Consider the following 56,697-nt stretch of genomic DNA (forward strand, 5'->3'; position numbering starts at 1 on the left):
TCGGTCCTTCGTTCGGGTTCGATCCTGGCGTAGACAACCTGGATCAAACCGGACGCGAGGGCCGTTGCGCTACCTGCCCAAACTTGACTCTGACCAGCAACGATGCAGGTCAAGCCATCACATACCCATGGCCAACCCCGAGCCCGTGAATAACGCTCTCACTGCCCCTGGTGAGAACACCTCTGAGACACGTCACCCAGAAACGCGCAAGTCGCGCTGCGCGTTAGTTGCGGGCGTCGTTGAGGTAGGTGAGGACGGCCATGACACGTCGATTGGCGTTGTTGTCGTCGTCGAGGCCGAGTTTGTCGAAGGTCGTGGTGGTGTATTTGCTGATCGCACTCTCGCTGAGGAACAGACGCGCCGCGATGGCGGTATTGGAAAGTCCTTCGGCCATGAGCGCAAGGACGGAACGTTCCCGCTCGGTGAGCTGCGCGAGGTGCGGTGCTGTGGCCGGGCGGGCGAAGAGTTTGGAGACCACGGCGGGGTCGAGGGCGGTGCCGCCCGCGGCGACGCGTTCGAGGGCGTCGATGAACTGGTCGGCCTCGAACACGCTGTCCTTGAGGAGGTATCCGACCCCGCCGGCCTGGTCGGCGAGAAGCTCACGGGCGTAGAGCTGTTCGACGTGCTGAGACAGGATCAGCACGGGGAGCCCCGGAATCTCTTCGCGGGCGCTGAGAGCGGCGGTGAGGCCTTCGTCGGTGTTCGTCGGAGGCATCCGTACGTCAACGATCGCGACATCTGGGCGGTGCGTGAGCAACGCATCCAGGGTCTCGGGCCCGGTCGCTGCGGTCGCGACCACGTCGTGCCCGTAGGCCTCGAGTAGGCGGACGACGCCATCGCGCAGGAGGTAGAGGTCTTCGGCTACAACGATACGCATGGCACCACCATCCTCGTCTGGGTCGGCCCACCGACCGGGCTGGTCACGGTAAGAGTTCCATCGAAAGCGGCGAGCCTTCTGCGGATGCCATCGAGGCCACCCCCGGACTCCACGCTCGCGCCTCCGGAGCCGTTGTCATCGACGTCGATCTCGATCGTCGTGCCCCGATGACGGACCTGGATCTGCACCTGGGCGGTGGGCGCGTACTTGGCGGTGTTGGCGAGCAGCTCGGCGACGCCGAAGTAGAGGGCCGCCTCGATTGGGGCTTCCAGCCGCAACCGGTCGGGGGCATCGATCTGGATGTCCAAGGGGCTGTCGAGGGCGAGCGCGCGGATCGCCTCGACGGCGCCGCGTTCCACGAGTACGGGCGGGTTGACGCCGCGGACGAGCTCGCGCAGTTCCGTCAGGGAGCTGGAGGTGCCTTTGCGTGCTTCGCGCAGCAGTGTTTTCGCTCGTTCCGGGTCGGTGTCCATGAGCTTCTCCGCGGTCGCCAACGACAAACCCACCGCGACCAGTCGTGCCTGGGCGCCGTCGTGGAGGTCGCGTTCGATCCGGCGGATCTCCGCGGCCTGCGCCGCCGTCGCATCCGCACGCTGCATCTCCAACTCGTGCACCTGCTCGGCCATCACAATGCTGTCCGGCAGTTTCAGCCAACGCACCACCAACGGAGGGGCGATCCGCCAGGCGTAGGGAGCCGTGGCCACCGCTACAACCGCAAGGAGCACGCCGACCGTAATCGTGATTGGTGTCGCATGGGCGAAGGCGATGAGCGCGCCGACGAGAGCTGTGACGGGAATGAGGCACACCGCCCCGGCGGTTAGCGCGGCGATCGGCACCCACCGCACGTCGCGCCAGTAGGCGGGGTCGCCTCCGCGGCGTCGCAGCCGCTGATCGAGCTCCGCATCCCGGCGGGTGCGCTCGTAGGAGTAGCCGTTCCACCACTGCCCGGTAGACAGTTGCACCGGCTCCGGCGCGTTCTCCGGGCGACGATAGCCGTCATCGACCTGGATGCCAGACCAGCGGGCCGTCACCCGTCGGAACGCCGTGCCGAGCGGGCGGGCCAGCACCAGCGTGAGCGGAATGAGGATCATCAGCAGCCCGAACCAGGACCACGGATTACTCCACGACCAGGCCGAACCCAACAGCGCGCTTACGAATGGGAGGACCGTTGCGAGGGCGGGGACGGCCAGGGCGAGGGCGGTGAGCAGCACAGCTCTGACAAATCCGTGCCAGGCAGCAGCCGGCCACGACGCCATCTGTCGCATGTGCTCCCCTTCGTTCCGCTCTACAACCGATTTTAACTGCCCGGCCTGATCCTGTGTCTCGGCGACCGATCGTGCCATCTGCCTCATGCGCCCTTCGGGAAAGCGCTCGTCAGGGGCTGCCGGCGAGTGATGATGGCGACCGCGACCAGCGTCAACGCAGACACGGCCTGGATCGCGGCGTACCAGGTGGGGCAGAGACCGGGGATCAGGTCGACCACGATGATCGCGATCGGCACGATGAGCGTCACAGTCCGCAGCCGGTCGAAATCCTTGCGACTGCCCTTCGCCGCGCGGGTAGCGAGCATCGAGAAGAAGGGGGTGATCGCGAGCAGGATGCCCGCCCGAACCCACATGAACGTGCTCACCTCGCCACCCATAATGGCGATCACAGCCAGCACTGCCAGCACGATCACGCCGACCACACCGTAGATCACAACGCACTTCTTCACCGTGGACGAGGCCTGCTGGACGCCGGCCTCGCTCGCCCGCTGCGCTTGTGCGGAGGCCTCATTGTTGGTGTTCGTCATGTTGCCGGTTCCTCTCGTTGTTGGTATATGCTCAACCTTAGAAAGACCGAAGACCGCGCAGTACAGGCCTAGACGCACCGATAGGTGGGCCTAACCACACTCCTACCGAGGGCAGGATGAGCGCGGGTGCAACCAGTGTCTGAGAAATCAGGCGGCGTTTGGAGGAGCTATCGGCGTAGAAGGGCCTTGAGCGCCAAGACCGCTTGCCGAGGCAGAACTCCGTTGCCGAGGCACCCGAGATCGCAATTACTCCCTGAGCGTCCACACTCGATGTGGCACAGGCACGTTCCACTTGATGAGGGTGCCGCTGGGGGGGTTGAACTGCACTCGACCTCATCGCACGCAGGGACACGAATCGGTGCTCAGGCCCGTAAATACAGGGCAGAACGAGGGTGCGCCTGTGGACAGCTACACCGAGATACGCGCACCCACCTGGTGCTTAGCACCTGGATAGCGCGGAGCAGCGACCAAGCACCTACCAACCGGCGGTTGTCTCAAAAGCTGTAGTTATCTGAGAGGGCTATTCACGGTCACCATCCCAGGCGGTAGAGCTCGAGGTTCGTGACGATGCGGATCACGCGGGGTAGTTCGGCCAGGCGGCCGCGGTATCCGGTGGCGAGGATCTTCCAGTTCTTCAGGTGGGAGATGGTGCGTTCGACGGCGGCGCGGATGGACGCGACCGAGGCGTTCCAGATCTTGGCGAACTCGGTGCGCTCGGCTCCGCGGGCCTTCTTGATCGGGGTGGTCGCGCTGTGGCCGACGTAGCCGGTGTCGCCGATCCACTCCACCTCGTCCAGGACCTTGGTCCAGCCGACGAGGTCGAGGGCGGCCGAGTCGTGCCGTGCGCCTGCCACTGGCGCGGACACGGCGAGCAGGGTGCCGTCGGTGGCGGCGGCGACCTGGATGTTCAGGCACTGCACGTGATGCTTGCCGGAGTAGTTTGTTCGCCCAGTTTCCAGCCGGTTGCCGGTCGGTACATAGGTCCCGTCGACCAGTACGACCCGCCCCCGACAGGCGTCGGCCAGGTCCTGACGGGCCAGGCAGGTGACCTGCTCGATTCGCGGCAGCACGCGCCGGTAGATGCGCGAGACGGTGGCCTGCGAGACGGTGAAGAACTCCCCGACCATCGCCTGGGACAGGTTCGTGCGCAGCAGCGTCAACGCCAGTCGGACCTGGTCACGCAACCCCATGCAGAAGTGCCCCCGCTCGTCCCAGGACCGCCCGGACTCGACCTGGTAGATCCTGGCGACCAGCTCCGTCATCTGGACAGCGTCCAACCCGGTCGTAGACTCGTAGCGCACCGGCTCTCAATCCTCGTCGATGGATGGTGTGGTAACCCCATCGTTGCAGGTCAGAGAGCCGGTGCGCTCTCACCCGGCCGCATCGTCGCGACCCGTTCCGTGAATAGCCCACTTAGGTCCATCACCCCCGCTTTTCTTGCGCTGACCCGCAGCTTTGTTCCTGTAGCTCGTGGACACGTCTGGCCTGGGATGCCCCGGAGGGACTCCTGGACCCACTACCGACCCCCGAGAGATCCGGGGGTACCGGACACACCTTCCGCGCGAACGAGGGTGGTTCCCGTGGCGAGCGTGCGGCGGTCGTTCGGTGAGCACGAGGCTCGCAAGAGCACCAAGACCAAGAAGAGATCATCGCCCGGCGGGCGCGCTACAACGGTCCCGACGGCAGCCGCTACACGCGCCAGTTCGGCGACCGGCTGGCCGCGGAGGCCCGGCTGGTCGCGGAGCGGCGTCTCATCGATCATCACGAGTGGCGTCCCCCGGACCGGCGCGACGTCGTCGTCGAGCGCCTCACGCTCAGCGAGGGGCCGGCCGAGTACATCTCGAGCCGGACGCTGGCGCCGGGCACGCTGTGGGACTCCCGGTGCAGGGAACCTCAGGGGCCAGCGCTGCGATGGCACCTGGTACACGCGATCGAAGAGACCGCGCGGCACGCCGGGCAGGTGGACATCAGCAGGAGCCACCGCATCGTGGCCTCCGGGCCAACCAGCTCCTCGTGCGCAAACGGGTCGAGCGCCGCCCGGATCGCACCGACCCCCCTCGGGGCCGTCGGCCAGGAGGGTCGCGATCGCGTCGGGCAGGGCGTCCGAGGGACTGGAGCCGGGCAGCGTCCCGTCGAGACCGCGGGCGGCCGTCGCCGCCCCTGCGACGCCGGCGGGGCCGTGGACGCGGCCGGAGAACACGGCCGCGCTGATCGCCTCGAGGTAGGTCTCCCGGGCCAGCGGTGATCCCGCCGCGGCCAGGCCGGCGGCGGCGTCCAGCAGGAGCGGGGCCGCCTCGTCGCTCCGGCTGCGCGCGAAGAGCACGCGGGCACGGAGCCTGCTCACCCGGGCGCGGTCCGGCGGGTCGAGCGGGCAGAGATCGGCGACCGTCGCCATCTCCGTCGCACGGTCGGGGGCTGCCGCCGAGAAGTGCGCCTCGGCCGCGGCCAGGGCGCGGCGCCCGCGCCGCCGCGGGTCCGGCGTGAGTTCCGCGGCACGCTCGAGCAGCGCCGCCTCGGCGGCGATGCCGCCGCGTTGCCCGGCGCGGTCCGCCGCCCGCCCCAGGCCGTGCGCGGCCTCCTCGTCGGGCCCGTCGCAGGCCTGCGCGGCGTGCCACGCGCGCCGGTCGGGATCGTGGACCGGGTCGGTGGCCGACGCCAGCGCGCGGTGCACGGCGCGGCGATCCGCGGGGGTGGCGGGCGCGGTAGGCCGCGGACCGGGCGAGCGGGTGGCGGAACCGGACGGACTCCCCGAACTCGATGAGGCCGGCCGCCTTGGCGGGCGCGGCGTCGGGGACGACGCCCAGGTGCTCGGCCGCCCTCAGGAGCAGCCGGGCGTCGCCGACCGGCTCGGCGGCGGCGACCAGCAGGAGGGTCCGGGTCGGGGGCGGAAGTGCTCCCAGGCGCCGGGCGAAGTCCTGCTCGACGCGGTTCGAGACGGAGCCGGGCCCGGTCGCGTCCAGCCCGTAGGCCAGCTCGGCGCCGTTGCGCCCCCGGTCGAGCTCCAGGAGCGCGAGCGGGTTCCCGTGGGTCTCGCCGACGACGAGCCGGTCCCGCACGCGTGCCTCCAGCCGCCCGTCGACGGCCGAATCGAGCAGCTCGCCGGCCGACCGCGGGTCGAGACCCTCGATCCGCAGCTCGTCGAGCCCGGCCATCGCCGTGGCCCCGTCGGGGTCGCGCACGGCGGCCACCATCGCGACGGACTCGGCCAGGAGGCGCCTGGCGACGAACTCGAGCGGCAGGAGCGACGCCTGGTCCAGCCACTGCGCGTTGTCCACGACGACGAGAACGGGCCGTGCCTCCGACGCGCGGGTGAGCAGTGTCAGCCCGACCGGGAACCGGGCGGGCGGCGCTCCCGTCGCCGTCCCGAAGGCCACCTGCAGGGCGTCGCGCTGCGGGTCGGGGAGGCTACTCGCCTCGCCGAGGAACGGCGCGCACAGCTGCTGCAGGCCGGCGTACGCCAGCTCCATGTCCGCCTCGACGCCCAGGGCAGGCCCTCGTCACAGTGACCCCCGACGCCTGGGCGGCCACGTAGTCGAGCAGCAGCGACTTGCCCACGCGGCCCCGCCCCGCAGGACGCGCACCGCCGAGCTCCCGCGGCGGAGGCTCGCGAGCATCTCGTCGAGGGCCGCCCGCTCGCTGCCGCGTCCGACCAGGTGGGGGAGGGGATTCGCGCTCATCGCACCTCCTGGGCCTCGTGGGGAGCGCATCGTCGGTGGCGCCCTCGGGGGCAGATTACCGGCCCGTGTCACGCGCGGCGTCGCCACGCGGTCGAGACTAGGTCAGCAGACGCCTGTCGCAGGAGGAACCGTGTCCACACCCATCCATCAGCTCGCCACCGCGGTGCTCGTGATCGGCACCGGCGGGTCGGGCCTGCGCGCCGCGATCGAGCTCGCCGAGACCGGAGTCGCCGTGCTCGCGGTCGGCAAGCGCCCCGCGCCCGACGCGCACACCTCGCTGGCCGCCGGCGGCATCAACGCCGCCCTGGCCACGACCGACCCCGCCGACACGTGGGAGCAGCACGCCGCCGACACGCTCCAGGAGAGCTATCTCCTGGCCGACCCCCGGACCGTGCAGGTGGTGACGCAGGGGGCGCCGCGGGGGATCGCCGACCTGGAGCGCTACGGCACGCGCTTCGACCGGCAGCCGGACGGGCGGATCGCGCAGCGCTACTTCGGCGCCCACACGTACCGGCGCACCGCCTTCGTGGGCGACTACACGGGGCTCGAGGTGCAGCGCACGCTGGTCCAGCGTGCGGCCGCGCTCGACATCCCGGTGCTGTCCACTGTCTACGTCACCGAGCTGCTGGTGAACGACGGGGTGGTGTTCGGCGCGTACGGGTTCGACCTCGTCGACGGGTCGCGCTATCTGGTGCACGCCGACGCCGTGATCCTCGCGACCGGCGGCCACACGCGTATCTGGCGGCGCACCTCGTCACGACGCGACGAGAACACGGGGGACTCGTTCCGTCTCGCGGCCGACGCCGGAGCCCGGCTGCGCGACGCCGAGCTGGTGCAGTTCCACCCGTCGGGGCTGATCGAGCCCGAGGACGCCGCGGGGACCCTCGTCAGCGAGGCCGCGCGGGGCGAGGGCGGGGTGCTGCTCAACAACCAGGGCGAGCGGTTCATGTCGCGGTACGACCCGGAGCGGATGGAGCTGTCCACCCGCGACCGGGTCGCGCTCGCGTCCTACACGGAGATCAAGGAGGGCCGCGGGACCCGCGCCGGGGGCGTGTGGCTCGACCTGTCCCACCTGCCGCGCGAGACGATCCTCACCCGGCTGCCGCGCGTCCACCAGACCCTCTTGGAGCTGCAGGTGCTGGACGTCACGCGCGACCCGATCGAGGTGGCTCCGACCGCGCACTACTCGATGGGGGGGGTGTGGGTGCGCCCGGAGGACCACAGCACCGACGTGCTCGGGCTCTTCGCCATCGGCGAGGCCTCGAGCGGCCTGCACGGTGCCAACCGGCTCGGGGGGAACTCCCTCATCGAGCTCCTGGTGTACGGCCGGATCACTGGCCGCGCCGCGGCCGCCTACTCCGCGGGTCTGGCGACGCAGCGCCGGTCGCTCGGCGCGGTCCGGGACGCCGAGTCGTCGGTCGACCGGCTGCTCGCCGCCGACGGCGACCAGAACGTGCGCGCGATGCAGCGCAGCGTGCGCGACCTCATGACCGAGCACGCCGGCGTGGTGCGGGACGAGGCGGGGCTGCGCGCCGGCCTGGATGCCCTCGACGAGGTCGAGGACCGGATGACCCGGGCGGGCATCCACATCGACATCAGCGGCTACCAGGACCTCGCGCACGCCTTCGACCTGCGGTCGGCGGCGCTCGCGGCCAGGGCGACCCTGGTGTGCGCGCTGGAGCGTCGGGAGTCGCGCGGGTGCCACAGCAGGTCCGACCATCCCGACCTGGATCCGGAGCTCCAGGTCAACCTGGTGTGGTCCCCGCGCACCGGCGTGCGCCGCGAGGCGCTTCCGCCGATCCCGACCGACATCGCCGAACGCATGCACGACGTCTCCGCCGACGGGAAACTCGTCGAGTAGCGGCCCGGTGTCACGCCCACGCCCGGTGCCCGGTCGTTCAGGACGACGGCGCACGCCGTCCACGGGCACCGGGCGACCACCGCCGCGGTGCGTCCCGGCGACCTCCAGCCGACCTTTCGGACGACCCAGGAAGGACGCCCCCCATGAGCGACCACGTTCTCGAGCCCGGGCTCGAGCCCGAGGCCCAGGCCATGGCCGACGCGACGGCGCAACCGCCCTACTTCTACGAGATGACGCCCCAGGACGCGCGTCAGGTCCTCGCCGTCCAGGCGGAGCCCACACGAAAGCCGGACGTCGAGGAGGAGTGGATCGTCGTGGCCGCCTCCGTCGGCGACGTCCGCGTACGCGTCGTCCGGCCCGTCGGTGCCACCGACCCGCTGCCCGCGGTCCTGTACATCCATGGTGGGGGCTGGGTGCTGGGCGACGCCGGCACGCACGACCGCCTGGTCCGTGCGGCCGCCGTGGCGATCCTGGCCAAGCAGCGGGGCGACGTGACGTTCCCGTGTCACGGCGCCATGAGATCACCGCGTCGCCCCTGCGGGCGGGCCACGCCGGAGGACCTGGCCGGGCTGCCGGAGGCGTTCGTCGTCGTCGACGAGAACGACGTGCTCCGCAACGAGGGCGAGGCCTACGCGCGCAAGCTCGTCCAGGCCGGCGTGCGGACCACGACCGTCCGCTACAACGCGACGATCCACGACTTCATGATGCTCAACCCGCTGCGGCCGTCGGCCGCGTCGTCCGGCGCGATCGCGCAGGCCGTCGACGTCCTCCGTGCGGCACTCCACGCCGGCTGAGGCACCCCCTATGTCCGCGACGTCGTCGCCGGGATCGGCCGGCCCGTCCTGCTGGTCGCGCACACTCCTACGGCGGGATCGTGATCACCGAGGCGGCGGCGCAGAACCCCGACGTCATCGGCCTCGTCTTCGTCCGACGCGATCGCCGTCTCGCGCCCCTACGAGGTCACCGCCGCGATCCTCGAGGCCCTCGGCGCCGACGTCGCCGAGGAAGTCGCTTGACCTGTCGCGACATCTCGCCGATGGAAGGTCGAGGTCCCCACCCCGGGCCGTCGCTCCGGGGCGGGGACCTCTGGTCACGGCGCGGTGTCGGAGCCGCCGCCGTCCGCACCACCGGTGGGCGTCGGGCCGGGCGCCGGCGTGGTCGGGTCGTCGGTGGGCGTCGGATCCGTCGTCGGGTCATCGGTCGGCGTCGGGTCGTCGGTCGGCGTCGGGTCGTCGGTCGGCGTCGGGTCGTCGGTCGGCGTCGGCGTGGAGGTGGGCGTCGAGGTCGGCGTGGGAGTCTCCGTGGGCTTCGGGTCGTCCGTAGGCGTGGGGGTCTCGGTCGGGGTCGTGGTCTCGGTCTGCGTGGGGCGGGACGTCGATCCGGTCGTGGGTTCCGAGGGCGGAGCGGTCGTGGACTGCGTCTCCGTCGGCGTGGGCGACGGGCTGTGCGTGACCGGGGCGACCGGTACTTCGCTCTCGTCGTCGCGCAGGGACCAGAACGCGAACGCCCCTCCAGCGAGGACCAGGACCAGGACGACCACGGCGAGCGCGATCCCCTTCGGGCTGGTGATGAACGCGCGCCACCGGGACTGCTCGGGCTCCGGTTGCTCGGGCTCCGGTTGCTCGGGACCTGGTTGCTCGGGACCTGGTTGCTCGGGACCTGGTTGCTCGGGACCCGGTTGCTCGGATGCCTCCTCCGCCATCGGCCCGGGTGTGTCGCCCGGTGGTGGCGGAGGCGCGCCGACCGCGCCGAGCTGCTGCGTGCGGAGGAGCTCGGTCTCGTCGCCCGCGGCGGCCGCTGCGGCTGCGGCCGCCGCCGCGGCTGCCGTGCCGATGACTGCGGTCCGGTGGGGATCCTCTGCGGCGATCTGGCCCAGCGTCATCGTCTGGTCGGGGCCCGGTTGGTCGGAACCCGAGGTGTCGCCGTGGCTCGCGACCGGCCCCGTGCCGAGCAGTGCCGCTGCGGCCGCGCCCATCGCGTCGGCGGACGTGAACCGTCGGTCCGGGTTCTTGGCCATCGCCCGCGCCACGAATCGGTCCACGACGCCCGGCACCGCGGGCCGGCGTGCCGACGGCGCGGGCACCGGCGCCCCGACGTGGGCCAGCAGGACGTCACCCGGCCTGGCCCGCTCGTACGGCGGATGACCCGTGAGGGCGAAGTACGCCAGCGCCCCGACCGAGTACAGGTCGCTGCGCGCGTCGAGCGGCCTGCCCTGGGCCTGCTCGGGCGACATGTACGCCGCCGAGCCGGCGACGCGTTCGCCATCGCCGTCACCACCACCCGGCGCGGCGAGACCGAGGTCGAGCAGCCCGACCGTCATGGTGCCGTCGTCGTGCCGGTCGACCACGACGTTGCGCGGACTGACGTCGCGGTGCACCAGGCCCGCCGCGTGCACGGCGGTCAGCGCCTCGAGCAGTCCTTGGACCACGGCGAGCGCCTTCGGCCACGGCAGGCCGTCTCCGGCCGCCAGCTCGGAGAGCGGGACGCCGGGGAGCCGCCGCATCAGGAGCCAGGGGACGTTCGCACCCGCGACCTCGTCCTCCCCGGTGTCCAGGACCTTGGCGACTCCCGGGTGGTCCACCGGCGCCGACGCCGCGATCTCACGGGCCAGCGCGGCGCGCGTCGCGTCGTCGTCGACCAGGTGCGGATGGAGGACCTTGACGAGCAGCTCCGGCTCTGTCTCGGCGCCGCCGACTGCGCCGCCGTCTTCGCCGCCCGACGCGGCGCCCGCGGCGCCCGTGGCGTCCGCGGCGTGCAGGCGCGACGCCTCGTAGACGGTGTACGTGCCCCCGGTGCCGAGGATGTCGCCCAGGGCGTACTTCCCACCGAGCACCACGTGCCCGGAGGCCGACTCGCCGGCCGGCTCGTTCCGCGTCATGCGATCGTCCGCTGCTGGAGCGGGGGGTCGAGGTGGGTTCCCGCGCGCGGCGGTGAGGTCGGTGCGGTGATCTCGGTCATTTCAGTCATGGGCCACCACAGGATATGTGGTGGCGGCACGTGCTGCACGGGGCCCGAGCGCGGGGTCGTGACGGACCTGAGGCTCACCGGTGGGATCGTCGGTCTCAGCCCTGGACCAGGCTCGTGAGGGTGGCGTCGCCCAGCTCCCGGTCGGCGAAGACCAGGCGCACCGCGTCCGGCTCCGGGTTGCCCGCGTCCGGCCCGCGCCACGCGACGCGCAGGCCGATCCGCTCGGCGGTGGCCCGCGACGCGACGTTGTGCTCCAGGAGGAACGCGGTGACCGGCACGTCGGGGAGCCGTTCGGCGGCGAGAGCGAGCGCGGCGCGGGATAGCTCGGCCGCGAAGCCCTGACCCTGCTGCTCGGGAGACAGCCGGTAGTAGAGGTTGAGCACGCCGGCCGGGCGCAATCGCAGGCCGCCGATGCCGACGAAGGAGCCGTCGTCCCGGCGCCGCGCCGTCCAGTAGCCGATCCCGTCGCGCTCCCAGTCCGCGGCGAAGGCGCTCACCTGGCCCTCCGTCTTCTCGCGGCTGGCGTGCCGCCCCGAGGGGAAGTGCACCCACACGCGGGGGTCGGCGTGCAGGGCGTACAGCTCGTCGAGGTCGCCGGGAGAGACCGGCGCCAGGTCGAGGCGGTCGGTGGTGCGGTGGTCAGCGGTAGCGGTCGTCACGGCGCGACGGTAGGTCGTGGCACCGACATCCGTCATCCCTCGTCGAGCTCGGCCAGCGCGCTCTCGATCGCGCGGTGGAAGGTGGGGTAGGCGTAGATCATGTGCCGCAGCTCGGCCACCGGCACTCGTGCCTGCACGGCGAGGGTGAGCACGCCGAGGATCTCGCCGCCCGCCGGGCCCGCGGCAGTGGCCCCGACCAGCACACCGGCGTCGGCGTCCTCGACGAGCTTGATCAGCCCCTCGTTCCCCGGGCCGTGCACGAAGCCGCGCGAGGACGCGGCGAGGTCGGTGACGCCCGTGCGCACGGTCAGGCCGGCGTCGCGCGCCGCGGCCTCGGTGAGCCCGACGCCCCCGATCTCCGGGTCGGTGAACGTCACGTGCGGCACCGCCCGGTAGTCGGCGGTCTCGGCGTCCGCCCCCTCCACGCCGAGGATGTCCGCCACGGCGATGCGCGCCTGGTACATCGACACGTGCGTGAACGCGCCGTGCCCGGTGGCGTCGCCCACCGCCCACACGCCGTCGGCCGCGCGCAGGCGCTCGTCGACGGCGATGGTGCGGGCGGAGTCGTCGAGGCCGACGGTCGCGATGCCGAGGGCTCTCAGGTCCGTGCGGCGACCGGCCGCGACCAGCAGCCGCTCGGAGACGAGCTGTGTGCCGTCGTCGAGCGTGAGGGTGAACCCGCCGCCGTCGTGCGTCACCGACGAGACGTTCGCGCCGGTGCGCACCCCGATGCCCTCCGCGGCGAAGCGGGACGCGAGCAGGTCGCTCGCCTCCGGCTCGTCGGCGGCGATCAGCCGCGGCCCGGCCTCCACGACCTCGACGGCGGTGCCGAACCGCGCGAAGACCTGGGCGAGCTCGCAACCGATCGCGCCGCCGCCGAGCACCGTGAGCGACGCGGGCGCCTCGGTGGCGCGCACCGCCTCGCGGTTGGTCCAGAACGGGGTCCCGGCGAGGCCGTCGATCGGCGGGACCGTCGGCTCCGTGCCCGGGTTGAGGAGCACCGCGCGCGTCGCGCGGAACCGGCGCTCGCCGTCGGGCGTGTCCACCGCCACCTCGCCGGGTCCGACGAGGCGCCCGCGTCCGCGCACCACCCGCCCGCCGGCCTTCTGGAGCCGCTCGACGGCGGTCGTGTCGTCCCAGTTGGTCGTCGCCTCGTCGCGCACGCGACGCGCGACAGGCGCCCAGTCGGGCGTCACGTCGGCGCGGCCGGCGAGCGTCGCGACGCGCCGTGCCTCCGCGAGGGCGTCGGACGCGCGGACCATCATCTTGGTGGGGATGCAGCCGTAGTACGGGCACTCGCCCCCGACCAGGCGGGCCTCGACGGCCACCACGTCCAGACCCGCGCGTGCCAGCCGGCCGGCGGCATCCTCGCCTCCGGGTCCCGTGCCGATCACCACGACGTCGACGGTCTCGGTGGCTTCTTCGGTGGTCATCGGTTCTCCTCGCGCACGGGTGGGGTGGCCGCGACGGCGCGGGCCACCGTCAGCGCACCACATCGGACGCGGCATCGCGCGTCGAGCCGGCAGTCTGGCATGCTGTGCCGATGGAGCTGCTCGCCGCCGGCCGCGACGCCGACGTCTTCGCGCTGGACGACGAGCGCGTGCTGCGGCGCTACCGCGACGGCCGCCCGGCCCACGACGATGCCGCGCTGCTCGCCGCCGTGGTGGCGGCGGGCTACCCCGCGCCGGCGGTCCTCGCCGTCGACGGACCCGGCCTCGTCCTCGAACGGCTGGACGGCCCGACGCTCGGGAGCGCGCTGCTCGACGGTCGGTACGACGCCGCCGACGCCGGAGCGTTGCTCGCGTCGTTGCAGGCCCGCCTCCATGCTGTCCCCTGGGACGGCGGCACGCTGCTGCACCTCGACCTGCACCCGCTCAACGTGATCCTCGCCGCGCACGGGCCGGTGGTCATCGACTGGACCAACGCCCGGCCGGGCCCGGCGGGGCTGGACGTCGCGATGACGGCGCTGATCTGCGCGCAGACGGTGCTCTCGCCGGAGCTGGCGACCGGGGTCGAGAGCCCCGCGGGCGACGTCGCGGCGGCCGTCCGGCCGCTGCTCGAAGCCTTCGCGGCAGCATCGGGTTCGGCCTACCGGGACCACATGGACGACGCGGTCGCGATGCGGCGCGCCAACCCCACGATGTCCGCCGCGGAGCTGGCACGCCTGGACGACGCGGCGGCGCTCGCGGTGCGGTCGTCCTCACCGACGTCCTGACCGAGCTCCCGACCGGGCGGTCGCCCGGCGACGCGGGCGACGGGGCGTCGGTGGCGCACGGCAGGATGGTGCCGTGCACGTCGTCCTGACCCGAGAGCGCGACGGCGCGGTCCGCGTGCACCATGGCGCGTCCGTGCCCGGCGCCGTCCTGCCCGGCGCCGTCCTGCCCGGCGCCGTCCTGCCCGACGCCGTCCTGCCCGACGCCGAGCTGCCCGCATCCGAACTGCCGGTCGTGGTGCGCGGGGCCGAGTCGGGGACGGCGACGGGCGCCGGCCCGGTGCCACGCTGGACGTGGGACGACACGTCGGTCTGGTACTCGGGGCTGCTCACGGCCGGCGTGCGCGTCGAGCGGGCCCACGACCTGCGGCTGTGCCACCGGATCCTGCGGCACTCCGTGCTGGCGGCGTCGTCGGCGCTCGCGGCCGCGCCGGCGAGCCCCTGGGACGAGGGTCCCGTGACCGTCGGGCCCCCGGTGCCGGCCGCGAGGGCGCCGCAGCCGGACGCGCTGTTCGACCTGGTCGCCGACACCGCGCCGCGTCCGGGCGCGGGTGGCGGGCCGTCGCCGGACGCCGCCGACCCGCTCGCCGAGCTGGGGGCGCAGGAGGCCGCCGTCGCCGGGTCGGCGGGGTCCGGGCGCCTGCGCCTGCTGCTGGCCGCCGAGTCCGCGGGCGCGCTGGTGGCCGCGGAGATGCGGCACGCCGGGCTGCCGTGGCGTGCCGACGTGCACGACACGATCCTCACCGAGGCCCTCGGCCCCCGACCGCCCGAGGGGCAGCGCCCGGCGCGGCTCGAGGCGCTCGTGGACCGCATCCGGACGGCGCTCGACGCACCGCCCACGCTCAACCCGGACTCCCACCCGGACCTCCTCAAGGCCATGCAGTACGCGGGGGTGGGGGCGAACAGCCTGCGCAAGTGGGAGCTGGAGAAGGTCGACCACCCGGTCGTCGAGCCCTTGCTGGAGTACAAGAACCTCTACCGGCTCCTCACCGCCAACGGCTGGCACTGGCTCGACGCGTGGGTCACGGACGGGCGGTTCCGGCCGGAGTACGTGGTGGGCGGCGTCGTGACCGGCCGGTGGGCCTCCAGCGGCGGCGGGGCCCTGCAGCTGCCGAAGGGGGTCCGTCGCGCGGTCGTGGCCGACCCGGGGTGGCGGCTCGTCGTCGCGGACGCGGCCCAGCTCGAGCCCCGCGTGCTCGCCGGGATGGCCCATGACGAGGCGATGGCCCGCGCGGGCCGGGGCGCCGACCTGTACGCGGGGATCGTCGCGTCGGGGGCCGTCGAGACGCGCGACCTGGCGAAGGTCGGGATGCTCGGCGCGATGTACGGCGGCACGACGGGGGCCAGCGCCCAGGTGCTGCCGAGGCTGGCCAGGGCGTTCCCGCGCGCCGTCGCGCTGGTCGAGGACGCCGCCCGCACGGGGGAGCGGGGCGGCGTCGTCACGACCCGGCTCGGCCGGTCGTCCCCGCCCCCGGGCGAGGCGTGGGACGCCGCGCAGGCCGGCGCGTTCGACACCGACGGGGCGGACGCGGCAGCCCGTGCCCGGTCGTTCACCCGGTCCTGGGGCCGGTTCACCCGCAACTTCGTGGTGCAGGGCACGGCCGCGGAGTGGGCGCTGTGCTGGCTCGCATCGATCCGGCGGCGGCTGTGGGAGCTCGGCCCGGTGCCTGCCGCGGCGGCCGGCCTCGCCCCGGCCCCGTTCGCGGACCGCCCGCACCTGGTGTTCTTCCTGCACGACGAGGTGGTGGTGCACGCCCCGGAGTCGATGGCGAAGGACGTGGCGGACGCGGTGCGCGCGGCGGCGGACGAAGCCGGGCGGCTGCTGTTCGGCGACTTCCCGGTCGACTTCCCGCTCACGGTGGCGGACGTCGAGTCCTACGCCGACGCCAAGTGACGGTTAGGGTCGCGGCATGACCACGAGCGACCCCACCGTGCGCGACGTCGTCGCCGTCCTCGAGGACCTCTATCCGCCGTCGACGGCGGAGGGTTGGGACGCCGTGGGGCTGGTGGTGGGGCACCCGGGCGCGCCGGTGCGCAAGATTCTGTTCGCCGTCGACCCGGTGGCCGACGTCGTCGACGAGGCGATCGCGTGGGGTGCCGACCTGCTGGTCACGCACCACCCGCTCTTCCTGCGGCCCGTGCACTCGGTGGCCGCCACGACCTTCAAGGGTGACATCGTGCACCGCCTGCTGACCGCCGGTTGCGGCCTGTACGTGGCGCACACCAACGCCGACGCAGCGCCGCGCGGCGTCGCGGACGCGCTCGCCGATCTCGTGGGTATCACCGAGCGGCGGCCGCTCGTGGCACGGGAGGGAGACGACGAGCGGGGCATCGGCCGGGTCGGGCGCCTCGCCCAGCCGACGACCCTGGGCGAGTTCGCCCGCCACGTGGCGGAGGTGCTGCCCGCCACCGCCCAGGGGGTGCGGGTGGCCGGGGACCTCGACGCGCGCGTGCGCACCGCCGCCGTCGTGGGCGGGTCGGGGGACTCCCTGTTCGACGCCGTGCGCGCGGCTGCCGTGGACGTCTACGTGACCGCCGACCTGCGGCACCATCCGGCGTCCGAGCTGCGCGAACGAGCGGCCTTCGAGGCCGGGCTCGAGGACGTGCCGCAGGGCGCGGCCGCCGCCACTCCGTTCCTCGTCGACGTCGCCCACTTCGCGAGCGAGTGGCCATGGCTGGCCTATGCCGCCGAGGACGTCGTCGCGCGGCTCTTGGAGCGCGCTGGGGGAGAGCCCGGAGACGGTACGGTGACAACGAGGGTGAGCACGATCGGCACCGACCCATGGACCGCACGGGTGGCGAGCTCTGCTCGCTGAGGCGGCGCGCTGACCCTCACTCACCTGAACGCACGCGAGAGGACCCGCCCGTGGCCACTGCACCGCCCGAGGACCAGCGCCGACTGCTCGAGGTCCAGGCCCTCGACACGCGGTTGCAGCAGCTCGCCCACCAGCGACGTCACCACCCGTCCCTGGCCACCCTCGCCGAGCTGGACAAGCGCATCGCCGACCTGCACGGGTCGCTGGTCGACTCGCGGACGGCCGTGGCCGACCTCGAGCGCGAGGTCGCCAAGGCGGAGGCGGACGTCGCGCAGGTGCGCACGCGCGCCGACCGCGACCAGCAGAAGCTCGACTCGGGTGCCCTGTCGGCCAAGGACTCCCAGGCCCTGGTGAGCGAGCTCGAGTCCCTGACCCGGCGTCAGTCGGTGCTGGAGGACGCGGAGCTCGAGGTCATGGAGCGGCTCGAGGCGCACCAGGGCTCGCTCGCGGAGGTCGAGTCCGCGCACGCGGAGCTCGTGGCCGCCCAGGACAAGGCCCGTGCGGAGCGCGATGCGGCGTGGGCGGAGATCGACGCGGCCGCGGCCGCGGTCCGGGCGGAGCGCGCGACGACGGTCGCCGGGCTCGACGCCGGCCTCGTGACGCTGTACGACCGGCTGCGCACCCAGCTCGGCGGCACGGGAGCGGCGGCCCTGCGCGGCGGCCGGTGCGAGGGCTGCCGGCTGGAGCTCAACTCCGGCGAGCTCGCGGCGGCCAAGGCGGCCCCGCCGGAGCAGGTCGTGCGGTGCGAGGAGTGCGGGCGCATCCTCGTGCGCCAGGTGGACGAGGGCGCGGGGGTCTGATGGCGCGCCCGTCCGGGGCGAGCCCGCTGGCGGGCGCCGAGACGGTGACCGTCGTCCTGGTCCGGCACGGCGTGACGCCGCTGACGGAGGCGCGCGCGTACTCGGGCGGCGGCGTGCCCGGGCCGTCGTTGACCACGCGGGGCCGGACCCAGGCCGCGCAGGCGGCCGACGCCGTGTTCCGGATCGGCAAGGACCTGTGGCCCGACCTGCCGCGGGCCGGCGCCCTCCTGGCGTCGCCGATGGTGCGCACCCTCGAGACGGCGGCCGCGATCGGCCGGCGGATCGGGCAGCACCCGCGTCCCGACGACCGGTTCGCCGAGTGCGTCTTCGGCGAGTGGGAGGGCCTGGGGGCCGACCGGATCGCCGACGGCTGGCCCGACGAGTTCGCGGCGTGGGCCACCACGGGCACGCACCCCGCCCCGGGTGGGGAGTCGTACGCGCACGTGGGCGAGCGCGCCTGGGCGGGCCTGCGCGACGTCGTCGCGGCGAGCGACCCGTCCGCGGCGACCGTCGTCGTCGCGCACACCGTGACCATCCGCTCCCTGGTGGGACGCGCGCTCGCGGCGCCCCCGTCGACGTGGCCGCGGCTGCGCGTGCCGCCGTGCTCGCTCACGGTGCTGCGGCTGGGGCTCGGGGCGGACGACGGCGAGCTCGCCGTCGCGGAGGTCACGACGGTCGGCTTCCCGACCGACGCCTGAGGGCGGTCCCGTGGACCTATCGCTTCGCGTGCTCGGGCGGCGTCGCGAGCGCCAGGTCGACGCCGCGCGTCACCCAGGCGCGGAGTCCGTGGGTCCCCGGCGGGCGTGCGCGTCGCCTCGGAGCCGGCTCAGGACGTGCTCGTCAGGCGATGACGACCTCGAGGGTGCGCGGCCCGCGACGGGTGGCGGGGTCGTGCAGCGTGGCCTCGATCATGCGGTAGCTCAGGCCCGTTCCGACCTCGGTGCCGATGATCTCGCCGTCGAGCTCGCGCGCCGCGTCGAGCAGCTCCTCGGCGCTCGACGGCGCCGGGCCGGGCCGGCGCAGCAGGTGGCCTGTGAGCACACCCCGGGTGTGCTTGGCGTTGTGGGACACGACGGCGCGTTTCCCGTCGGTCTCGCGCACCACGCGGACGGTCACCCAGTCGGCGGCGGACCCGCCGGTGGTGGCCGGCTTCCATGCGGCGAGGTAGGTCGCCGAGCGGCAGTCGACGACGACGTCGCCCGCGGCGCGCGCGTCGAGGGCCGTGGCGAGATGGGGGCGCCAGGCGGTGGCGAGCTTCCCGACGCCGGGCAGGTCCACGCCCATGGACAGCCGGTAGGCCGGGATCCGGTCGGCGGGGGAGACCGCGCCCCACAGGCCGGAGAAGACCCGCACGTCGTGGGTGGCACGCCGCGCGACGTCGCCGTCGAGGTCGGCGAGGCCCGCGGCCGCGTACAGCACGCCGGTGTACACGCGGGCGGCGGGGGCCGCGGGGGAGCCCTTCAGGTCGGCGTTGCGCGCGACCTCGTCGGCGAGGGACGGGCCGACCCCGAGGACCGTCGTCGCGTCGGGGCGGAGGCTGACGGCGGCCAGGGCCTCGGCGACGGCGCGGCGGTGGTGGGTCAGCTCCGCCGCCCCCGTGAGCCCCGCGAGGTCGACGGGTGCGGCGTCGGCGGGCGCGGGGGTCTTGCCCTCGGAGGGCGGCAGACAGATCAGCACCCCGACACTGTAGGCGGCCGCCGGCCCCTCGCCGGCCGGTCGGCGGTGACCTCAGCGGGCGGCGTCGACCGGCTCGTCCCAGCCGACGCGGAAGTCCGTGACCCAGTCGTGGGAGGCGCGGGTGGCGACGCGGCCGACGATCGGCAGGATCACCCGCTCGCGCAGGGCACGCGAGGCGGCATGAGGGATCTTGAGGCTCGACGTGCGCTTCGCCTGCGCCACCAGGCGCTCGACCCTGCGCCGCCGCTGGGCCTCGAAGGCGGCGAAGGCAGCCGCCGGGTCACGCAGGTCGCGCAGCAGGCGCGCGAGCAGGACGCCGTCCTCGATCGCCAGCGACGCGCCCTGGCCGGACGTGGGAGAGATGGCGTGCGCGGCGTCGCCGACAAGGCCGACGGCCCCGCGGTGCCACACCGGCACCTTCGGGAGGTCGAGGGTGTTCCAGGGGCCGAGCGGCGTGGGAGAACCCGCGATGAGGTCGAGCGCGGGCGAGTCGTCGTCCGCGAACAGCCCCGCCAGCTCCGCCCGCCAGGCGTCCGGGGTCCAGGCGGCGAGCTCGGCCGGCGTCGCCGCCGTCGCGCGTGGCACGTTCGCGAACCACCAGACCTCGCCCGGCGCGCGCCGCAGGTACGCGAAGAACGCGCGTCGTCCGAAGACCATCGTGAAGACGCCCGGGTCGGTGTCGACGTCGACGCCCGTCGCGTACCCGCCGGTGTTGAGCAGCCCGGTGTATCGCGGCGCCGGGCAGCCCGGGTCCAGGACCTGTCGGGTGCGCGACCCGAGCCCGTCGGCGCCGACGAGCAGGTCCCCGGTCGCCGTCGTGCCGTCGTCGAACGCGGCGACGACCGTGCCGTCGGGCCGGGTCGAGGCGTCGACGAGGCGCTTGCCGTGCTCGACGACGATCCCGCGGCGCGCGGCCTCGTCGCGCAGGGCCGCGTAGAGGTCCGACCGCCGCACGGTCTGGCTGTGCGGCCCGCCACCGGGTGCGTCCATCGGCAGCCGCGTCAGCAGCCGCCCCGACGCGCCGCGCATCTCCATCCGCGTGGTGTCGAACCCGCCGAGGGACCGGTGGTCGAAGCCCAGCACCCCGAGGGCGTGGACCCCGTTGGGGGCGAGGGTGAGGAAGGCCCCGACGTCGTCAGCCGTCCGGGCGTGCGCCTCGAAGGCGGTGGTCTCGATGCCGGCCTTCTGCAGTGCCATGGCGGTCACGGGTCCGGCGATGCCCGCTCCGATCACGATTGCTCTCACGCCAACACCATAAAATGGCTAACCATAAAATGGCAAGCGTCGAGCCCGCGCTCTAGGCTGAGGCCGTGACCGACCGACCTCGATCGCCGCTGGCGATGGTGCTCCTGGCCCTGCTCGCCGAGGAGCCGATGCACGCCTACCGGATGCAGCGGCTGATCAAGACGCGGCAGAAGGACGCCGTGGTCAACGTCGCGCGCAGCAACAGCGTCTACCAGGCGCTGGAGCGCCTCCGGCGGGACGGGTTGATCGAGGTGCGCGAGAAGGTGGCGGCCGACGTCGCACCGGCGCGCATCGTCTTTGCGCTCACGGACGCGGGGCGGGAGGCGCTGCGTCGCTGGGTCGACGCCGCCCTGGCGAACCAGGCCCGGGAGTTCCCCGAGTTCCGGGCCGTGCTGGCCGTGGTGGCGCTCACGTCGCCGACGGTCGTCGCAGACCGGCTGGCCGAGCGGGCCGATGCCCTCGAGGCCGTGCTCGCGCGGGCGGCCGAGGACGCGGCGACCAGCGCCGCGTGGGGGCTGCCGCGGGTGTTGATGCTGGAGCACGAGCACTTCGTGGCGGTGACCCGCGCCGAGCTCGACTGGGTGCGCGGGGTCGTCGCGGACCTGCGGTCCGGCGCGCTCACCTGGGATCCCGTGCAGATGGTCGAGCAGCGCCCCAGGTTCGAGGGCGTCGCGGCCGGCTGAGCCCCGCCGACGGTGTTCGGCAGCCGGTGTTCGGCAGCCGGTGTCCGGCAGTCGGGTGTTCGGCCGGCGGACGGGCTGGTGACAGTGGCGTCCGTCACCGCTAGCGTCGTCGGGCATGGTCCAGGTGAAGGTCTACGGCAACCGGCGGGTCTGGGGCGAGCGGCGTGCGGAGGTCTCCGACGCGCTGCACGAGGTGCTGGTCGCGGCGTGGCGGATCCCCGAGGACAAGCGGTTCCACCGGTTCCTGCTCCTGGATGACGGCGACCTCGTGGCCCCGCGTTCCGACGCCTATCTGATGATCGAGATCGTTGCCTTCACGGGGCGGTCGCCGGAGGCGAAGCGCGAACTGATCCGTCGCCTGTACGACGACGTCGCGCCGCGGCTCGGGCTGGACGCCGACGACCTGGAGCTCGTCGTCATCGAGTCTCCGGCCGAGAGCTGGGGGATCCGCGGGCGCGCGGGCGACGAGCTGACGCTGAACTACACCGTCGACGTCTGAGCGGGGGCGCACACGCTGGAGCCCACGTAGCGCGTGACCGCGCCGATACCCTGGAGCGCGGCCGAGGCAGCGAGACCACCGTGGGCGCGAGGCCGCACGCGGGGCCGGGGGTCGAGCGCGTGCGCGCGGCACTGGAGCGCCTCGCCGGCGCATAGACTGTGCGGCGCGGACGAGTCGGTCGGACGGTCGCGTCGGCGGCACCCTCGGGTGTCGTCGCCGAGGAACGTCCGGGCTCCGAAGGGCAAGGTGGTGGCTAACAGCCACCCGGGGTGACCCGCGGGACAGTGCCACAGAAATCAGACCGCCTCCGCCGGGAGACCGGCGGCGGTAAGGGTGAAACGGTGGTGTAAGAGACCACCAGCGTGCTCGGCGACGGGCGCGGCTAGGTAAACCCCACCTGGAGCAAGGTCAGACAGGGAGCGTTCGAGGGCGGCCCGCCCGAAGCTTCCGGGTAGATCGCTCGAGCCCTGCGGCAACGCAGGGCCTAGATGGATGACCGTCGCCCGTGCCGGGGCAACCCGGCGCGGGAACAGAACCCGGCGTACAGACCGGCTCGTCCGCTTCACATGGTCTGACCTGTGGTTTTATGTGGCGAGGGATGCCTCAGTCCGCAGAGAGTCCGCAGGAATTTCGGCGGGGGCACTCCGAGGGGTGTCGATCAGAGCCTCTGCCGCGGTGGCACCGTCGTCCCGAGGTGCGAAAGGTCCACGCCACGCAATCTAGGGTTCGCAGTTCATCGCCGCGCCCGGATTACCGAGTCCGCAGGTAGTCCGCAAGAGCCCACGAAACGCCGTCGGGCCTCAGGGCACCCGGCATACAGGCCGGCTCGTCCGCTCTGATGGCCCATCGCGGGCTGATCGTGCTCAGCGCCTCGTCTCGTACCTGTTCAGGACCATCCCGCCATGTGGGCGAATCCACGTACCTCGACCTTCCCGTCGTACGGCAGGAGCCGTCGCTGCCCGGCGCTCTTGTGTGAACGGTACGTAAAGAGTTCCTATGCGGAGTTCCTTCCGCGGGTGTCGCGGTGCTAGCGTGGCGGGCGTCGCGACGACGAGGTCGCGAGTCCGGAACGCAGCGCCCGAGACCGTGGCGCACAGGACGCGGAACGTGGGACGAAGGTGCGGATGTGACTTTCACCAACGAGGCGCAGACCGGGGGCATCGCCCTCGTGGAGCGACCCGACGTCAGTGTGGTGGACATGTGGGGCGAGATCGATATCGCCCTGCGCAACGAGGCGAGCGCGGCCCTTGCCCGTGCTTTCGAGCGTGATCTCCCCGTGGTGGTGGACACCTCGCGCGTGACGTTCATCGACTCGGCGGGTGTCGCCTTCCTCGTCCAGCTCTGCCGCATCGGCAGGGACGAGGGGCTGCGCGTCTCGCTGCACCGACCGCCGCTGGCGGTGCTGGACGTGCTGCGGATGCTCCACCTGGACGTGCCGCCGGATGCGAACGTCGGCCTGGACGGCGAGGCGCCGGCGACCACGCCGGCGGCACCGCACAGCCTCGCGGGCTGACAGCCCCAGTTTCGCGAACAGCGCCTGGTCAGTGATCGCGCCCGCTCGCGGCGAGCGCGGCGGCCCCGACGATCCCGGCACGGTTGCGCAGGGTGGCCGGAATGACGGGGGCGTGCAGGTCGAGCAGCGGCAGGAACCTGTCGTGCTGCTTGCTGATCCCGCCGCCCACCACGATGAGCTCGGGGGACAGGAGCATCTCGACGGTCTCGAAGTAGCGCTGCAGCCGCTTGGCCCAGTGTTGCCACGAGAGGTCCTCGCGCTCGCGGGCGGACTCGGCGGCCCGCGACTCGGCGTCGTGCCCGTCGATCTCCAGGTGACCGAGCTCGGTGTTCGGCACCAGCACGCCGTCCACGAGCAGCGCCGAGCCGATCCCGGTGCCGAGCGTCACGACCAGCACCACCCCGTCGCGCCCCTGCGCGGCGCCGTACCGCTGCTCGCCGACTCCCGCCGCGTCGGCGTCGTTGACAGCCGTGACCTCGCGCCCGGTCGTGTCGTGGACGAGGGCGAGCAGGTCGACGCCCTTCCAGGACTTGTCGAGGTTGGCGATGAACCGCACGACGCCGTGGTCCATCGGGGCGGGGAAGGCCACGCCCACGGGCACGTGCGCGGGCAGGTCGAACGAGTCCACCAGCTCGGCGAGCACGCCGACCACGGCGTCCGGCGTGGACTTCTCGGGGGTCGGGATGCGGCGCCGCTCGTCGGTGAACTCGCCCGTCGCCAGGTCGACCGGTGCCCCCTTGATGCCCGACCCGCCGATGTCGATGCCGAACGCGACCGTGTGCTGCGACGCTGCCTCCACCATGGACCCCATCTTGATGCAGGATCGTCCTATGAGCGACATCAGTCCGGTGCAGTACTGGTACAACACCAAGTCCGGTGAGGTGGAGGAGAGCCGCGACCGTTCGAGCTGGAGCCACCGCATGGGGCCCTACCCGACGCGCGACGCGGCCGAGCACGCCCTCGACTCCGCCGCCCGGCGCAACGACACCTGGGAGGGCGAGGACAAGGACTGGCGCGGCCGCGACTGATCGCGTGGCGTTCCACGGACGAGGGGCGATGAGTTCCCGCGGCCTCTGGCGTCCGACTCGGAGGACGGCTCGGAACTCCCGACTCGACGACGCCAGCCCGGAACGCGATGTGGGGCCGTCCTCAGGGGGCGTCACCACGGAGGGTGACCATGACAGGGACCGTCGAAGCGAACGGTGTCACGCTCGGCGTCGAGCACTTTGGTGACCCGGCGGGGCCGCTGCTCCTTTGCGCGGGCGGTACGACGATGCTCTCCTGGCCCGACACGCTCTGCGAGTCCCTCGCACGCGGCGGGTGTCACGTGGTGCGGTACGACCTGCGCGACTCGGGTGCGTCGACCACCGGCGACCCCGAGGTGCCGGCGTACACGCTGCGCGATCTTGCCGCCGACGCGGCGGCTCTCGCCCGGGAGCTCGACGACCGGCCGGCACACCTGGCGGGCATCGGTGTCGGCGGCATGGTCGCCCAGGTCGCCGCCGTCGAGCACCCGGAGTCGTTCGCGGCGCTGACCCTTGCAGGGACGCGGCCTGTCGCGCCAGGCCCGGTCGATGACGACCTGCCGGACCACGACGCGGCGACCATGGACCGGCTGTTCTCGCTCCCCACGCCCGACTGGTCCGACCGCGACGCGGTGGCGGAGCACGCGGCCGAAAGCGCCGAGATCCTCGGGGACGACCCAGCCGTTGCGCGCGTGGTCGCCGGGCGCACCTGGGACCGCACACCGGGCACGGCGCCCTCCGTGCAGATGGCCAACCAGCTGGGAGCGGTCTTCTCAAGACTCGAGTGCGAGCCGCGCTGGCGTGCACGCCTGACCGAGGTCGCGGTGCCGACACTGGTGGTGCACGGTCGGCACGACCCGTTCTTCCCGGTCGGCAACGGGGAGGCTCTTGCACGCGAGATCCCGGGGGCACGACTGCTCGTCCTCGAGCGCGCATCGACGGCGATCCCGGACGCGGATGCCGGTCGGGTCGCGGCAGCGATGCTCGGTCTCCAGGGCATGCTCGGGGACCCGCACGCCGGAGGCAGGCGGTAGCCGTACCGGTCAGCCCACCTACTGCTCGAAGGAGTGCGCGGCGTCCGGGAACGTGCCGGCGCGGACCTCGTCGGCGTAGTCCTGCGCCGCCTGGCGCAGCAGGTTGCCGACCTCGGCGAACCGGCGGGCGAACCGCGGCGACCAGTCGGTCATCCCGGCCATGTCGGTCCACACGAGCACCTGGCCGTCCACGCTGGGCCCGGCGCCGATCCCGATCGTCGGGATGTGCAGGATCTCGGTGGCGCGTGCCGCGACGTCCACCGGCACCATCTCGAGCACGACGGCGACCGCGCCGGCCTCCTGCACCACGAGCGCGTCCGCGCACAGCACCTCGGCCGCCTCGTCGCCGCGCCCCTGCACGCGGGGCCCGCCCAGGATGTTCTCCGACTGGGGCGTGTAGCCGAGGTGGCCGACCACGGGGATGCCGGCGTCGGTGAGGGCCCGGATCTGGGCGGCCGACCGGCGTCCGCCCTCCAGCTTGACCGCCGCGGCGGTCGTCTCCTTCATGAACCGCACCGCAGTCGCGAGGGCCTGCTCCGGGCCTGCCTCGTACGAGCCGAACGGCAGGTCGACGACGACGAGCGCGTGCTCCGCCGCGCCCGCGACGGCACGGGCGGCGGGGATCATGTCGTCCACCGTGACGGGCAGCGTCGTCGCGTGCCCGTGCATGGTGTTGGCGATCGAGTCGCCCACGAGTAGCAGGTCGAGGCCCGCGGCGTCGAAGAGGCGCGCGGTGACGGCGTCGTACGCCGTGAGCATGGTCAGCCGCTCGCCGCGCTCCTTCGCCTCGGCCAGATGATGGACCCGGACCCGGCGGCGGCGTGTCAGGTCAGCAGCGGGCGAGGGGGCTTCTGCGGTGGAGCCGGTGGGGGCGTCGTGGCCTGGTGTCGCCATGGCCGCTAGCGTATGCCAGTCACGACATCCGCCAGTAACACTTCTCGTGCAGGATGGGGTCCATGGACAGGCAGCAGGAGTTCGTGCTCCGCACGGTCGAGGAGCGCGACATCCGCTTCATCCGACTCTGGTTCACCGACGTGCTCGGCGTGCTGAAGTCGGTGGCGGTCGCCCCGGCCGAGCTCGAGCAGGCGTTCACGGAGGGCATCGGGTTCGACGGCAGCTCCATCGAGGGGCTGACGCGGGTCTACGAGGCGGACATGATCGCCAAGCCGGATCCGACGACGTTCCAGGTGCTTCCCTGGCGCGGGGAGCGGCACGGCACGGGGCGGATGTTCTGCGACATCCTCACGCCCGAGGGCGAACCGTCGCTGGCCGACTCGCGCAACGTGCTGAAGCGGACCCTCGCGAAGGCGAGCGACCGCGGCTTCACCTTCTACACGCACCCCGAGGTGGAGTTCTACCTCTTCAACCAGATCGCCTCGCCGGACGAGCCGCTCGTCCCGGTCGACAACGGCGGGTACTTCGACCACCTGGCGCGCGGCAGCACGCACGACTTCCGCCGGGCGGCCATCACGATGCTCGAGTCGATGGGAATCTCGGTGGAGTTCTCCCACCACGAGGCCGGCCCCGGCCAGAACGAGATCGACCTGCGCTACGCGGACGCGCTCACCACCGCCGACAACCTCATGACCTTCCGCACGGTGGTCAAGGAGGTGGCGCTGGAGCAGGGCGTCTTCGCGTCGTTCATGCCCAAGCCGATGGCCGACCACCCGGGCTCCGGCATGCACACCCACCTGTCGCTGTTCGAGGACGACCACAACGCCTTCCACGAGCCGGGCGCGCAGTTCGAGCTGTCCAAGACGGCGCGGCAGTTCATCGCCGGGCTGCTGGTGCACGCCGCCGAGATCACGGCCGTCACCAACCAGTACGTCAACTCTTACAAGCGGCTGTGGGGCGGCGCGGAGGCGCCGAGCTACATCTCGTGGGGCCACAACAACCGCTCCGCCCTCGTGCGCGTCCCGATGTACAAGCCGGGCAAGGGCAACTCCGCGCGGGTGGAGTACCGGGCGGTCGACTCCGCGGCCAACCCGTACCTGGCGTTCGCCGTGCTCCTCGCCGCCGGCCTCAAGGGGATCGAGGACGGCTACGAGCTGCCCGACGCGTCGGGCGACGACGTGTGGGAGCTCACCGACCGCGAGCGCCGGGCCCTCGGCATCGCGCCGCTGCCGCAGTCCCTCGACGAGGCGATCGAGCTCATGGAGGGGTCCGAGCTGGTCGCGGAGACCCTCGGCGAGCACGTGTACGACTTCGTGCTGCGGAACAAGCGGCAGGAGTGGGACGCCTACCGGGCGCAGGTCACGCCGTACGAGCTGCACCGGTTCCTGCAGTTCCTGTGACGGCCCGGGGCGACATGCTGAGGGTGACGAGGTGCCGCTAGGGTCGCTGGCGTGAGCACGACGTCGGGGGCCGGCAGGCGCGCCACCCTGACGCGCCGGCTGCTGCACGCCGGGTTCGCCGACCTCACGCGGTCGGCCGGGCTGTGGGCCGACGCGGGCCTGCAGGAGGCCCTCGCCACCCCGGAGCACGAGGACGCGGCGCTCGCCGCGCTGGGTGCGTGCGCGGACCCGGACCTCGCGCTGCTGCAGCTGGTGCGCCTGGCCGAGGTGCCTGGTGCGCGGGGGCGGCTGGTCGAGCTGTTCGACGGGGGCGACGCGCAGATCCGCACCCGCACCCGCCTGCTCGCGGTGCTCGGGGCGTCGTCCGCGCTCGGGGACGAGATCGTGCGCCGTCCCGAGCTGCTCGACGTGCTGGCCGAGGACGCCCCCGATCAAGCCTCCGACAAGGCCTCCGGCGGCGACTCCGACAGCGACGACGAGCCCGGCGCGACCCCCGGCCCCGGCGCGACCCCCGGCCCCGACGCGACGCCTGGCCCCGACGAGGTGCGGGCGGCGCTGCTGCGGGCGGTCGGCGCCGACCCCGACGAGGCCGTCCCCGTGGCGGCGCCCCCGGACGCCGAGCCGGGGACCGGCTGGCCGGACCCCGACGCCGGCACGACGACGGACGCGCTGCGCCGTACCTATCGCACCCACCTGCTCGCCCTCGCGGCAGACGACCTGACCGCCGGCGACCCCCTGACCCGGATGCCCGCCGTCGGGGCGGCGCTGGCCGACCTCGCGTCCGCCGCCGTCGAGGCGGCGCTCGCCGTGGCGCGCGCCGCGCTGGACGACCACGGCCGCGGCGTGCGGCTCGCGGTGATCGGGATGGGCAAGACGGGCGGACGGGAGCTCAACTACGTCTCCGACGTCGACGTCGTGTACGTGTGCGAGCCTGGGGAGCTGCCCGACGGCACCCTTCTGGACGAGGAGACGGCGCTCGCCACCGGAGCCCGGCTCGCCGCCGGGCTGCAGCGGGTGTGCTCGAGCACCTCCGCCGAGCCGCCCCTCTGGCCGGTGGACGCCGCCCTGCGGCCGGAGGGCGCGCAGGGGCCGCTGGTGCGCACGCTCGCGAGCCACCAGGCCTACTACGAGCGCTGGGCCGAGACCTGGGAGTACCAGGCGCTGCTCAAGGCGCGGCCCGTCGCCGGGGACGCGGAGCTGGGGCGCGCCTACCGCCAGACCGTGGAGCCGTTCATCTGGTCCGCCGTGCACCGGGAGCACTTCGTCGAGGACTCCCGGGCGATGCGCCGCCGGGTCGAGGACCACGTGCCCGCGGCCGAGGCGGACCGGCAGATCAAGCTGGGCAAGGGCGGCCTGCGGGACGTCGAGTTCACCGTGCAGCTGCTCCAGCTGGTGCACGGGCGGGCCGACCCGCAGATCCGGTCGCCGCACACGCTCGCGGCGCTCGCGGCGCTCGCGGCCGGCGGCTACGTGGGGCGCGAGCATGCCGCGCGGCTGGCGGTCTGCTACCGGTTCCTGCGGTCGCTGGAGCACCGGGTGCAGCTGTACCGGCTGCGGCGCACCCACCTGCTGCCGACCGCGGAGGAGGACCTGCGCCGCCTCGCGCGGTCGCTGGGGATGCGCGCCGAGGGGGCGGCCGGGCTGCTCGAGCGGTGGCGCGCCACGCGCCGCGAGGTGCGCGCGCTGCACGAGGAGGTGTTCTACCGCCCCCTGCTGCCGGCGTCCGCCCAGCTCTCGGACGCGGAGCTGTCGCTGTCCCCCGACGTGGCGGGCGAGCGGTTCGCCGCCGCCGGCTACCGCGACCCGGACGGCGCGCTGCGGCACGTCGCGGCGCTCACCAGCGGCACGTCGCGCCGGGCCGCCCTGCAGCGACAGCTGCTGCCCGTGTTGCTGGGCTGGTTCGCGGAGGGCGCCGACCCCGACGCCGGGCTCCTCGCGTTCCGCAAGCTGTCCGAGGCGCTCGGCACCACGCCTTGGTACCTGCGCCTGCTGCGCGACTCCGAGAACGCGGCCTATCACCTGTCGCAGCTGCTGTCGTCGTCCACCTACCTGGCCGACGCGCTGGCACGGTCGCCCGAGTCGGTGCGCTGGCTGGCCGACACGTCGGGGCTCGAGCCGCGCGGGCCCGGGCGGCTCGCCGCGGAGGCGGACGCGATCCTCACGCGGGCGGACGAGCCGAAGGCCGCGGCGGGCCGCCTCCGGGCGCTGCGCCGCCGGGAGCTCGCCCGCACCGGCGCGGCGGAGGTGCTCGGGCTGCTGGAACCCGTGGGCGCGGCGGCCGCGATCTCGGACGCGGCCGACGTCGTCCTCGTCGGGGGGTTGCGCGTCGCCGAGCACGCCGCACGGACCGAGCTCGGCCTGGGGGCCTCGCCCGAGGACGACCCGACGCGCATGCTCGTGGTCGCGATGGGGCGGCTCGGCGGCCGCGAGATGGGTTATGGCTCGGACGCGGACGTCATGTTCGTGCACGAGCCGCGCCCGGGCGCGGAGCCGAAGGCCGCCCAGGACTTCGCGACGCGCGTCGCGACGCGGCTGCGCGCGCTGCTGTCCGAGGTCGGGCCGGAGCCCGCGCTCCCCGTCGACGCCGATCTGCGCCCGGAGGGGCGGCAGGGCCCACTGGTGCGCACGCTGGACTCCTACGCCGAGTACTACGGCCGCTGGTCCAGCGTCTGGGAGTCGCAGGCGCTGCTGCGCGCCCGCCCGGTGGCCGGCGATGTCGGCGGGCCGGACGCTCTGGGCACCCGGTTCGTGACCCTCGTCGACCCGCTGCGCTACCCGCCGGGTGGCCTCGACGACGCACGGCTCCGTGAGGTGCGGCACATCAAGGCGCGCGTCGAGGCCGAACGGCTCCCGCGCGGCGCCGACCCGGCGCGCCACCTCAAGCTCGGCCGCGGCGGGCTCTCCGACGTCGAGTGGACGGCGCAGCTGCTGCAGCTGCAGCACGCGGCCGACGTCGAGACGCTGCGCACCACGGGCACCGTCGCGGTGCTCGACGGGGCGGTCGCGGCGGGGCTGCTGGACCCGGACGACGCGACCCAGCTGCGCGACGCCTGGGTGCTCGCGTCCCGCCTTCGCTCCGCCGTCGTGCTCTGGTCAGGGCGCACCACGGGGGCGCAGGTGGACCAGCTGCCGCACGACTCCCACGACCTGGCCGGCGTCGCCGGGCTGCTCGGTGACGTCGGCACCGGGGGAGAGCTCGAGGAGCTGTACCTGCGCACCGCCCGCCGGGCCCGCGCCGTGATGGAGCGCGTCTTCTACGGCGAGGACTGACGGCCGAGGTAGTTCCAGTCCTGTCGAGGTAGTGCGAAACGTGCCGAGGTAGTTCGCACCCGGCGGGTGCGGCACGATATGTCCATGCGCAAGCCTCCGACGCCGCCCGCGGGCGCCTCGCCCGCCCGCCCTCTCCCGGCGGGAGCGGTCGCTTGAGCGCCGGGCTGCTGGGCCTGCTCGACGACGTCGCGGCCATCGCGAAGCTCGCTGCGGCCTCGCTGGACGACGTCGGTGCCGCGGCCGGGCGGGCGACGGCGAAGGCGGCGGGCGTGGTGGTCGACGACACGGCGGTGACCCCGCAGTACGTGCACGGCGTCGCGGCCGACCGCGAGATCCCGATCGTCAAGAAGATCGCCTGGGGCTCCATCCGGAACAAGGTGCTGATCATCCTTCCGGTGGCCATGATCCTCAGCCAGTGGGCGCCGTGGCTGCTCACGCCGATCCTCATGCTCGGCGGCACCTACCTCGCGTTCGAGGGCGCGGAGAAGATCTGGGGCCGCCTGAGGGGGAACGAGGGCCACGACAAGCCCGCGGCCGCCGTCGGGCCCGAGGCGGAGAAGACGCTCATCGCCGGCGCGGTGCGCACCGACCTCATCCTCTCGGCCGAGATCATGGTCATCTCGCTCAACGAGGTCGCCGACGAGCCGTTCTTCGCGCGGCTCGTGATCCTGCTCGTCGTGGCGCTGGTCATCACCGTCATCGTCTACGGCGTGGTGGCCCTCATCGTGAAGATGGACGACGTCGGCCTGGCGCTCGCGGGCCGGGCCTCGACGGCCAGCCAACGCATCGGCCGTGGACTCGTCGCGGGCATGCCGAAGGTGCTCGCGGTGGTCTCCGTGGTCGGCACCGTCGCGATGCTGTGGGTCGGCGGGCACATCCTGCTGACCGGTGCCGACGAGCTCGGCTGGCACGGCCTCTACGACATCGTGCACCACCTCGAGGAGGCCGTGGCACACGCCGCGCCCGCGATCGGCGGGTTCCTCGCGTGGCTGGTCAACACGCTGTGCTCCGCCCTGGTGGGGGTCGTCGTCGGTGCCGTGGTCCTCGCGGTGGTTCACCTGCTGCCCTTCGGCAAGAAGCACGACGAGGCCGCCGCGGCGCACTGAGCGCCGTCCGGTCAGTCCTCTGACGCGAGAGTGAGCACGCGCAGGCGGTTTCCGGCGTACCAGGTCGCCGCGACGAACACGCCGACGATCAGGGCGTACGCGAGCCCGAGGCCGACGTTCGCGGTGACCAGGCCGGGCGGTGCGATGGACTCGGTCACCGACAGGGCCCACTGCTGCACGCTGAGGTTGCGGGCGCCCGGCACGAAGCTGCCCACAAGGCTCTCCCACATCAGCGCGTAGAGGAGCCCGATGATCACCGCGTGCCGCGTCAGGATCGACAGCAGCAGGAAGGCCACGCTGTAGACAGCGCCGGCCGCCAGGGCGCCCGCCCCGAACGCGAGCACGGTGCTGACGCCGCCACCGAGGACGGCTGCCGCCAGCATGGTCGGGACGACCGCGAAGACGACCGTCGCGCCGACGGCCACCGCGAGCTTGCTCTGCACGATGGTGTGCCGCGAGACCGGTTTCGACAGCAGGTGGACGATCGACCCGTCGTCGATCTCGGGCGCGATCGCCCCCGTCCCGACGATCAGCCCGAACAGCGGCAGGAACGTCGCGAACGACACCCCTTGCAGGAGGGCGGCGGCGTCCGCGTCGGAGACCGGGACGAGCGCGCGGGTGAGGACCGCGATGCCCACGAGCAGCAGCGCCAGGGCGGCGAGCAGCCACACGCGCCTCCCGCCGAGCATCGCGCGGGCGGTCAGACGGACGATCGTGCTGTTCACGTCGGCGCTCCTCAGCTCTCGACCAGGTAGGAGAACACGCTCTCCAGGGATTCGTCGGCGGGCGTCACCTGGAACAGCCGCACGCCGGCGTCGCGCGCGACGCGGGGCAGGAGGTCGGCGAACCGCAGGAACTCGGCGGCCTGTACCCGCAGGACGTCACGCTCGAGGCCGACGCCCGCCGTCGAGCCGTCCGCGATGAGTGCCGAGGCGAGCGCCCGGTTGTCGCTCGAGGCGATCGTGTACTGGTGCGGTCGGTCGGTCATCAGTCGACGGATCTCGCGGTAGTCGCCGGAGGCGGCGTAGCGCCCGGCGACGACGACCTCGATCTGGTGGGCGAGCTGCTCGACCTCCTCCAAGATGTGGGAACTGAACAGCACGGTGCGCCCCTCGTCGCCCATCGTGCGCAGCAGCTGGATCAGATGCAGGCGCTGGCGCGGGTCCATGCCGTTGAACGGCTCGTCGAGCAGCAGCACCGACGGGTCGTGCACGAGGGCGGACGCCATCTTGATCCGCTGCTTCATCCCCTTGGAGTATTCGCCGACCTTGCGATCCTGCGCGCCTTGCATCTCGACGGCGGCGAGCGCGCGAGCGGCGGCGGCGCCCGGGTCGGGCAGGCCGTGGAGCTCGGCGCTGGCCACGGCCAGCTGTCGGCCGGTGAGGTAGTCGTAGGTGGCCTCGCGCTCGGGGACGACGCCGATGGCACGGTAGACGTCCGGGTTCTTCCAGATCGCCGCGTCGTCGAGGGTCACCGTCCCGGTGGACGGCGGGAGGAAGCCCGCGAGCATGTGGATCAGCGTGGACTTCCCGGCGCCGTTCGGCCCGAGCAGCCCGGTGATGCCCGGGCCGATCGTCATCGTGACGTCGTTGACCGCCACGACGTTGCCGAACCAGCGCGAGCAGGCGTCGATCTTCAGCGTGGCCATCAGAGCCGTACCCTCCGGTAGCGCGCGGACAGGGCCCCGTAGGCCAGCGCGACGACCCCCAGGGTGACGAGGAGGAACGCGAGGCCGGCGGCGTCGCTCGGCGGGCCGGCAGGCGACGACGTCTCGACGCCGAACGCCCAGACCTGCACACCGTCCACGAGGGTCATCGGCGAGAACAGGCCGATCCAGCCGGCGGTGGTCATGTCCCCGGCCTCGAAGCCGACCAGGCCCTGCATGCTGGTGACGATGGCGTAGCTCAGCGCCAGGACGGTCATGATGGCCGCGACGCCGAACCCGCGGCGGGCCGTCAGGGACGCGATCACCAGGCCGATACCCGACAGCACCACCGCGAACAGGACGGCCCCGGCCAGCGCCTGCAGGACCTCGACGGTCTGCGTGCCGGCGTCGAACCCCGCCGCCAGCGCACCCAGGTACATGACCAGGAGCGGCGCCGTGATCAGCAGGAACACCGCAGTAGACAGGCCCGCGAGCTTGGCCCGCACGTAATCGACCCGCTCGAGCGGCCGGGAGAGGTACAGCGGCAGCGTGTGGAACCGCAGGTCGAGCGAGACCGCCTGGGGTGCGGCGACGGCGACGAAGATCGCGACCGCCGCCTGCGTGACCATCGCGTACCGCGTGTACGGCAGCACCGGTTCGGAGATCAGCCCCTGCCCGGCCATGACCACCGAGACCACAGCCAGCACGATCGCCGGGAGGAGCATCACGGTGACCATCGCGAACGGCACGACCTTGGACCGGGGCGCGCGACCCAGCCCGAAGACGCCCCGCAGGGTGTGCGTGTACAGCGCGTAGGCGATCCCGCGCCGGCTGAGCCGCTCGCCGTCGTAATCGCGGTACCCGATGTTGTGGATGACGCCCGCGGGCGTCGCCTCAGACTGCGACATGGGTCGCCTCCCCGTCGAAGACCTCCGAGATGTGGTGGCGGCGCGGCTCCAGCCGGACCAGGCCGAGGCCGTGATCGACGACGACGTCGCGGACCAGGTCGTACGTCTCCTCGCCGCGCAACTCGACGACGAGCCGCGGCCCGTCCCGGCCGACCTGCAACCCGGCCGCCGCGAGGGCGGATGCGGCGACGTCGGGGTCGCCGGCGACCTCGACGGCGAGCTGGGCGCTCGCCCGGGTGAAGTCGGCGACCGTCGACGACCGCAGGAGCACGCCGCCGTCGACGATCACGACGTGGTCGCAGATGCGCTCCAGCTCGCCGAGCAGGTGCGAGGTGACGAGGACCGAGATCCCGAAGTCGTCGTAGATGCGCCGGACCAGGCCGAGCATCTCGTCGCGGCCCGCCGGGTCGAGGCCGTTGGTGGGCTCGTCGAGGAAGACGACGTCCGGGTCGTGCACGAGCGCCTGTGCGAGCTTGACGCGCTGCTTCATGCCCGTGGAGTAGCCCCCGATCGGCCGGTAGCGCTCCTCGTAGAGCCCGACGTGCCGCAGGGTGTCGGCCGCGCGCTCGCGGGCCGCGTCGGTCGGCAGGCCGGACATCCGGGCGAGATGGACCACCAGCTCGGTGGCCGACACGTCGGCGGGCAGGCAGTCGTGCTCGGGCATGTACCCGACCCGGCTGCGCAGCGCTGCGCCGTCGTCGCGGATGTCGTGACCGAGGACCCGGGCGCTGCCCGACGTCGCGTCGGAGAGCCCCAGCAGGATCTTGATCAGCGTGGACTTGCCCGCGCCGTTGGCGCCCACCAGGCCGGTGACACCGTCGCCGATCTCGAGCGTGAGGTCGTCGAGCGCGGTGACGCGGGGATAGCGCTTCGTGAGCTGCTGTGTCGTGATGACTGGCACGGCACCGACCGTATGCCCGTGACAGGTCGTCGGGAACCCGTGGAGCAACAGTTCAGGGGGAACTCAGGGTGAACCCCGGACGACATGGGTCCTGGGATGCAACCTCGGCGCCCTCGCCGGGGGCGTGTGGCTCGCGCGGCTCCGTCCGTTCGTGCCACCAGGGCGAGCAGGGGCCTCGTCGGTGGTTGCTCAGCACCCGTCGTACGACGCCGAAGAGGCACGGGCGGGCGTCCTCTCCGAGCGGTATCTCGTTCACCCGTCGCCACGCGATCAGGTACGCCTCGGCCACCACATCAGCGGCATCGGAGCGTCGATGCCGTTAACTCACTCGGTCTCGCTGGCCGGATGTAGGACCACCCACAGGTGGCCGTCGGGGTCGGTGAACGTGCCGGTGTAGCCCCATGCGCGCTGCGTTGGGGGGCTCGTGATCGTCGCGCCCCCTCTCGTCGCAGCGCGAACCAGGTCGTCCATTGCCTCGGTCGAGCCGACCGCGATGCCGAGGAGGCACTCGGCGGCGCCCGGGGCGGCGGTGGTCCGCCCTGAGGTTGCCCCGGGGTCTCGAGCCCCAGCCCGCACGAAGGCATACGCGCGCTGACGGCTCTCGGTGGGCAGGGCGACAGTGAGATCGAAGGTGCTCATCTCGTGCCGACGGAGTTCGCGGGCGCAGCTCATCGGTTGGTGGACTGGGTGAACCCGCGGTCGTCCGGCTACGGGGCGACGGCGACCGCGCGATCGCCCTCGCGCAGCGCCACCTTGTTGACCTTGCCGGACGCGTTCGTCGGGATCTCCTCGACGACGCGGATCGCCTTGGGCTGCTTGTAGCGGGCGAGGGTGTCGCCGAGCCAGCCCTGCAGCTCCTCGAGCTCGAGGGACTCGCCCGGGTGCAGGACCACCGCCGCGACGGGCACCTCGCCCCAGCGCTCGTCGGGCCGGCCGTAGACGGCCGCACCGAGGATCTTGGGGTGGGCGAAGAGGGCGTTCTCGACCTCGGCGCAGTACACGTTCTCCCCGCCCGAGATGATCATGTCCTTGAGCCGGTCGACGACCCAGACGAAGCCGTCCTCGTCCTGGCGCACGAGGTCGCCCGAGTGGAACCAGCCGCCGTCGAACGCCGCCGCCGTCTCGGCGGGCTTGCGCCAGTAGCCGTGCATCAGGCTCGGCCCCCGGTAGACGATCTCGCCGACCGTCCCCGGCGCGACGTCGCGGAGCGCGGCGTCGACGATCCGGGTCTCGAGCGTGGGGACCGGGCGCCCGACCGACCCCAGCTTGCGCAGCGCGTCGCCGCCACGCAGCGCGCAGGTGATGGGAGAGAGCTCGGTCTGGCCGAACACGGCGACGTTGAGGGCGTCGGGGAAGGTCTCGGTCATCGTGCGCAGCAGCGTGTCCGACGCCGGCGCCGCCCCCCAGCTGATGACCCGCAGGCGCAGGTCGCGCTCGCGGATCCCCGGTACGGCGCAGATCGCCTGCCACTGCTGCGGCACATTGAAGACGATGGTGGCCTTCTCCCGCTCCCACGCGTCGACGAGCGCCCGAGGGTCGAAGGCGCCGAGCGGGTGGATGACGGTCGGGATGCCCACCACGAAGTTCGAGGCGATCGAGCCCAGTCCCGCGATGTGGAACAGGGGGGCGGTGAGGAAGGCGACGTCCGACTCGTCGAAGATCTCGTTGACGCGGATGACGGTGAGGGACTGCGCCGCCATGTTGACGTGGTCGAGCATCGCGCCCTTGGGCCTCCCGGTGGTGCCCGAGGTGTACATGATCAGGCAGGTCGTGTCCTCGGGGACGTCCGGGGCGACGAAGCCGTCCGGCGCCTCGGCCAGCAGGTCAGCGATGCTCTCCTGCCCGTCCGCGGCCTCGCCCACCACGACGACGCGCTCGAGGCGGTCGGTGAGCTGGCCCGCCGCGGCGACGAGCGGCGCCAGCGGCTGGTCGACGACGATGACGTCCGCGTCCGCGTCGTCGATGATGTAGGCGACCTCGGCGGGGGAGAGCCGCAGGTTCACGGGGACGGCGATCGCGCCGAGGCGGTTGATCGCGAACACGGTCTCGATCACGAGGGGGTGGTTGAAGGTCAGTAGCAGCACTCGGTCGCCGAAGCCGACGCCCCGACGCCGCAGCGCCGCGGCGAGGACGTCCATGTGCCGCGCGGCGTCGGCCCAGGTGGTCACCTCGTCCTCGAACTTGAACGCGGTCGCGTCCGGCGTCGTCGCGGCGTGGATCAGGACCTGGTTCATCCAGTGGTTGCGTCGGATCCCCGGCGGGATGGTGCCCGTGGAGTCGCTCATGGCATGCACCTCTTCGTACGTGAGCCCTGTCGGGGCGGGCACCGTCGCCTCGCCCCGTCCGTTCTGCGGCCGCCCGGGGACGGCCGGGCATCATGTTACTCGTGATTCACATCGTGGTGCCAGAGCCCGAGAGGGTGAGCCGGCACTAGGGTGAACGGCGTGAGCGAGGCGAGCACGGTGGACCCCGTCAGGCGGCGTCCGCGCGACCGCCGCCGCACCATCGAGGCGGCCGCCGCAGTCGCGTTCGCGGAGCACGGGTACCACGGCGTCGCGATGCAGGACGTCGCCGACGCCGTGGGGATCACGGCGGCGGCGCTGTACCGGCACTTCGACAACAAGTACGAGCTGTTCCGCGAGATCGCCATGGGCCTCGCCGCGCAGCTCGCCGCGGCGACGCACGACGTCGAGGCGGGGGCGGACCGGACGCCGGAGTCGGCGCTCGACGAGGTGCAGGCCCTCCTCGACGCCGTGGCCGGCGAGACGATCGCGATGCGGGCCACGGGCAACATCTATCGCTGGGAGAGCCGCTACCTGCGGCCCGCGGACCGGCGCGCCCTCGGTGCCCAGTTCGCGGCGCTGCGGCGGCGGCTGGCGGAACCCGCCGCCACGCTGCGGCCGGACCTGGACCCCGAGACGCTGGACCTCGTCGCGCTCGCCGCCCTGAGCGTGATCGCCAGCGTCACGACGCACCGCACCGCGATGGCCGCGGGGACCCTGCGGGTGCTGCTGCGCGACGGGGCGCTACGCGTGCTGTCGCGCACGCAGGGGCCGGCCCCGTCCGCCGGGCCCGGCGAGCCGAGCGCCGCGCCGGTGGCGAGCCGGCGGCGGGACCAGCTTGCCCAGGCGGGCATCGCGGCGTTCGCGCTGCGCGGCTACCACGAGGCGTCGATCGAGGAGATCGCGGCGGCGGTGGGGATCACGCCGTCCGGCGTCTACCGCCACTTCAGCGGCAAGTCGGAGATCCTGCGCACCGCGTGCGAGCGCGCCGCGGCGACGCTCGACGCCGCGGCGGAGGACGCGTTGAGCCGTCCGGAGCCGCGCGAGGCACTCCGCCTCCTCGAGGCCGCGTACGTCCGCTTCGCGGTGGAGGACCGCGACCTGATGGACGTGTACACGGCGGACGTCGGCGCGCTCGACGCCGAGGACCAGCGCCGGCTCCGCCGGCTGCAGCGGGCGCACGTCGACGACTGGGTCGAGCTCCTCGGCCGGGTTCGCCCGGACCTCGACCCGCGAGAGCTGCGGTTCCTCGTGCACGCCGGCTTCAACGTGGTCGCCGACCTGAGCGTCGCGCTCCGTCGCTCCCCGGCGCCCGCCGCCAAGGAGTGGATCGAGGCCGTCCTCGAGACGGTCCTGGGCGTCTAGCGTCGCGGCGCCTTCGACCGCCCGTGCAGCATCGGGATCAGCCGGGCGACCAGGCGCATGTCCTTGTCGGTGCGGTTCATGGTCAGCAGGTTCAGCGCCGGCTTGCGCGTCTGCTTCGCCACCGACTTGACCGTGCTGAACTCCCGGAGGCCGTCCGCGCCGTGGATGCGGCCGAAGCCCGACTCCTTGACCCCGCCGAACGGGAGCGCCGCGACGCCGGCGAACCCGAGCACGGAGTTGATGGTCACGACGCCGGCACGCAGGGCAGCGGCCGCTCTCTCGGCCGCCTTGGCGTCCTTCGTGAAGACCGCCGCGCCGAGGCCGTACGGCGTCGCGTTCGCGCGCTCGACCCCCTCGTCGAGGGAGGCGACGCCGTTGATGACGACGAGCGGGCCGAACGTCTCGGAGCGCACCGCCTCGGAGTGCTCGTCGACGTCGGTGACCACGACCGGGCCGATCACGCGGCCGTGGAAGCTCTCCGGGCCCCCGAACGCGGCCGTCCCCGACTGCAGGGCGTCGTCGACGTGCCGGCGGACCACGTCCACCTGGGCGGGGAGCGTCATGGGCCCGTACTGCGCGTCGGGGCCCTCGGTGCGCAGCTGCTCCGCGAGGCCGACGACGCGGGACACGAGCGCGTCGCGCACCGAGTCGACCACGTAGACGCGTTCGACCCCTACGCAGGTCTGGCCGGCGTTGCCCATGGAGCCGAAGACGATGAAGTCGGCCGCCGCGTCGAGGTCGGCGTCCGCCGCGACGAGCATCGCGTCCTTGCCGCCGCACTCGGCCACGATCGGGGTGAGTCGATGCGCGGCGGCAGCCATCACCTTCTTCGCGGTGGCAGTCGAGCCGGTGAAGGCGATCTTGTCGACGTCGGAGCCGACGAGCGCCGCTCCGGCCGCCCCGTCGCCCGGCACGGCGACGAGCACGTCGTGGCCCACGGCCTCCTCCCAGCGCTCGGCGAGCCAGACGGCCGGGCCGGGGGTCAGCTCGCTGGGCTTGAACACGACCGAGTTGCCCGCGGCGAGCGCATAGGAGATCGAGCCCATCGGGGTGTACAGCGGGTAGTTCCACGGCCCGATCACGCCCACGACGCCGTACGGCTCGTAGCCCACGCTGGCGCGCTGGTTGTAGTTGATCAGGCCCGCCTTGACGCGGCGGCGGCGCAGCACGCGCTCGGCGTTCTTCGCAGCCCAGTCGAGGTGGCTCAGGGTGAGCATGACCTCGAGCAGGGCGTCGCCGGCCGGCTTGCCGGTCTCCGCGCTGATGAGCGCCGCGAGCTCGTCGGCGCGCAGCGCGATCCGGGACTTCCAGTGCAGCAGGTGGGCGCGCCGCGCGGCGAACGGCTGCTCGCGCCACCAGCCCGCGCCCGATCGCGCGCGGGCGACCGCGGCGTCGACCTGGGCGGGGCCGGCCACCGGGTAGCTGCCGACGGCCTCGCCGTCGACGGGACTGTGCGTCGTCACCTGCCCGGCCGGGGAGGTCTGGTCCGCAAGGGTCATCGCCGGGTCTCCTACTCCTCGTCGAGCAGATAAGTGAATCGTGGATCACACACTAGGCCGCACCGCGACCGCGCACAAGGATTTCTCTAATCTCGGTTAGAATCCGGGGATGGACGCGACCGGGACGGATGCGACACCAGCGGCATCGAAGTCGGCATCGAGGTCGGCGTCGAGGTCTGCATCGAAGTCGGCGCAGACACGCCAGCGCATTCTGGACGCGGCGGCGGAGGTGCTGTCGCGCAAGGGCTACGCGGGGACGCGGCTCGCGGACGTCGCCGCGGCGGCCGGCGTGCAGGCGCCGGCGATCTACTACTACTTCGCCTCACGCGACGAGCTCGTGGAGGAGGTGATGTGGGAGGGCGCGCACCGGGTGCGGCTCCACGTCGAGGAGACCCTCGACGCGCTGCCGGCCGACACCACGCCCATGGACCGGCTCGTCGTGGCCGTCGACGCCCACCTGCGTTACGAGCTGCAGGTGTCGGACTACGCCACGGCGTCGGTCCGCAACGCGGGTCACGTCCCCGAGCAGCTGCGCGTCCGCCCGGCCGCCGAGGAGGCGCTGTACAGCCGGCTGTGGCGCGACCTGTTCGTCGCCGCCCAGCAGGCGGGCGAGGTGCGCGCCGACCTCGACATCAACATCTTCCGGCTGCTGCTGCTGGGGGCGATGAACTGGGTGGTCGAGTGGTGGAACCCGCGCACCCGGTCGCTCGACGAGCTGGTGGCGACCGCGCAGGGCATGGTCAGGCACGGAGCCGGGGTGGGCTGACCAGCCCGAGCCGCGCCCGCAGCACCGCCTCCGCCTCGGCGACGGTGCGCCGCACGACCTCACCGGCCGTGGGGACGTCGTGGATGAGGCCCTGCGCGAGGCCGACGCTCCAGATCCCCGCGTCGAGGTCACCGTCCTCGAACACCGTGCGACCACGCGCGCCGGCGACGAGCGCGCGGACGTCGTCGAACCCGCCGCCGCGCTCGAGGATCTCGACCACCTCGTCGCTGACGGCGTTCTTCGCGACCCGCGCCGTGTTTCTCAGCGGACGGAAGATGAGGTGGGTGTCCCGCTCGGAGGCCTCGACGATCCGTTGCTTGACGACGGGCGAGACCGGGGACTCCGCCGTGCACATGAACCGCGACCCCATGGTGACGCCGTCGGCGCCGAGCGCCAGGGCCGCCGCGAGGCCGCGACCGTCCGCGAAGCCGCCGCAGGCGAGGAAGGGGATCGAGAGGCGGTCGGCGGCGGCCGGGACCAGCACCAGCCCGGGCACGTCGTCCTCGCCGGGATGGCCGGCGCACTCGAACCCGTCGATCGACACGGCCGTCACCCCGACGGCCTGGGCCTTGAGCGCGTGCCGGACGCTGGTGCACTTGTGGATGACCCGCACCCCGTGCTCGCCGAACATCTGCATGTGCGGCTCGGGGTTGGAGCCGGCGGTCTCCACGATGGTGATGCCGGCGTCGACGATCGCGCGACGGTACTCGTCGTACGGCGGCGGGTCGATCGCCGGCAGGATCGTGAGATTGACCCCGAGGGGCTTGTCGGTCAGGCGCCGGGCGCGCTCGATCTCCTTGACCAGGTCGCCCGGGGTGGGCTGGGTGAGGGCCGTGATGATCCCCAGCCCGCCGGCCTCCGAGACCGCGGCGGCCAGCTCCGCCCGGCCGACCCACATCATGCCGCCCTGGACGATCGGATGCTCGATCCCGAACGCCTCGGTGAAGCGTGTTGCGAACATCGGTCCCCCTACTCGTAGGTCTCGCCGGCGGCGGCCCGCGCCACGAGCGACGACGGCGGCCGGAACCGCTCGCCGTAGGTGTCCGCCAGCTCGTGCGCCCGCGCGACGAAGCCCGCCAGGCCGCCGTCGTACTGGTTGACGTACTGCAGGACGCCGCCGGTCCAGGCGGGGAATCCGATGCCGTAGATCGAGCCGATGTTGGCGTCGGCGACGGAGGTGAGCACGCCGTCGTCGAGGCAGGCGATGGCGTCGAGCGCCTCCGCGAAGAGCATCCGCTCCTGCAGGTCCACCAGCGGGACCTGGGTGCTGCCCGAGCCGAACCTCTCCCGCAGGCCGGGCCAGAGCCCCGTCCGCCGGCCCGACTCGTCGTAGTCGTAGAAGCCGCGGCGGGCCTTGCGGCCCGGGCGGTCCTGGTCGTCGACCATCCAGTCGACCACCGCCTCGGCCGGGTGCTCGACCCAGGTCTTGCCCTCCGCCTCCTCGGCGGACCGGGTCTCGGTCCGGATCTTCTGGGTGAGGGACACGGTGAGCTCGTCGAGGAGCTGCAGGGCCCCCGCGGGATATCCGGCCTGCAGGGCGGCCTGCTCCACGGACGCGGGCTCGACGCCCTCGCCGACGGCGGCGACCGCCTCGTCGATGAACCTGCCGATCACCCGGGACGTGAAGAACCCGCGGGCGTCGTTCACGACGATCGGCGTCTTGCGGATCTGCAGGACGAAGTCGAAGACCTTCGCGAGGACGGCGTCGCTCGTGCGCGCGCCCCGGACGATCTCGACCAGCGGCATCTTGTCGACGGGGGAGAAGAAGTGGATGCCGATGAAGTCCTCGACCCGGTCCACCCCCTCGGCGAGCAGCGAGATCGGGAGCGTGGACGTGTTCGAGCCCAGCACGGCGTCCGGCTCGACGACGTCCTGGATCTCCCGGAACACGCCCTGCTTGAGGTCGGCGGACTCGAAGACCGCCTCGATGACGAGGTCGACGCCCGCGAAGTCGGCGGGGTCGGCGGTGGTGACGATCCGCTCGAGGAGCTCCGCGCTGCGCTCGGGCGTGGTCTTTTCGCGCCGGAGGGCCTTCTCCTCGAGCCGGCGCGCATAGTCCTTGCCCTGCTCGGCTGCCTCCTTCGAGGTGTCCTTGAGCACGACGTCGATGCCGCTGCGGGCCGCCACGTAGGCGATCGAGGCACCCATCATCCCGGCGCCGACGACGCCGAGCTTCGCCGCGCGGAACGTCGGGAACCCCTCGGGCCGGCTGGCGCCGGAGTTGATGGCCTCCAGGTCGAAGAAGAACGCCTTGATCATGTTCTTGGCGACCGCGGTGTGCGTGAGCTGGACCAGGTAGCGGGTCTCGATCGTCGAGGCGGTGTCGAAGTCGACGTACGCCCCCTCGACGGCGGCCGCCATCGCGGCGCGGGGCGCGGGCGTCGGCGCGCCCTTGACCTGCTTGCGCAGCAGCGCCGGCATGGCCGCGAGCGCGGTGGTGAGGGAGGGCGACGTCGGGGAGCCGCCGGGCAGCCGGAAGCCCTTGGCGTCCCACGGCTTGACCGGCGCGGGGTTGGCGGCGATCCACGCCTTGGCGCGGTCGCGGATCTGGGCCGCGGGCGCCATCTCGTCGACGAGGCCGGCCGCGAGCGCGCCCTCGGGCGTGAACCGCGTCGCCGGGAGGATGACGTCGGCCAGGGCCTTCTGCAGCCCGAGCATCCGCACCGTGCGGGTCACGCCGCCGCCGCCGGGCAGCAGCCCGAGCGAGACCTCGGGGAGCCCCAGCCGGATGCCCTCGACGTCGCCGGCCACGATGCGGTGGTGCGTGGCCAGCGCCACCTCGAGGCCGCCGCCCAGCGCCGTGCCGTCGATCGCGGCGACCACGGGCCTGCCCAGCTGCTCGATCCTGCGCAGGAGCGACTTCACGTGCTCGATGTCCGCGGTCTCCGCGGCCGACCGCTCCGGGTCGGCGCTGCGGAGCAGCTCGAGGTCGCCCCCGGCGAACCAGCTCTTCTTCGCCGAGGCGAGGATCACCCCGGAGATCCGGTCGCGCTCGGCCTCCAGGCGTTCCACGCTCGCCTCGAGCGCTGCCCTGAAGTGCGCGTTCATGGTGTTGGCGCTGCGGTCCGGGTCGTCCAAGGTGAGGGTGACGACGCCGTCGTCGTCCACGTCCCACTCGTAGCCGCGGTGCACGTCGGCCCTGTCCTCGATCACGCTCATGGCGTTCCCTTCCTAGAACCGCTCGATGATGGTGGCGATGCCCATGCCGGCCCCGACGCAGAGGGTGGCCAGGCCGCGGCGCAGGTCACGACGCTCCAGCTCGTCGAGCAGCGAGCCGAGGATCATCGCGCCCGTCGCGCCGAGCGGGTGGCCCATGGCGATCGCCCCGCCGTTGACGTTGACCTTGTCGTGCGGGATCCCCAGCTCGCGCTCCCACCGCAGCACGACCGAGGCGAAGGCCTCGTTGAGCTCGAACAGGTCGATGTCGTCGACCGTGAGGCCGGCCCGCGCGAGCGCCTTGCGGGTGGCGGGTGCGGGGCCGGTCAGCATGATGGTCGGCTCGGAGCCCGTCACGGCGGTCGACACGATCCGGGCCCGGGGCGCGAGGCCGAGCCGCTCGCCGGTCTCCCGGCTGCCGACCGTGACGAGCGCCGCGCCGTCGACGATGCCCGACGAGTTGGCGGCCGTGTGCACGTGGTCGATGGCCTCGAGCCAGTGGTACTTCTGCAGGGCCACCGCGTCGTAGCCCGCCTCCGCGCCCGGGATCTCGAACGCCGGCTTGAGGTGGCCCAGGCTCTCGACGGTCGAGCCCGGCCTGCGGTGCTCGTCGTGGTCGAGCACGGTGACGCCGTTGACGTCGCGCACCGGCACGACCGAGCGGGAGAAGCGGCCCTCGCGCCACGCCTCGTCGGCTCGGCGCTGCGACTCGACCGCGTAGGTGTCGACGTCCTCGCGCGAGAGGCCGTCGAGCGTGGCGATGAGGTCGGCGCCGATGCCCTGCGGGACGAAGTAGAGGTCGTAGTTCGTCGTCGGGTCCTGCACGTACGCGCCGCCGTCGGAGCCGATCGGCACGCGGGACATCGACTCGACACCGCCGGCGAGGACGAGGTCCTCGAACCCGCTCGCAACCTTCTGGGCCGCGACGTTGACCGCCTCCAGGCCCGACGCGCAGAACCGGTTGAGCTGAACCCCCGCAACGGTCTCTGGGAGCCCCGCAACCAGCGCCGCCGTCCGCGCGATGTCCCCACCCTGCTCGCCGACGGGCGAGACCACACCGAGCACGATGTCGTCGACGAGCCCAGGGTCCATCGTGGGGTTGCGCTCTTCGAGCGCGTGGATCAGCCCCACGACGAGATCGACGGGCTTGGTGCCGTGGAGGGCGCCGCCACGGTTCTTGCCGCGCGGCGTGCGCACGGCGTCGTAGATGAGTGCCTCGGTCACGGGTTCCTCACAGTCCGAGGCCTCGACCGACGATCTCCTTCATGATCTCGGTCGTGCCTCCGTAGATGGTGGTGATGCGGGCGTCCTCGTAGTCCCGTGCGATGCGGTACTCCCGCATGTAGCCGTAGCCGCCGTGGAGCTGCAGGCAGCGGCCCACGACGTCGACGTACTGCTCCGTCGTCCAGAACTTCGCCGCGGCGGCGTCCTCGGGGCTCAGTGCGCCGGCGTTGTGCCGGGCGAGGCAGCCGTCGATCAGTGCGCGGCTCGCGCGCACCGCGGTGACCATCTCGGCCAGCTCGAAGCGGGTGTTCTGGAACGACCCGATGGGCTGCCCGAACGCGTGTCGCTGCTTGACGTACTCCAGGGTGCGCTCCAGCACCCCCTCGCTGGAGGCCACGGCCGCCGCGGCGATCGAGATGCGCTCCTGCGGGAGGTTGTTCATCAGCCCGGCAAACCCGGTGCCCTCGGCGCCCAGGAGGTTCGCGGCCGGCACGCGCACGCCCTGGAACGCGAGCTCGCTGGTGTCCTGCGCGTGCAGCCCGATCTTGTCGAGCCGGCGACCGCGGGAGAAGCCGGGGGAGTCGGCCGGGATGACCAGGAGGCTCAGGCCGCGGTGGGGGTGCTCCCCGGTCCGGACCGCCGTCACGACGAGGTCGGCGTTCTGGCCGTTCGAGATGAAGATCTTCGAACCGTCGACGACGTAGTCGTCGCCGTCCCGGACCGCTGACGTGCGGATCCCGGCGAGGTCGCTGCCGGTGCCCGGCTCCGACATCGCCACCGCGACGATCGAGTCGCCGGCCGCGATGCCGGGCAGCCAGCGCTGCTTCTGCTCGTCGTTCGTCAGGTCCGTGAAGTAGGGGATGACGATGTCGTTCGACAGGGCGATGCCGGCCATCCCGGAGGACACGGGATGGCGCGCGAGCTCCTCGCCCATCACCGCGTTGAAGCGGAAGTCGTCCGACCCACCGCCGCCGAAGCGCTCCGGGATGCCGAACCCGAGGATCCCCGCCTCGGCCGCCTGCACGAAGAGCTTGCGATCGACGCGGCCCTCCTGCTCCCAGCGGTCGGCGTGGGGGCGGGCGTGCTGCTCGACGAAGGCGCGCACCATCTCGCGGAACTGCTCGTGCTCGTCCTCGTACAGGTCACGCGGCCCGATGATGCCGGTCATGCTGCCTCCGATCGTCCTTGATCTCGACCATCCACTTTTTATATCACATTAGAAACTGTAGCGGCCAGGGCTTGATCTCAGCCTCTTGTCGTGGTGCGATGCCCGAGGATTGAATCTTGGTTAAGCGATCGCGCAAGGGAGCGTGGCATGGGAGACAGGCCCTCTCGACCGGCGGACGACCGGCGCCTTTCCGGCCGGGTGGCGGTCGTCACCGGTGCGAGCCGCGGCATCGGGTATGCGATCGCCCAGCGGTTCGCCGCCGAGGGTGCCTCGCTCGTCCTGACAGCGCGGTCGTCCGACGACCTGGAATCGGCGGCGGCGTCGCTGGGGGAGGCCTCCGTGCGCGTCGTCGCGGGCCGCGCCCAGGACCCCGGGCACCGGCGCGAGGTGATCGAGACGGCCGTGCGCGAGTTCGGCGCGGTGGACGTGCTGGTGAACAACGTGGGCATCAATCCCGTCTACGGTCCCCTCGTCGGCCTGGATCCCGAGGCCGCCCGCAAGGTCCTCGAGGTCAACGTCGTGGGCACGCTGGGCTGGGTGCAGGAGGCGGTCGCGGCCGGTCTCGGCGACCGCGACGGCGGCGCCGTCCTGAACATGTCGTCCGTGACCGGGGACGTCCCGTCCCAGGGCATCGGCTGGTACGGCGTCAGCAAGGCGGCGGTGTCCCACCTGACCGTGACGTTGGCGGCCGAGCTCGGCCCCCGGGTCCGGGTGAACGCGCTCGCCCCGGCCGTGGTCAGGACGCAGTTCGCCCGCGCCCTGTACGAGGGACGCGAGGAGGAGGTGGCCGCGCGCTACCCCCTCGGGCGCCTCGGGCGGCCCGACGACGTGGCGGCCGCCGCCGCGTTCCTCTGCTCCGACGACGCGAGCTGGATCACCGGCCAGGTGCTCACCCTCGACGGTGGGCTCCTGGCCGCGGGGGGCACGGCATGAGCGCCCGCGAGGTCGCCCGGCGCACCCGGCGGTTCGTCCGCGACGTCGTCCTCCCGGCGGAACCGCCCGCCGGGACCGCGCTGGACGCCGCGACCCGGCGCGCGCTGCAGCAGCAGGCGCGTGACGCGGGCGTCTTCGCCCCGCACGTGCCGGCCCGCCTCGGCGGCCTGGGGCTGCGGCTGGGCGAGTGGTCCGAGGTCTTCCAGGAGGCGGGGTACTCACCCATCGGACCGGCGGTGCTGAACTGCATGGCGCCGGACGAGGGAAACATGCTGCTGCTGGAGCGGATCGCGACCGAGGGGCAGCAGGAACGCTTCCTCGCGCCGCTCGCGGCCGGCGAGGCGCGGTCGTGCTTCGCCATGACCGAGCCGCACCCCGGCGCCGGTTCGGACCCGGCCGCGCTGACGACCACCGCGCACCGCGTCGACGGCGGGTGGGTCCTCGACGGGGAGAAGCGATTCATCTCCGGGGCCGAGGAGGCCGACTTCGCCATCGTCATGGCGCGGACGTCGGAGCTCGGGGCCGAGGCCGCGACGATGTTCCTCGTGCGGATGGACGCCCCCGGGGTCGAGATCGGGCACAGCATCCGCACGCTGGAGCGGGCGATCACCGGCGGGCACCCCCACGTCCACCTCACGGGGTGCTTCGTGAGCGAAGCCGACGTGCTCGGCACCCCGGGCGACGGCTTCCGACACGCCCAGGTCCGCCTCGGCCCGGCGCGGCTGACGCACTGCATGCGGTGGCTTGGCCTGGCGCGCCGCGCCCACGACACCGCGCTCGACCGGGTGGGCCACCGCGAGCTGTTCGGCACCCCGCTGGCCGAGCTGGGGATCGCCCAGGGCATGCTCGCCGACTCCGAGATCGACCTCGCCAGCAGTGCGGCGCTCATCGACCGGGCGGCGCGGACGATGGAGGAGGACGCCCGGGCCGGCGCCCAGGCCTCGTCCATCGCGAAGGTGCACTGCTCCGAGGCGGTGGGCCGCGTGGTCGATCGTGCCGTCCAGCTCTGCGGCGGCGACGGGGTCACCCTGGAGCTGCCCCTGGCCGCGTTCCTCGACGAGGTGCGCCCGTTCCGGGTTTACGACGGGTCCAGCGAGACGCACCGCTGGGCGATCGCCCGCCGGGCCGTCGCCCGCAGGCGCCGCGAGGTCGAGGCCGGGGAAGCGGTGCTGGACCGGGCGGAGGGTCGGCGATGAGCGCGCTCGCGACCGCCCCGGACGGCGTCGACGTCGTGCGTCGGCTCGAGGCAGATGCCGCGCCCGCGCGGCCCCCGCTGCTGGTCCTCGAGCCGCTCGAACGCTTCCTCGACGATGCCGGCGTCCGGGCCGGAGAGCTGGCGTGGCGCCGGATCGGGGACGGCCAGGCCAACGTGACGTACGAGCTGCAACGTGGGGGCGAGCGGGTGGTGCTCCGGCGCGGACCGCGTCCGCCCTTCCCGCCCTCGGCCCACGACATGCTCCGGGAGGCGCGCGTGGTCGCGGCCCTCGGCGCCGCCGGGGTCCCCGTCCCGGCCGTGCGCGCGGTCGGCGACGACCCCGCGGTCGTGGGCGCGCCGTTCTACCTCATGGAGCTCGTCGAGGGCGAGGTCGTGACGAGCCGGCTCCCCGGCGGCTTCGACGGGCCGGGTGCCCGCGCCGACCTGGTGCACGCGGCCGTCGACGCCCTCGCCGACCTGCACCAGGTCCCGCTCGAGGGTGAGGTGGCGGAACTCGGGAGGCCCGCCGGGTACCTGGGCCGGCAGGTCCGCCGGTTCGCCCAGCTCTGGCCGCTGAACACCCGGCGCACCGTCCCGCTCGTCGAGGCGCTCGCCGAACGGCTCGAGGCCACCCGGCCGGAGTCGTCGCGCGTCGGCGTCGTGCACGGTGACTACCGCCTGGGGAACATCATGTTCGCCGCCCCCGGGCGCGTGGCCGCCCTCCTGGACTGGGAGATGGCCACGCTCGGCGACCCCCTCGCCGACCTCGGCTACCTCGTCGCGACCTACACCGAGCCGGGCGCGGCGCTGACGCCGATGGACCTCACGCCGGTCACCGCCGAGGCGGGGTTCCCGTCGCGCGCCGACCTCGTCGACCGCTACGCCGCGCGCACCGGCGCCGACGTCGCCGCCCTGCCCTGGTACGAGGCGCTCGCCCTGTGGAAGTCGGCGATCTTCTGCGAGGCGATGTACACCCGCTGGCTCGACGGGCAGCGGCCCGACGACGCCTTCGCCCCGGGGCTCGCCGACGGGGTCCCCGTGCTCGCCGCGGCCGCCGCGCGGGCGCTGTCCCGCCACGAAGGAGGAGACCGATGAAGATCGCCGTCCTGATGAAGGTGGTCCCGGACACCTACGGGGACCGCACGCTGTCCCTCGAGACCGGGCTGGCCGCGCGCACGACCGACGACGCCGTTCTGGACGAGGTCGACGAGCGGGCGCTCGAGGTGGCCCTCGCCCACGCCGACGCGCACCCCGACACCGAGGTCGTGGTGCTCGCCATGGCGCCGGAGCTCGCGCAGAGCAGCCTGCGCAAGGCGCTGGCGATGGGGGCGTCGTCGGCGCTCCAGGTGATCGACGAGCGGCTCGTCGGTGCCGACGTCGTGCTCACGGCGCAGGTCCTCGCCGCGGCGGCGCGGCACGTGGGCTTCGACCTCATCGTGGCCGGCGACGCGTCCACCGACGGCTCCGGGGGAGTGGTGCCCGCCGCCATGGCCGAGATGCTCGCCGTGCCGTGCGCGAGCGCCCTGAACGAGGTGCACGTCACCGAGTCCGAGGTCGCCGGCGTGCGGGTGTCGGACGGCGCCACCCTGCGGGTCTGCGCGCCCCTGCCGGCGATCGTGTCCGTCACCGAGGCGCTGCCCGGCGCCAGGCTGGCCGGCTTCAAGGGGATCATGGCGGCCAAGAAGAAGGCGATCGAGACGGTCTCGGCGTCCGAGCTGGGGGTCGATCCCGACGCCCCCGACGCCGCGCGGTCGATCATGATCGCGATCGCGGAGAGGCCGGCCCGCACGGCCGGCACCACCATCGTCGACTCGGGTGACGCCGGCGAACAGCTGGCGCAGTTCCTCGTCGACAACCGGCTGACGTGAGGGGGACCGTGATGACCGACGTGACCGAAGATCCGATCCTGGTGCTTCTCGACCGAGACCCGGACGGCGGGCTGGCGCGGTCGAGCGCGGGCCTCCTCGCTGCCGCGGCGTCGATCGGCAGCCCGGTGGCGCTCGTCGTCGGGGCGGGGGCCGACGCGCTGGCCGCCGCCGCGGCCGCGCTCGGGGCACGCCGGGTGCTGCTCGCGCCCGCCGCCGAGGACGCGCTGGGGGTGCCGCGCGTGGACGCGCTCCAGGCCGCGGCCGACCGGGTGCGGCCGGCCGGGGTGCTGGTCTCGCACTCCGTCGAGGGGCGTGAGGTGGCCGCGCGCTACGCGGTCAGGTCGCGCTCGGCGCTCGCGGTCGACGCCGTGGGCGTCTCGCGGGACGACCATGGCGTCGCCGCCCACCACTCGGCCTACGGGGGCGCGTACCTCGTCGACTCCGCGGCCACGTTCGGTGCGCTGGTCGTCACCGTCCGCGAGGGGGCGATCGACGACCGGTCCGACGCGGTCGCAGGCGCGGAGGTCGAGGAGCTGGCGTTGACCGCCTCCGGACTCCCGACCGCCACGGTGCTCGACGTCGAACCCGTCCGGTCGAGCTCCACCCGACCCGAGCTGCGCGGGGCCGCCAAGGTCGTCTCGGGCGGCCGGGGCCTGGGCTCGGCGGAGGGCTTTGCCCTGGTCGAGCAGCTCGCCGACGTGCTCGGCGCGGCGGTCGGAGCCTCCCGGGCGGCGGTCGATGCCGGGTTCGTGCCGGCGTCGAGCCAGGTCGGTCAGACGGGGGCGACGGTGTCGCCCCGGCTCTACGTCGCGCTCGGCATCTCCGGCGCGATCCAGCACCGCGCCGGCATGCAGACGGCCCAGACCATCGTGGTGGTCAACAAGGACAAGGACGCGCCCCTGTTCGCCCTCGCGGACTTCGGCATCGTCGGCGACGTGCACGACGTGGTGCCGCGGCTCGTCGCGGCGCTAGAGGCGAGGCGAGAGGGATGACCGCGCCACCGCGACAGGGGCTGCCCCGCCGTCCGGGCGGCCCGCCGTGGCCGCCCGTGGACGAGGCGCGGCCGCCCGCGCCCGTGGTGTCCGTCGAGTCGGCTTCCCGGGCCTCGACAGGGGAGCCTGGGCCGGCGCGCCGTGGCCTTCCCCGTGTCGCCGCGGCGGCCGTGGGCGTTCGGGAGCCCGATGCGACGGACGCGCGGGACCCGAGCGACGGACGGGGCGCGGGCGCGGCCATGCCTGTGCCTCTACCCGTCCCTGGGCATCTGCCGGGGCGGGTCCGTCGCCGTCGGGTGCCGGCGTGGGCGGGGCGTGCCGGGATCGTGGCCGCGGGGGCGGCGGTCCTCCTCGGTGTCGTGGTCCTGCTCGCGCGGTGGTGGGTGGGCACCGACGCCGGGCAGCGCTTCCTCGCCGCGTACCCGGGCACCTCCCCGCTGCCCGAGGGCGCCCCGGTGGGCATCCCGGCGTGGCTCGCGTGGCAACACTTCTTCAACGTCTTCCTCCTCGTCCTGATCGTCCGGACCGGGCTGCAGGTGCGCCGACGGACCAGACCCACGGCGTCCTGGGCGCCGCGGTCGGACCCGCAGGCGCGGATCGGTCTCATGGCCTGGACCCACCAGGCGCTCGACGTGTTCTGGGTCCTCAACGGCGTCGTCTACGTCGTGCTGCTGTTCGCGAGCGGGCAGTGGGTGCGCGTCGTCCCGACCCGCTGGAGCGTGTTCCCCGACGCCGTGTCGGCCGGGTTCCAGTACCTGTCGCTGAGCTGGCCGGCGGAGGACGGCTGGGTGCACTACAACGCCCTGCAGCAGCTCGCCTACTTCGTGACGGTCTTCGTCGCGGCGCCCCTGGCGATCGCCAGCGGCGTGCGGATGAGCGTCTACTGGCGAGCCCGGCCGTCATGGGACCGCGTCGTCCCGATCGGGCTCGCCCGGCGGGTCCACTTCCCGGTGATGCTCTACTTCGTCGCGTTCGCGGTGCTGCACGTCGCGCTCGTGCTCGCGACGGGGGCCCAGCGCAACCTCAACCACATGTACGCCGGCCGGGACGACGCGAGCTGGGTCGGTTTCGTGCTCTTCCTCGTCTCGCTCGTGGTGATCGTCGGCGCGGCCTTCGCCCTGCGACCCGCCGTCGTCGCGCCCGTGGCGCGCCGCTTCGGCACCGTCAGCAGGCGCTGAGCCCGGGGCCGCACCGGCCGACGCCTCCCGCACCCGACCCTCGAGATTCCACCTGCCCGCCCAGTCACGAAGGAGCGACCATGAACGACACCGTCGAGATCAAGAAGGGACTCGCAGGAGTGACGGTCGACCGCACCGCGGTCTCCCAGGTCAACGCCGCGAGCAACTCGTTGCTCTACCGCGGGTACCCCGTGCAGGAGCTGGCCGCGACCGCGTCGTTCGAGGAGGTGGTGCACCTGCTGTGGCACGGCGAGCTGCCGGACGCGGACCAGCTCGAGCGGTTCACGGCCGAGGAGCGGCGCCACCGAGCCCTCGACGAGGACCTCGTGCGCGTGATCGACGGTCTGTCCGCGAGCGCCCACCCGATGGACGTGGTGCGCACCACCGTCAGCATCCTCGGCGGCGACGACCCGGACGCGTGGAGCCACGAGCCGGACGCCGTCCTCGACAAGGCCCTCGTGCTGTATGCGAAGCTCCCGACCGTCGTCGCGCACCTGCAACGACGTCGGCGCGGGCTCCCGGTCGTCCCGCCGCGCGACGACCTGGGGTACGCCGCTAATTTCCTGTGGATGTCGTTCGGTGAGGAGCCGGACGAGGTGGTGCGCAAGGCCTTCGACGTCTCGATGACGCTCTATGCCGAGCACTCCTTCAACGCCTCGACGTTCGCCGCGCGCGTCGTCAGCTCCACGCTGTCCGACTACTACAGCGCGATCGTGGCGGCGATCGGTGCCCTGAAGGGCCCGCTCCACGGCGGGGCGAACGAGGCCGTCATGCACACCTTCGACGAGATCGGCTCGGCCGACGACGTCGCCGGGTGGCTCGACGCCGCGCTGGCGGACAAGCGCAAGATCATGGGCTTCGGGCACCGCGTCTACAAGCGCGGCGACTCGCGGGTGCCCACGATGAAGGCCGCCCTCGACACCTTGGTCGTCCACGACGACCGCCCCGACCTGGCCGAGCTCTACGACGCCCTCGAGGCGGAGTTCGTGAGCCGCAAGGGGATCTATCCCAACCTGGACTACCCGTCCGGCCCGGCGTACCACCTCATCGGCTTCGACACGGAGCTGTTCACCCCGCTCTTCGTCGCCTCGCGGATCGCCGGCTGGACCGCGCACGTCCAGGAGCAGCTCGCGTCCAACGCGCTGATCCGCCCGCTGAGCGCCTACGACGGCGTCGCCGAGCGCCACGTCGAGGGGTACGTGCCCGACGACGCAGCGGTCGCGGCCGCGACACGTCAGGTCGAGCAGGCGGTCTGAGCGAATGACGAAGGCCCGCCCCGCCTGCTGCGGGGCGGGCCTTGGCCAGGGCCCGCAGAGTGGTGTGGCGGTCGGTGATCTGAGCTGAGACATCACACCCGCGACCACGCTAGACCACTTTCTGGGACTCAATTCAAGGCCGGAATCGTGTTACCGGCCCGTACGCGGTTTCGATACGCCAGTGATATCCGCCTGCTCCTACGATTGAGAGCATGCGTGTGCTGGTTGTCGAGGACGAGCGCTACATGGCCGAGGCCATCCGCGAGGGACTGCGCCTGGAAGCGATCGCGGCCGATATCGCCGGGGACGGCGACACCGCCCTGGAGCTGCTCGGCGTCAACACCTATGACATCGCCGTCCTCGACCGCGACGTCCCCGGGCCCTCCGGTGACGAGGTTGCCGAGCGCATCGTCGCGTCCGGCAGCGGCATGCCGATCCTGATGCTCACCGCTGCGGACCGGCTGGACGACAAGGCCTCCGGGTTCGAGCTCGGCGCCGATGACTACCTCACCAAGCCGTTCGCGCTGCGCGAGCTCGTGCTCAGGCTCCGGGCGCTCGACCGCAGGCGTGCCCGCAACAGGCCGCCAGTGTGGGAGCTCGCCGGCCTGCGCCTCGACCGGTTCCGCCGCGAGGTCTACCGGGATGGTCGGTACGTCGCGCTTACCCGGAAGCAGTTCGCGGTGCTCGAAGTCCTCGTGGCTGCCGACGGCGGTGTCATCAGCGCCGAAGAGCTCCTGGAACGGGCTTGGGATGAGAATGCCGACCCGTTCACCAACGCCGTGCGCATCACGGTATCCGCACTGCGCAAGCGGCTCGGCGAACCCTGGGTGATCGCCACGGTGCCTGGCGTCGGCTACCGCATCGACACGCGACCACGCTCCGGGAACGAGGGAGACGAACGTGGATAGGGCGCCTGGGTTGAGCGTTCGCCTCAAGCTCACCTTCAGCTATGCCGGCGTCCTCATGCTCGCCGGCACCGTGCTGCTCGGGGCACTTGCGGTCTTCCTGAGCGACTACCGGGAGAGGGCACAGGACACTGGCGAGGTGGTGATCGCGCCTTCGGGCACCGAACTACTGCGTGACTTCGCGCCGGCGGCCGCCGGCGCGATGGTGTTCCTCCTGGTGTTCGGTCTCGCCGGAGGGTGGATTCTCGCTGGGCGGATGCTGGCCCCGCTGACCCGCATCGCCGATGCCACGCGCACGGCTGCGAAGGGATCCCTCTCTCACCGGATCGAGCTGGATGGGCGCCAGGACGAGTTCCGAGAGCTCGCTGACGCCTTCGACGGCATGCTCGCGCGGCTCGAAGCGCATGTCGCCGAACACCAACGCTTTGCGGCCAACGCCTCCCACGAGCTGCGAACTCCGCTTGCGATTACGCAGACCCTGCTCGACGTCGCTCGGAGCGATCCGAACAGGGAAGACAGCGAGCTCGATGAGCGCCTCCGCGTCGTCAACACCCGAGCGATCGACCTCACCGAAGCGCTGCTCCTACTCAGTCGCACTGACCAGCACTCCTTCGCCCGAGATGACGTCGATTTGTCGCTCGTCGCGGAAGAAGCCACCGAAACGCTCCTCCCGCTCGCAGAGAAGCACGGCGTCGTCATTGAAACCTCGGGGGACATCACCCCGACCTTCGGGTCGCCTGCGCTCCTGCTGCAGTTGACCACGAACCTCCTGCACAACGCGATCGTCCACAACCTGCCCGAATACGGCACCATTCAGGTCAGCACCACTGTCGGTCCCGATGGCGCCGTGCTTACGGTCGAGAACACCGGCGACAAGATCAGCCCGCACGTGGTCTCCACCCTCACCGAGCCGTTCCAGCGCGGCACCGATCGCGTCCGCAGCGACCATGTGGGCGCCGGCCTCGGCCTGGCGATCGCCAAGAGCATCACCCAAGCGCATGACGGAACGCTCTCGCTCAGCCCGCGCGCCGACGGTGGGCTCTGCGCCACGGTACGACTACCCGCGACAGCTCGGCAGGTCTCGTAGGAACGATGTAGGTCGCCCTGGCCGGGTCGTCGAACCGGGCCTGGAGCCGAGCGCTTGTCGCTGGCGCGGGGCCGATTCGACGCACATCGTCTGCGGGAGGGACCGAAGCACCTCGGTCGAGCTGCAGCGCATCCATGCGGGTCGAGCGACACGCTCCGTCGAGTTGTCGACCGGGCACCACCCGTTCGTCTCCCGCCCCGACCTGGTGGTCGATGTGGTCGATCAGGTGCAGGCCTTGCTGCAGCAGGTGTCCAGTCCGCGGACCGTGCCGAGAGCGGTGATCTCCGCCGTGGGCTCCAGCCTACGTATTGTGGCGGCGCCGTTTCGTCGCGGGCTCGATGTGACCGGCCGAGTAGCCACCT

General features: G+C 72.9%; 50 protein-coding genes and 1 other RNA gene. 29 read left to right on the plus strand and 22 right to left on the minus strand.

The annotated features are described in order from the left end of the window. Nucleotides 1-223: 223 nt before the first annotated feature. The 4 genes from AC1C2W_RS18315 to AC1C2W_RS18330 form a co-directional block, all read right to left on the minus strand. Entirely contained in the window at nt 224-877 is a 654-nt protein-coding gene (locus AC1C2W_RS18315; RefSeq protein WP_495391319.1) for a response regulator transcription factor, read from the minus strand. Then, entirely contained in the window at nt 862-2,142 is a 1,281-nt protein-coding gene (locus AC1C2W_RS18320; protein ID WP_495413933.1) for a sensor histidine kinase, read from the minus strand. Before AC1C2W_RS18320 ends, AC1C2W_RS18315 begins: the two co-directional genes overlap by 16 nt. Before the next feature lie 83 nt (nt 2,143-2,225). Next, the gene (locus tag AC1C2W_RS18325) at nt 2,226-2,669 is read right to left on the minus strand and encodes a hypothetical protein (protein ID WP_495391321.1); all 444 of its coding nucleotides are present in this window, start codon (nt 2,667-2,669) and stop codon (nt 2,226-2,228) included. Nucleotides 2,670-3,199: 530 nt separating this feature from the next. Beyond that, nucleotides 3,200-3,931, minus strand: a complete 732-nt coding sequence (locus tag AC1C2W_RS18330) for a transposase family protein (RefSeq protein WP_495413934.1) — start codon at nt 3,929-3,931, stop codon at nt 3,200-3,202. Between the two features lie 656 nt (nt 3,932-4,587). Between AC1C2W_RS18330 and AC1C2W_RS18335 the strand changes: the two genes are divergently transcribed. The 4 genes from AC1C2W_RS18335 to AC1C2W_RS18350 all read left to right on the plus strand — a co-directional run bounded on the left by AC1C2W_RS18335 (nt 4,588) and on the right by AC1C2W_RS18350 (nt 9,001). Continuing rightward, complete coding sequence (locus AC1C2W_RS18335; protein WP_495391186.1) at nt 4,588-4,914, plus strand: hypothetical protein; 327 nt, start codon at nt 4,588-4,590, stop codon at nt 4,912-4,914. A gap of 559 nt (nt 4,915-5,473) precedes the next feature. Further along, nucleotides 5,474-6,175, plus strand: coding sequence for a hypothetical protein (locus AC1C2W_RS18340; protein ID WP_495413935.1), 702 nt, complete (start codon nt 5,474-5,476; stop codon nt 6,173-6,175). Nucleotides 6,176-6,476: 301 nt separating this feature from the next. After that, a complete protein-coding gene (locus AC1C2W_RS18345; protein WP_495391106.1) occupies nt 6,477-8,207 on the plus strand; it encodes an FAD-binding protein in 1,731 nt (576 codons plus the stop codon). Between the two features lie 143 nt (nt 8,208-8,350). Beyond that, nucleotides 8,351-9,001: an alpha/beta hydrolase gene (locus AC1C2W_RS18350; RefSeq protein ID WP_495413936.1), complete on the plus strand. Its 651-nt coding sequence runs from the start codon at nt 8,351-8,353 to the stop codon at nt 8,999-9,001. 296 nt (nt 9,002-9,297) lie between these two features. Here the strand turns inward: AC1C2W_RS18350 and AC1C2W_RS18355 are convergent, their stop codons facing one another. The 3 genes from AC1C2W_RS18355 to AC1C2W_RS18365 all read right to left on the minus strand — a co-directional run bounded on the left by AC1C2W_RS18355 (nt 9,298) and on the right by AC1C2W_RS18365 (nt 13,266). Beyond that, nucleotides 9,298-11,085, minus strand: a complete 1,788-nt coding sequence (locus AC1C2W_RS18355) for a serine/threonine-protein kinase (RefSeq protein ID WP_495413937.1) — start codon at nt 11,083-11,085, stop codon at nt 9,298-9,300. Nucleotides 11,086-11,269: 184 nt separating this feature from the next. Next, on the minus strand, nt 11,270-11,833 hold the full coding sequence (locus AC1C2W_RS18360) for a GNAT family N-acetyltransferase (protein ID WP_495391110.1): 564 nt from the start codon (nt 11,831-11,833) through the stop codon (nt 11,270-11,272). Nucleotides 11,834-11,865: 32 nt separating this feature from the next. Continuing rightward, nucleotides 11,866-13,266 (minus strand): dihydrolipoyl dehydrogenase family protein, encoded by a 1,401-nt coding sequence (locus tag AC1C2W_RS18365; protein ID WP_495413938.1) that lies wholly within the window; start codon nt 13,264-13,266, stop codon nt 11,866-11,868. A 110-nt stretch (nt 13,267-13,376) separates the two neighbouring features. On the opposite strand from AC1C2W_RS18365, the gene AC1C2W_RS18370 reads away from it, so the two are divergent. From AC1C2W_RS18370 to AC1C2W_RS18390, 5 genes are all read left to right on the plus strand, one after another. Next, the gene (locus AC1C2W_RS18370) at nt 13,377-14,048 is read left to right on the plus strand and encodes a phosphotransferase (RefSeq protein WP_495413939.1); all 672 of its coding nucleotides are present in this window, start codon (nt 13,377-13,379) and stop codon (nt 14,046-14,048) included. A 73-nt stretch (nt 14,049-14,121) separates the two neighbouring features. Then, the gene (locus AC1C2W_RS18375; RefSeq protein WP_495413940.1) at nt 14,122-15,939 is read left to right on the plus strand and encodes a bifunctional 3'-5' exonuclease/DNA polymerase; all 1,818 of its coding nucleotides are present in this window, start codon (nt 14,122-14,124) and stop codon (nt 15,937-15,939) included. Nucleotides 15,940-15,955: 16 nt separating this feature from the next. Continuing rightward, nucleotides 15,956-16,861 (plus strand): Nif3-like dinuclear metal center hexameric protein, encoded by a 906-nt coding sequence (locus AC1C2W_RS18380; protein WP_495413941.1) that lies wholly within the window; start codon nt 15,956-15,958, stop codon nt 16,859-16,861. Nucleotides 16,862-16,911: 50 nt separating this feature from the next. Next, nucleotides 16,912-17,661, plus strand: coding sequence for a zinc ribbon domain-containing protein (locus tag AC1C2W_RS18385; RefSeq protein ID WP_495391115.1), 750 nt, complete (start codon nt 16,912-16,914; stop codon nt 17,659-17,661). Next, nucleotides 17,661-18,359: a histidine phosphatase family protein gene (locus AC1C2W_RS18390; protein ID WP_495413942.1), complete on the plus strand. Its 699-nt coding sequence runs from the start codon at nt 17,661-17,663 to the stop codon at nt 18,357-18,359. The genes AC1C2W_RS18385 and AC1C2W_RS18390 overlap by 1 nt, the downstream gene beginning before the upstream one ends. A 142-nt stretch (nt 18,360-18,501) precedes the next feature. Here the strand turns inward: AC1C2W_RS18390 and AC1C2W_RS18395 are convergent, their stop codons facing one another. Then, nucleotides 18,502-19,338: a YaaA family protein gene (locus AC1C2W_RS18395; protein WP_495413943.1), complete on the minus strand. Its 837-nt coding sequence runs from the start codon at nt 19,336-19,338 to the stop codon at nt 18,502-18,504. A gap of 51 nt (nt 19,339-19,389) precedes the next feature. Continuing rightward, on the minus strand, nt 19,390-20,583 hold the full coding sequence (locus AC1C2W_RS18400; protein WP_495391118.1) for an FAD-dependent oxidoreductase: 1,194 nt from the start codon (nt 20,581-20,583) through the stop codon (nt 19,390-19,392). Between the two features lie 65 nt (nt 20,584-20,648). Here AC1C2W_RS18400 and AC1C2W_RS18405 point away from each other — a divergent pair, with 65 nt between their 5' ends. The 4 genes from AC1C2W_RS18405 to AC1C2W_RS18420 all read left to right on the plus strand — a co-directional run bounded on the left by AC1C2W_RS18405 (nt 20,649) and on the right by AC1C2W_RS18420 (nt 23,278). Further along, on the plus strand, nt 20,649-21,266 hold the full coding sequence (locus tag AC1C2W_RS18405; RefSeq protein WP_495413944.1) for a PadR family transcriptional regulator: 618 nt from the start codon (nt 20,649-20,651) through the stop codon (nt 21,264-21,266). 115 nt (nt 21,267-21,381) lie between these two features. Continuing rightward, complete coding sequence (locus tag AC1C2W_RS18410) at nt 21,382-21,765, plus strand: tautomerase family protein (RefSeq protein ID WP_495391120.1); 384 nt, start codon at nt 21,382-21,384, stop codon at nt 21,763-21,765. A 170-nt stretch (nt 21,766-21,935) separates the two neighbouring features. Further along, an RNA gene (rnpB, locus tag AC1C2W_RS18415) (RNase P RNA component class A) lies at nt 21,936-22,325 on the plus strand. A gap of 566 nt (nt 22,326-22,891) precedes the next feature. Continuing rightward, nucleotides 22,892-23,278 carry an STAS domain-containing protein gene (locus AC1C2W_RS18420; protein ID WP_495391121.1) on the plus strand — a complete coding sequence of 129 codons (387 nt, stop codon included), beginning with the start codon at nt 22,892-22,894 and terminating at the stop codon, nt 23,276-23,278. Between the two features lie 28 nt (nt 23,279-23,306). On the opposite strand, the gene ppgK is transcribed toward AC1C2W_RS18420, so the two are convergent. After that, a complete protein-coding gene (gene ppgK, locus AC1C2W_RS18425; protein ID WP_495391122.1) occupies nt 23,307-24,080 on the minus strand; it encodes a polyphosphate--glucose phosphotransferase in 774 nt (257 codons plus the stop codon). A gap of 28 nt (nt 24,081-24,108) precedes the next feature. Here ppgK and AC1C2W_RS18430 point away from each other — a divergent pair, with 28 nt between their 5' ends. Continuing rightward, nucleotides 24,109-24,306 (plus strand): SPOR domain-containing protein, encoded by a 198-nt coding sequence (locus AC1C2W_RS18430; protein WP_495391123.1) that lies wholly within the window; start codon nt 24,109-24,111, stop codon nt 24,304-24,306. A gap of 149 nt (nt 24,307-24,455) precedes the next feature. Next, entirely contained in the window at nt 24,456-25,337 is an 882-nt protein-coding gene (locus AC1C2W_RS18435; RefSeq protein ID WP_495391124.1) for an alpha/beta fold hydrolase, read from the plus strand. An 18-nt stretch (nt 25,338-25,355) separates the two neighbouring features. Here AC1C2W_RS18435 and panB read toward each other — a convergent pair whose 3' ends face one another. Then, nucleotides 25,356-26,231: a 3-methyl-2-oxobutanoate hydroxymethyltransferase gene (gene panB, locus AC1C2W_RS18440; protein WP_495413945.1), complete on the minus strand. Its 876-nt coding sequence runs from the start codon at nt 26,229-26,231 to the stop codon at nt 25,356-25,358. A gap of 62 nt (nt 26,232-26,293) precedes the next feature. On the opposite strand from panB, the gene glnA reads away from it, so the two are divergent. The 3 genes from glnA to AC1C2W_RS18455 all read left to right on the plus strand — a co-directional run bounded on the left by glnA (nt 26,294) and on the right by AC1C2W_RS18455 (nt 32,007). Continuing rightward, nucleotides 26,294-27,631, plus strand: coding sequence for a type I glutamate--ammonia ligase (gene glnA, locus AC1C2W_RS18445; RefSeq protein ID WP_495391126.1), 1,338 nt, complete (start codon nt 26,294-26,296; stop codon nt 27,629-27,631). A gap of 51 nt (nt 27,632-27,682) precedes the next feature. Continuing rightward, the gene (locus AC1C2W_RS18450; protein ID WP_495413946.1) at nt 27,683-30,901 is read left to right on the plus strand and encodes a bifunctional [glutamine synthetase] adenylyltransferase/[glutamine synthetase]-adenylyl-L-tyrosine phosphorylase; all 3,219 of its coding nucleotides are present in this window, start codon (nt 27,683-27,685) and stop codon (nt 30,899-30,901) included. A 152-nt stretch (nt 30,902-31,053) separates the two neighbouring features. Then, complete coding sequence (locus AC1C2W_RS18455; RefSeq protein ID WP_495391128.1) at nt 31,054-32,007, plus strand: DUF808 domain-containing protein; 954 nt, start codon at nt 31,054-31,056, stop codon at nt 32,005-32,007. Between the two features lie 11 nt (nt 32,008-32,018). On the opposite strand, the gene AC1C2W_RS18460 is transcribed toward AC1C2W_RS18455, so the two are convergent. From AC1C2W_RS18460 to AC1C2W_RS18485, 6 genes are all read right to left on the minus strand, one after another. Then, a complete protein-coding gene (locus AC1C2W_RS18460) occupies nt 32,019-32,732 on the minus strand; it encodes an ABC transporter permease (protein WP_495413947.1) in 714 nt (237 codons plus the stop codon). Nucleotides 32,733-32,743: 11 nt separating this feature from the next. After that, entirely contained in the window at nt 32,744-33,655 is a 912-nt protein-coding gene (locus tag AC1C2W_RS18465; protein ID WP_495391130.1) for an ABC transporter ATP-binding protein, read from the minus strand. Next, nucleotides 33,655-34,560: an ABC transporter permease gene (locus AC1C2W_RS18470; RefSeq protein ID WP_495413948.1), complete on the minus strand. Its 906-nt coding sequence runs from the start codon at nt 34,558-34,560 to the stop codon at nt 33,655-33,657. The genes AC1C2W_RS18465 and AC1C2W_RS18470 overlap by 1 nt, the downstream gene beginning before the upstream one ends. Then, nucleotides 34,547-35,461, minus strand: a complete 915-nt coding sequence (locus tag AC1C2W_RS18475; protein ID WP_495413949.1) for an ABC transporter ATP-binding protein — start codon at nt 35,459-35,461, stop codon at nt 34,547-34,549. Before AC1C2W_RS18475 ends, AC1C2W_RS18470 begins: the two co-directional genes overlap by 14 nt. Nucleotides 35,462-35,785: 324 nt before the next feature. After that, entirely contained in the window at nt 35,786-36,133 is a 348-nt protein-coding gene (locus AC1C2W_RS18480; RefSeq protein WP_495413950.1) for a VOC family protein, read from the minus strand. Nucleotides 36,134-36,168: 35 nt separating this feature from the next. Then, on the minus strand, nt 36,169-37,746 hold the full coding sequence (locus AC1C2W_RS18485) for a long-chain-fatty-acid--CoA ligase (RefSeq protein ID WP_495413951.1): 1,578 nt from the start codon (nt 37,744-37,746) through the stop codon (nt 36,169-36,171). A gap of 159 nt (nt 37,747-37,905) precedes the next feature. On the opposite strand from AC1C2W_RS18485, the gene AC1C2W_RS18490 reads away from it, so the two are divergent. Further along, on the plus strand, nt 37,906-39,108 hold the full coding sequence (locus AC1C2W_RS18490) for a TetR/AcrR family transcriptional regulator (protein WP_495391135.1): 1,203 nt from the start codon (nt 37,906-37,908) through the stop codon (nt 39,106-39,108). On the opposite strand, the gene AC1C2W_RS18495 is transcribed toward AC1C2W_RS18490, so the two are convergent. Next, nucleotides 39,105-40,607 (minus strand): aldehyde dehydrogenase family protein, encoded by a 1,503-nt coding sequence (locus AC1C2W_RS18495; protein ID WP_495413952.1) that lies wholly within the window; start codon nt 40,605-40,607, stop codon nt 39,105-39,107. The genes AC1C2W_RS18490 and AC1C2W_RS18495 overlap by 4 nt on opposite strands. 109 nt (nt 40,608-40,716) lie before the next feature. Between AC1C2W_RS18495 and AC1C2W_RS18500 the strand changes: the two genes are divergently transcribed. Continuing rightward, nucleotides 40,717-41,373 (plus strand): TetR/AcrR family transcriptional regulator, encoded by a 657-nt coding sequence (locus AC1C2W_RS18500; protein ID WP_495413953.1) that lies wholly within the window; start codon nt 40,717-40,719, stop codon nt 41,371-41,373. Here the strand turns inward: AC1C2W_RS18500 and AC1C2W_RS18505 are convergent. The 4 genes from AC1C2W_RS18505 to AC1C2W_RS18520 are packed head-to-tail and all read right to left on the minus strand — an operon-like array spanning nt 41,348 to nt 46,921. Then, complete coding sequence (locus AC1C2W_RS18505; protein ID WP_495391138.1) at nt 41,348-42,334, minus strand: NAD(P)H-dependent flavin oxidoreductase; 987 nt, start codon at nt 42,332-42,334, stop codon at nt 41,348-41,350. The genes AC1C2W_RS18500 and AC1C2W_RS18505 overlap by 26 nt on opposite strands. 8 nt (nt 42,335-42,342) lie before the next feature. Next, on the minus strand, nt 42,343-44,532 hold the full coding sequence (locus tag AC1C2W_RS18510) for a 3-hydroxyacyl-CoA dehydrogenase NAD-binding domain-containing protein (RefSeq protein WP_495413954.1): 2,190 nt from the start codon (nt 44,530-44,532) through the stop codon (nt 42,343-42,345). 12 nt (nt 44,533-44,544) lie between these two features. Beyond that, complete coding sequence (locus AC1C2W_RS18515) at nt 44,545-45,753, minus strand: acetyl-CoA C-acetyltransferase (protein WP_495413955.1); 1,209 nt, start codon at nt 45,751-45,753, stop codon at nt 44,545-44,547. Nucleotides 45,754-45,760: 7 nt separating this feature from the next. Continuing rightward, the gene (locus AC1C2W_RS18520; RefSeq protein WP_495413956.1) at nt 45,761-46,921 is read right to left on the minus strand and encodes an acyl-CoA dehydrogenase family protein; all 1,161 of its coding nucleotides are present in this window, start codon (nt 46,919-46,921) and stop codon (nt 45,761-45,763) included. 147 nt (nt 46,922-47,068) lie between these two features. On the opposite strand from AC1C2W_RS18520, the gene AC1C2W_RS18525 reads away from it, so the two are divergent. The 9 genes from AC1C2W_RS18525 to AC1C2W_RS18565 all read left to right on the plus strand — a co-directional run bounded on the left by AC1C2W_RS18525 (nt 47,069) and on the right by AC1C2W_RS18565 (nt 56,335). Continuing rightward, complete coding sequence (locus tag AC1C2W_RS18525) at nt 47,069-47,854, plus strand: SDR family oxidoreductase (RefSeq protein WP_495391142.1); 786 nt, start codon at nt 47,069-47,071, stop codon at nt 47,852-47,854. Next, nucleotides 47,851-49,050, plus strand: coding sequence for an acyl-CoA dehydrogenase family protein (locus AC1C2W_RS18530; protein ID WP_495413957.1), 1,200 nt, complete (start codon nt 47,851-47,853; stop codon nt 49,048-49,050). The genes AC1C2W_RS18525 and AC1C2W_RS18530 overlap by 4 nt, the downstream gene beginning before the upstream one ends. Next, nucleotides 49,047-50,144 carry a phosphotransferase family protein gene (locus AC1C2W_RS18535; RefSeq protein ID WP_495413958.1) on the plus strand — a complete coding sequence of 366 codons (1,098 nt, stop codon included), beginning with the start codon at nt 49,047-49,049 and terminating at the stop codon, nt 50,142-50,144. Before AC1C2W_RS18530 ends, AC1C2W_RS18535 begins: the two co-directional genes overlap by 4 nt. Then, nucleotides 50,141-50,917, plus strand: a complete 777-nt coding sequence (locus AC1C2W_RS18540) for an electron transfer flavoprotein subunit beta/FixA family protein (RefSeq protein ID WP_495413959.1) — start codon at nt 50,141-50,143, stop codon at nt 50,915-50,917. The genes AC1C2W_RS18535 and AC1C2W_RS18540 overlap by 4 nt, the downstream gene beginning before the upstream one ends. Nucleotides 50,918-50,928: 11 nt before the next feature. After that, entirely contained in the window at nt 50,929-51,909 is a 981-nt protein-coding gene (locus tag AC1C2W_RS18545) for an electron transfer flavoprotein subunit alpha/FixB family protein (protein ID WP_495413960.1), read from the plus strand. Continuing rightward, complete coding sequence (locus AC1C2W_RS18550; protein WP_495413961.1) at nt 51,906-53,087, plus strand: cytochrome b/b6 domain-containing protein; 1,182 nt, start codon at nt 51,906-51,908, stop codon at nt 53,085-53,087. The genes AC1C2W_RS18545 and AC1C2W_RS18550 overlap by 4 nt, the downstream gene beginning before the upstream one ends. Nucleotides 53,088-53,167: 80 nt before the next feature. Then, nucleotides 53,168-54,343 carry a bifunctional 2-methylcitrate synthase/citrate synthase gene (locus AC1C2W_RS18555; RefSeq protein ID WP_495391148.1) on the plus strand — a complete coding sequence of 392 codons (1,176 nt, stop codon included), beginning with the start codon at nt 53,168-53,170 and terminating at the stop codon, nt 54,341-54,343. A gap of 212 nt (nt 54,344-54,555) precedes the next feature. Further along, nucleotides 54,556-55,251, plus strand: coding sequence for a response regulator transcription factor (locus AC1C2W_RS18560; protein ID WP_495391149.1), 696 nt, complete (start codon nt 54,556-54,558; stop codon nt 55,249-55,251). A gap of 10 nt (nt 55,252-55,261) precedes the next feature. Next, a complete protein-coding gene (locus AC1C2W_RS18565; RefSeq protein ID WP_495391150.1) occupies nt 55,262-56,335 on the plus strand; it encodes a sensor histidine kinase in 1,074 nt (357 codons plus the stop codon). Nucleotides 56,336-56,697 lie beyond the last annotated feature (362 nt).

This window comes from Isoptericola sp. Y581 (assembly GCF_059445475.1).

What these genes read in the sequence shown, in the direction of transcription:
- AC1C2W_RS18430 (WP_495391123.1), top strand. Translation starts at nt 24,109, where the DNA reads ATGAGCGACATCAGTCCGGTGCAGTACTGGTACAACACCAAGTCCGGT.
- AC1C2W_RS18520 (WP_495413956.1), bottom strand. Translation starts at nt 46,921, where the DNA reads ATGACCGGCATCATCGGGCCGCGTGACCTGTACGAGGACGAGCACGAG.
- AC1C2W_RS18325 (WP_495391321.1), bottom strand. Translation starts at nt 2,669, where the DNA reads ATGACGAACACCAACAATGAGGCCTCCGCACAAGCGCAGCGGGCGAGC.
- AC1C2W_RS18390 (WP_495413942.1), top strand. Translation starts at nt 17,661, where the DNA reads ATGGCGCGCCCGTCCGGGGCGAGCCCGCTGGCGGGCGCCGAGACGGTG.
- AC1C2W_RS18505 (WP_495391138.1), bottom strand. Translation starts at nt 42,334, where the DNA reads ATGTTCGCAACACGCTTCACCGAGGCGTTCGGGATCGAGCATCCGATC.
- AC1C2W_RS18320 (WP_495413933.1), bottom strand. Translation starts at nt 2,142, where the DNA reads ATGCGACAGATGGCGTCGTGGCCGGCTGCTGCCTGGCACGGATTTGTC.
- AC1C2W_RS18495 (WP_495413952.1), bottom strand. Translation starts at nt 40,607, where the DNA reads ATGACCCTTGCGGACCAGACCTCCCCGGCCGGGCAGGTGACGACGCAC.
- AC1C2W_RS18465 (WP_495391130.1), bottom strand. Translation starts at nt 33,655, where the DNA reads ATGGCCACGCTGAAGATCGACGCCTGCTCGCGCTGGTTCGGCAACGTC.
- AC1C2W_RS18315 (WP_495391319.1), bottom strand. Translation starts at nt 877, where the DNA reads ATGCGTATCGTTGTAGCCGAAGACCTCTACCTCCTGCGCGATGGCGTC.
- AC1C2W_RS18365 (WP_495413938.1), bottom strand. Translation starts at nt 13,266, where the DNA reads ATGACCACCGAAGAAGCCACCGAGACCGTCGACGTCGTGGTGATCGGC.
- AC1C2W_RS18535 (WP_495413958.1), top strand. Translation starts at nt 49,047, where the DNA reads ATGAGCGCGCTCGCGACCGCCCCGGACGGCGTCGACGTCGTGCGTCGG.
- glnA (WP_495391126.1), top strand. Translation starts at nt 26,294, where the DNA reads ATGGACAGGCAGCAGGAGTTCGTGCTCCGCACGGTCGAGGAGCGCGAC.
- AC1C2W_RS18485 (WP_495413951.1), bottom strand. Translation starts at nt 37,746, where the DNA reads ATGAGCGACTCCACGGGCACCATCCCGCCGGGGATCCGACGCAACCAC.
- ppgK (WP_495391122.1), bottom strand. Translation starts at nt 24,080, where the DNA reads ATGGTGGAGGCAGCGTCGCAGCACACGGTCGCGTTCGGCATCGACATC.
- AC1C2W_RS18350 (WP_495413936.1), top strand. Translation starts at nt 8,351, where the DNA reads ATGAGCGACCACGTTCTCGAGCCCGGGCTCGAGCCCGAGGCCCAGGCC.
- AC1C2W_RS18380 (WP_495413941.1), top strand. Translation starts at nt 15,956, where the DNA reads ATGACCACGAGCGACCCCACCGTGCGCGACGTCGTCGCCGTCCTCGAG.
- AC1C2W_RS18435 (WP_495391124.1), top strand. Translation starts at nt 24,456, where the DNA reads ATGACAGGGACCGTCGAAGCGAACGGTGTCACGCTCGGCGTCGAGCAC.
- AC1C2W_RS18500 (WP_495413953.1), top strand. Translation starts at nt 40,717, where the DNA reads ATGGACGCGACCGGGACGGATGCGACACCAGCGGCATCGAAGTCGGCA.
- AC1C2W_RS18545 (WP_495413960.1), top strand. Translation starts at nt 50,929, where the DNA reads ATGACCGACGTGACCGAAGATCCGATCCTGGTGCTTCTCGACCGAGAC.
- AC1C2W_RS18330 (WP_495413934.1), bottom strand. Translation starts at nt 3,931, where the DNA reads ATGACGGAGCTGGTCGCCAGGATCTACCAGGTCGAGTCCGGGCGGTCC.
- AC1C2W_RS18560 (WP_495391149.1), top strand. Translation starts at nt 54,556, where the DNA reads ATGCGTGTGCTGGTTGTCGAGGACGAGCGCTACATGGCCGAGGCCATC.
- panB (WP_495413945.1), bottom strand. Translation starts at nt 26,231, where the DNA reads ATGGCGACACCAGGCCACGACGCCCCCACCGGCTCCACCGCAGAAGCC.
- AC1C2W_RS18525 (WP_495391142.1), top strand. Translation starts at nt 47,069, where the DNA reads ATGGGAGACAGGCCCTCTCGACCGGCGGACGACCGGCGCCTTTCCGGC.
- AC1C2W_RS18410 (WP_495391120.1), top strand. Translation starts at nt 21,382, where the DNA reads ATGGTCCAGGTGAAGGTCTACGGCAACCGGCGGGTCTGGGGCGAGCGG.
- AC1C2W_RS18370 (WP_495413939.1), top strand. Translation starts at nt 13,377, where the DNA reads ATGGAGCTGCTCGCCGCCGGCCGCGACGCCGACGTCTTCGCGCTGGAC.
- AC1C2W_RS18355 (WP_495413937.1), bottom strand. Translation starts at nt 11,085, where the DNA reads ATGACGCGGAACGAGCCGGCCGGCGAGTCGGCCTCCGGGCACGTGGTG.
- AC1C2W_RS18540 (WP_495413959.1), top strand. Translation starts at nt 50,141, where the DNA reads ATGAAGATCGCCGTCCTGATGAAGGTGGTCCCGGACACCTACGGGGAC.
- AC1C2W_RS18530 (WP_495413957.1), top strand. Translation starts at nt 47,851, where the DNA reads ATGAGCGCCCGCGAGGTCGCCCGGCGCACCCGGCGGTTCGTCCGCGAC.
- AC1C2W_RS18480 (WP_495413950.1), bottom strand. Translation starts at nt 36,133, where the DNA reads ATGAGCTGCGCCCGCGAACTCCGTCGGCACGAGATGAGCACCTTCGAT.
- AC1C2W_RS18550 (WP_495413961.1), top strand. Translation starts at nt 51,906, where the DNA reads ATGACCGCGCCACCGCGACAGGGGCTGCCCCGCCGTCCGGGCGGCCCG.
- AC1C2W_RS18470 (WP_495413948.1), bottom strand. Translation starts at nt 34,560, where the DNA reads ATGTCGCAGTCTGAGGCGACGCCCGCGGGCGTCATCCACAACATCGGG.
- AC1C2W_RS18555 (WP_495391148.1), top strand. Translation starts at nt 53,168, where the DNA reads ATGAACGACACCGTCGAGATCAAGAAGGGACTCGCAGGAGTGACGGTC.
- AC1C2W_RS18510 (WP_495413954.1), bottom strand. Translation starts at nt 44,532, where the DNA reads ATGAGCGTGATCGAGGACAGGGCCGACGTGCACCGCGGCTACGAGTGG.